The following is a 57,258-nucleotide window of genomic DNA, read 5'->3' on the forward strand; positions in this document are numbered from 1 at the left end:
GTACTTGTTCGCCACACGGAGGAACTCGGTGCGGTACTCCTCGTCGCCGTCGGGCAGCACGTTGAGGAAGATGCGCAGGTCGCCGGTGAGGACGGTGTGGTCGTACTCACGCTTGAGCGAGTCGGCGAGGGGCTCCTTCTGCTCGGCGAAGAAGCGGCTGACGGACTCCACGGCGGACGCGCGGTCGCGGGCGGCCTTGGGCTCGTTGCGGCGCTGGGTGATCGAGGGGCTGGCCTCGCCCTCGCGCAGGCGCCAGTAGTACGTGGCCTGGCTGATGATGTCGACGGACTCGGCGAGGTACTGGGCCGGCACGATGACCGGGGTGTCCTCGTACAGGACGCCCTCGGGGAAGCGGAACGCGTGGCGCTCCCAGAAGTCGCGGCGGAAGATCTTGTTGCAGGCGATCCGGTCCGTGAGGAGCTGGCGCTTCTTGCTGACGTGCGTCCGCTTGACCGCGCCCCGGGAGAGGAACCGGTGCATCGGGGACTGCCACACCTTGGTCGAGTTGATGTGCTCGACGTTGCCGGTGGCGAAGGAGGAGCCGGTCTCGTCCAGGCTGCTGATCATCATCCGGTAGGCGTCCGGCGGGATCATGTCGTCGCTGTCGACGAACGCCAGGAACTCGCTCTCCGGGGCAAGGCTGTCGAGGCCCGTGTTGCGGGCGGCACCCAGGCCGGCGTTCTCCTTGCGTATGAGCCGGAAGCGGGAGTCCTTGGCCGCGAACTCCGCGGCTATCGCGTGGGACTCGTCCGTGGAGCCGTCGTCGATCATGAGGACTTCCAGGTCCTGGAAGGTCTGCACGGCCAACGAGTTGAGGCAGGCGGGCAGGTACTGCGCCACGTTGTAGATCGGGACGATGACGCTGAGCCGGGGTGCCATGTAGTTCTGCGTTCCTTTCCGTTTCAGACCCGCTCGACGAACGCGAGCGCCTGAGGATGACGGGGCGTGCTCTTCGTTTCTCCTGCGGACCGACGAGGACGTCTCCGTCCTCCGGGAAAAACCCGCCCAGCCCTCGGCAAGACCTGGTTCCGCTCGGCCTAGACGACTCTGCGGCGACCCCCCGGCCGCCGCAGCGCTCCAGAATAGTCGATCCGTACCACAGCGGTTTTCCCGCCGTTGTGTCCGGCATCACCCCCGCGACGCCATACCACCGATCGGACAGAGGGTCCCGCAGGGGGTGAAAACGGCGCTGACGTGGGCGGGAGCGGTGCCGAGGCGGCCGCCCGCGCTCCGGAGGCCGCGGAAGCGCTCCTGTCATACTTCATCTGAGCGGTTCGACTGAGGAGACGACAAGGCATGCCGGCTGCAGCTACCCCCAGATTCAGCGTGATCATCCCTGTCTACGGGGTCGAGGGCTACATCCGTGAGTGCCTCGAGTCGGTGACGTCCCAGGGTTACGAGAACTTCGAGGTCATCGCCGTCGACGACTGCTCGCTCGACAGCAGCGGCGCCATCGTCGACGAGTTCGCGGCCCGCGACCCGCGGGTGCGCGCCGTCCACCGCGCCGAGAACGGCGGCATCGGCGCCGCCCGGAACACCGGCGTGGAGCACGCCCGCGGCGACTACCTGCTCTTCATCGACGGCGACGACTCGATCCGCCCCGGCTCCCTGCAGGCCATGGCCGACCGCCTGGACGCCGCCGAGGACCCCGAGATCCTGCTGTTCGACCACGTCCGCACCCATGTGGACGGCAGCGTCGAGGCCAGCAAGACCGGCCCGTACCTGGCCGCGATCCGCGACCGGGTGGTCCGCCCGGTCGACGAGCTCGAACTGCTGCGGATCTTCGCCGTGGTGTGGAACCGCGTCTACCGCCGCGACTTCTTCACGGGCGAGGGCTACACCTTCACCGACGGCCTCTACGAGGACGCGCTCATGGTCTACACGACCATGGCCGCCGCCGAGCGGGTCGCGGGCCTGGAGTACGTGGTCGTCGAGTACCGCCAGCGCCGCCAGGGCAGCTCGATGCGGAGCAGCTCCCCGCGCAAGCACTTCGTGATCTTCGACCAGTACCAGCGGGTCTTCGACTACCTGGAGGGCCGCCCCGGCCTCGACGCGTACCGCCGGCTCGTCTTCGAGCGGATGGTCGCGCACTTCCTCTTCACCTTCGCCCGTGGCTTCCGAATACCCCGCAGCCACCGGCGCGCCTACCTGAAGCAGGCCGGCAAGACCTACCGCCGGAACGAGCCCGCGGGCTTCACCCCGCCGCCCGGCATGCTCGGCCTGAAGTTCAAGGTGATGCGGACCGGTTCGTACGCCGCGTTCGAGGCCCTCAAGACGGTGAACGGCACCCGGGAGACGGCCTTCGGCGCCCTCGGCCGCACGAAGCGCTGGGGCGGCCGCAAGGCCCTCCGCGCCTACTACGGGGTGCAGCGCCGCCTCCCCCTGGACGAGAACCTCGCCGTCTACTCGGCCTACTGGGGCCGCACCCCCGGCTGCAACCCGCTCGCGGTGCACGAGGCCGCCAAGAAGCTCGCGCCCGCCCTGCGCGGCGTGTGGGTCGTGAACCAGGCGCACGCGGGCGGCGTGCCGGCCGGTCTGACCCGGATCGCCCCGGCGACCTTCGGCTACTGGAAGGCGCTGGCCCGGGCCAAGTACCTGGTCAACAACGTGAACTTCCCGGACTCGGTGGTCAAGCGGCCCGGGCAGGTGCACCTGCAGACCCACCACGGCACCCCGCTCAAGCGGATGGGCCTCGACCAGCAGCAGTACCCGGCCGTCGCCCGGAGCATGGACTTCGACAAGCTCCTGGAGCGCGTGGACCGCTGGGACTGGAGCGTCTCGTCGAACCTGCACTCCACCGAGCACTGGGAGCGGGTCTACCCGGCCGCCTTCCAGACCCTGAACACCGGCTACCCGCGCAACGACGTCTACTACCGGGCCACCGCCGCGGACGTCCGCCGGATCCGGGGGGAACTCGGCATCGGGCAGGGCAGGAAGGCGGTCCTGTACGCCCCCACCGTGCGCGACCACCAGAAGGACGCGTTCGTCCCGCGCCTCGACTTCGCCCGCTTCGCCCGCGAACTCGGCCCGGACTTCGTCCTGCTGGTCCGCGCGCACTACTTCTACGGCGGCGACCCGGAGCTGAACGCCCTCGCCGAGCGGGGCGCGCTGATCGACGTGTCGGGGCACCCGTCGGTGGAGGAGCTCTGCCTGGCGTCGGACGCGCTGATCACCGACTACTCGTCGATCATGTTCGACTACGCCAACCTCGACCGGCCGATCGTGACGTACGCCGACGACTGGGAGATGTACCGCACCTGCCGCGGTGTGACCTTCGACCTGCTCTCCGGCGAGCCGGGCGACACTCCCGGTGTGATCACCACCACCGAGGACGAGCTGATCGAGGCCTTCCGCGGCGGCGCCTGGGAGGGCGAGCCGGCCGCGGCCCTGCGGCAGGCCTTCCGGGAGCGGTTCTGCTCCTGGGACGACGGTTTCGCCGCCGAGCGGGTGGTCCGCCGGGTCTTCCTCGGCGAGGAGCGCCTGCGGCCGGCCGTGGTTCCCGTGGCCGAGCGCACCCCGGCCCCGTCACCGCGGGTGGCCGAGGCGTCGGTGCCGCGTCAGGCGCAGGCGGACGCGGACACGCGCGCGGTGGCGAGGGCCGACCACTAGCGGCGAGCGGCCCGGCGGCCGGTCCCCTCGGGGCCGGCCGCGGGTCGTGCGGACGAGAGAGGCGCCCGGAGCGGGTTCGCTCCGGGCGCCTCTTCGTCGGTCCCGCGCGCGGGACCGGGGGCTACTTCACGACCGTCAGCGGCAGCAGCTTCTTGCCGGTGGGGCCGATCTGGATCTGCGTGTCCATCTGCGGGCAGACGCCGCAGTCGAAGCACGGGGTCCAGCGGCAGTCCTCGACCTCGGTCTCGTCGAGGGCGTCCTGCCAGTCCTCCCAGAGCCAGTCCTTGTCGAGACCGGAGTCCAGGTGGTCCCAGGGCAGGACCTCCTCGTAGGTGCGCTCACGGGTCGTGTACCAGGCGACGTCCAGGCCGACCTCGGGGAGCGTCTTCTCGGCGCAGGCCATCCAGCGGTCGTACGAGAAGTGCTCGCGCCAGCCGTCGAAGCGGCCGCCGTCCTCGTAGACGGCGCGGATGACGGCGCCGATGCGGCGGTCGCCGCGGGACAGGAGTCCCTCGACGATGCCGGGCTTGCCGTCGTGGTAGCGGAAGCCGATCGAGCGGCCGTACTTCTTGTCGCCGCGGATCTTGTCGCGGAGCTTGCGGAGCCGCTCGTCCGTCTCCTCGGCCGACAGCTGCGGGGCCCACTGGAACGGGGTGTGCGGCTTGGGCACGAATCCGCCGATGGAGACGGTGCAGCGGATGTCGTTCTGGCCGGAGACCTTGCGGCCCTCGGCGATCACGTTCATCGCCATGTCGGCGATCTGGAGGACGTCCTCGTCGGTCTCCGTCGGCAGGCCGCACATGAAGTACAGCTTCACCTGGCGCCAGCCGTTGCCGTAGGCGGTGGAGACGGTCCGGATGAGGTCCTCCTCCGAGACCATCTTGTTGATGACCTTGCGCATGCGCTCGGAGCCGCCCTCGGGGGCGAAGGTGAGACCGGAGCGGCGGCCGTTCCGGGTCAGCTCGTTGGCCAGGTCGACGTTGAAGGCGTCGACACGGGTGGACGGGAGGGACAGGCCCACCTTGTCCTCCGTGTACCGGTCGGCGAGGCCCTTGGCGATGTCGCCGATCTCGGTGTGGTCGGCCGAGGACAGCGAGAGGAGGCCGACCTCCTCGAAGCCCGTCGCCTTGAGGCCCTTCTCGACCATCTCGCCGATGCCGGTGATGCTTCGCTCCCGCACGGGGCGCGTGATCATGCCGGCCTGGCAGAAGCGGCAGCCGCGGGTGCAGCCGCGGAAGATCTCGACGGACATGCGCTCGTGGACGGTCTCCGCGAGCGGCACGAGGGGCTGCTTGGGGTACGGCCACTCGTCGAGGTCCATGACGGTGTGCTTGGAGACGCGCCACGGCACGCCGGACCTGTTGGGCACGACGCGGCCGATGCGGCCGTCCGGCAGGTACTCCACGTCGTAGAACCGGGGGACGTACACCGAGCCGGTCCTGGCGAGGCGGAAGAGGACCTCCTCGCGGCCGCCCGGCCTGCCCTCGGCCTTCCAGGCGCGGATGATCTCGGTCATGTCGAGGACGGCCTGCTCGCCGTCGCCGATGATCGCCGCGTCGATGAACTCCGCGATCGGCTCGGGGTTGAAGGCCGCGTGGCCGCCCGCGAGGACGATCGGGTGGTCGACGGTCCGGTCCTTCGACTCCAGCGGGATGCCGGCCAGGTCGAGGGCGGTGAGCATGTTCGTGTAGCCGAGCTCCGTGGAGAAGCTCAGGCCGAACACGTCGAACGCGCCGACGGGGCGGTGGCTGTCGACCGTGAACTGCGGGACATCGTGCTCCCGCATCAGCTCTTCGAGGTCCGGCCAGACGCTGTAGGTGCGCTCGGCGAGGACGCCCTCCCGCTCGTTGAGCACCTCGTAGAGGATCATGACGCCCTGGTTGGGCAGACCGACCTCGTACGCGTCCGGGTACATCAGCGCCCAGCGGACATCGGCGGACTCCCACGGCTTGACCGTGGAGTTCAGCTCTCCACCGACGTACTGAATCGGCTTCTGCACGTGCGGGAGCAGAGCTTCGAGCTGCGGGAAGACAGACTCGGCAGCAGACATCTCGAACCTTCGTGAGCTGGCAGGGGGGCGACTCTCAAGCGTACCCCGGTGCTCAGCGGGTCAGGGACGCCAGGAGTTCCGGGGCCGAGGCCCGGGCCCAGGCCTCGGGGAGCCGGCGCTCGGCGTCCGCGGCGGCGGCTTCCTCGCGGCCGAAGAGAAGTCCCCAGGTGAAGGCGGATTCGCCGGCTCCGTGGGCGACGGCCGCGAGCTCGCGCAGGGCCTCGCGGGTGACGACCGCGTCCTGGTGCTCGCCGAGCAGGCTCTGGACGGCCTTCACCCGCTTGGCGAGCCGCTTGGCGGACTTCCCGAGGGTCGGGCGGGCGGCCTCGGCCGCGTAGCGGGCCCGTTTGGCGGCCTTGCGGGCCTCGTGGAGGGCGAGGTCCCGCTCGTGCCCGGGGTCGAGGCCGAGGGCGTGCCCGATCCGGTCGCCGAGCCGGTCGTGGTCCTTGCGGACGGCGCGGGCGAGGACCTCCCGGGCGTCCCCGGCGGCGTCCGCGCGCAGCGGCGGGTCGGCGAGGAGCGCGTCGAGGCTGCCGAGGAGGGCGAGGTGGCGTGCGGAGTCGAGGGCGGCGAGGGCCTGGCGCCGGGCGCTCCGGCCGAGCGCGGCGTCGCGGCGGCGCAGCCGGGCCTTGACGGGGCCGAGGACCAGGGTGCGGGGCAGCGCGCCGATGCGGGCGCGCAGCCGTTCGTCGAGGACCTCCTGGTCGCGGGCGACGCCGAGTTCTCCGGCGAGCCACTTCAGCTCCTCGCCGAGGGGGTCGGTGACCTCGCGGTCGAGGACCTTCCGGTAGGTCTTGAAGGCGCTGCGCAGCCGGCGGCAGGCGACGCGCAGCTGGTGGACGGCGTCGGGCAGGTCGCGCCTGACGGCGGGGTCGTACGTGACGATCGCCTCGACCTGTTCCCGTACGTAGGCGAGGACGGCGGCGCCGGCGGTGCCGGGTCCGCCGGCCGCGTCGGTGGCGGCGGCGTCCTCCTGGGGGCCGGCGCCGGTCTCGGCGAGCGCACGCGACAGCTTCGACGGGGAGTCGGAGGGGTGGATGCCGGCCTTCCTGAGGCGCTTCTCGACGGCGTCGAGGACGGCCGGGTCGGTGTCGTCGGCGAGTTCGACCTCGATCTCGGTCCAGGCGGCCTCTCCTCCGCCGGTGAGGCCCTCGGCGCGGACGGCGTCCACGGAGACCTCGGCGAGGACGGTGCCGTCGCGGTCCCGGAGGTGGCGGACGTCCCGGGAGGAGCGGAGGCGGACGACGGGGACGACCTCGCCGTCCCGGACCCGGGAGCGCAGGAGCCCCGCCAGGGACCGCGGGAGCGTGTCCGAGAGCGGGGCTCTGATCTCGTCGCGGATGCCGGGGGCGACGGGGAACTTGAGGTGCCAGCCGGCGTCCGCGCCGCCGGTGCGGCGGCGCAGGGTGAGCGCGTCGGCGGCGAGCCGCAGGTCGGGGGTGTCGTAGTAGACGGCGTCGAGTTCGGTGACGCCCTCGTCGCTGACCGAGGCCACCCCGGTCGCCCGGGTCAGGTCCGGGAGGCCGGTCCGGGGGGTGGCTTCGTACTTCCGCTCGATCTCTCGCTTCGTGTCCGCCATGCATCGAATCTAGACGGGATGCGCACTCCGCGGGAGTACGCCCGGCGGCCCGGCCGGAAACCGGCCGGGTGCCGGAGCGGCTACGCCGTCATGGGCCGCTGGACCTTGATCGACTGGAGCAGTCCGATCGCGACCCAGACCGCGAACATCGACGAGCCGCCGTACGAGACGAACGGCAGCGGCAGACCGGCGACCGGCATGATGCCGAGCGTCATGCCGATGTTCTCGAAGGACTGGAAGGCGAACCAGGCGATGATCCCGGCCGCGACGACGGTGCCGTAGAGCTCGGTGGTCTCGCGGGCGATCCGGCAGGCCCGCCAGAGCACGACGCCGAGGAGGACGAGGATGAGGCCGGCGCCGACGAAGCCCAGCTCCTCCCCCGCGACCGTGAAGACGAAGTCGGTCTGCTGCTCGGGCACGAACTGGCCGGTGGTCTGGGAGCCCTTGAAGAGCCCGGCGCCGAGGAGGCCGCCGGAGCCGATCGCGATCCTGGCCTGGTTGGTGTTGTAGCCGACGCCGGCCGGGTCGAGGTCGGGGTTGGCGAAGGCGGCGAAGCGGTTGATCTGGTACTCGTCGAGCATGCCGAGCGCGGTGACCAGGACGGCGCCTCCGATGCCGGCGCCGATCAGTCCGAGGACCCAGCGGTTGGAGGCGCCGGAGGCGAGCAGCACGCCGAGCACGATGACCGCCATGACCATGACCGAGCCCAGGTCCGGCATCAGCATGACGATGCCCATGGGGAGCGCGGCCAGCGTGAGGGCCTTGGCGACGGTGCGGTGGTCGGGGTGGAGCTGGTCGCCGGCGTCGACCTTCGCGGCCAGCAGCATCGCCATCACCAGGATGATCGTGATCTTCACGAACTCGCTGGGCTGGAGCGAGAAGCCGCCGCCGACGACGATCCAGGCGTGGGCGCCGTTGATGGTGGCGCCGAGCGGGGTGAGCACGGCGAGGATCAGCACGATCGAGAGGCCGTAGAGGACCGGGACCGCGCCGCGCAGGGTGCGGTGGCCGAGCCAGATCGTGCCGATCATCAGGGCGACGCCGATGCCGGTGTTGAGCACGTGCCGGAAGAGGAAGTAGTACGGGTCGCCGTTGTTGAGCTCGGTGCGGCCGCGGGTCGCGGACCAGACGAGCAGCGACCCGATGAAGGAGAGCGCGAGCGCGGAGAGCAGCATCGGCCAGTCGAGCCGGCGGACCACCGAGTCGCGGGCGGCCAGCTTGGCGAGCGTGCCGCGTTCGGGGGCGTAACGGGAGACGGAGAAGCCGTGGGGTGCGGTCATCGGTTCAGTCCCTCCGCCAGGCGGCGGGCGGGCCCGCGAGTTCCTGCTGGTCGGGCTGGTCGGGGTCGGCCTGGCCGGGATCGGCCGGGTCGGGCTGCCGGGTGCCCGCCGGGGCGTCGGGGTCGACCTTGCCGACCTCCGGGTCGTACGGCGTGACCTTCGGGGCGTCGATGGAGCCGTCGGCCTCGATCTTCGGGAGGCTCTTCTGCGGCTGCGGCAGCAGGGCCCGCTTGAGGTCCTGGTTGCCGGCGTCGTCGAGTCCGTAGAGCGCGTCGTAGATGTTGCGGACGGCGGGGCCCGAGGCGCCGGAGCCCGTACCGCCCTGGGCGATCGTCATCACGATCGAGTAGTCCTTGGTGTACGTGGCGAACCAGGAGGTCGTCTGCTTGCCGTAGACCTCGGCGGTACCCGTCTTGGCGTGCATCGGGATCTTGTCCTGCGGCCAGCCGCCGAACCTCCAGGCGGCGGTGCCGCGGGTGGCGACTCCCGCGAGGGCCTCCTCTATCAACGCCTGCGTCTTGCTGTCCATGGGCAGCCTGCCGTGGGACTTGGGCTTGATCTCGGTGACCTTCTTGCCGTCGGGGCTGATGATCGCCTTGCCGACGGTGGGGTTCCAGAGGGTGCCGCCGTTGGCGATGGCGGCGTAGATGGTGGCCATCTGGATGGGGGTGACGAGGGTGTCGCCCTGGCCGATGGAGTAGTTGACCGAGTCACCGGCGCGCATCAGGTTGCCTTCGAGGCAGTTCTCGTAGGAGAGCTGCTGCACGTAGGTTCCGCCGCGCTTGCCGATCTTGCACCAGTAGTCCTTGTTGGCCGCCCAGAAGTCCTGCTTCCACTTCCGGTCGGGGACCCGGCCGGTGACCTCGTTGGGGAGGTCGATGCCGGTCTCGGCGCCGAGGCCGAACTGGTGGGCCGTCTTGTAGAACCAGTCGTTGGCGTTCTTCTTCGGCTTCATCCCGCCGTCCTTCTGCCACTGCTGGTGGGAGAGGGCGTAGTAGACGGTGTCGCAGGAGACCTCGAGGGCCTGGCCGAGGGTGATGGAGCCGTGGCCCTGGGACTCGAAGTTCTTGAAGACCTGGTTGCCGATGGAGTACGAGGACGGGCACGGGTAGCGCCCGTTGAAGTCGTATCCGGCGTTGACGGCGGCGGTGGTCGGGATGACCTTGAAGATCGAGCCGGGGGCGGCCTGGCCCTGGATGGCCCGGTTGAGGAGCGGGAAGTTGGAGTCCTTGCCGGTGAGGGCCGCGTAGTCCTTGGCGGAGATGCCGCCGACCCAGGCGTTGGGGTCGTAGTCGGGCTGGGAGGCCATGGCGACGATCCGCCCGGTCTTGTTCTCCATGACCACGACGGCGCCGGAGTCGGCCTTGTAGTTCTCGCTGGTGTTCTTGTCGTAGACCTTGCGGGCCTCGACCATCGCGTTGTGCAGCTCCCACTCGGCGACCGCCTGCACGCGGGCGTCGATGGAGGTGACGACGTTGGAGCCGGGGACCGCGGGGTCGTTCTTGGCCTGGCCGATGACCCGGCCGAGGTTGTCGACCTCGTAGCGGGTGACGCCGGCCTTGCCGCGCAGTTCCTTGTCGTAGGTGCGCTCGATGCCGGACCGGCCGATCTGGTCGGAGCGGAGGAACGGCGAGTCGGTGTCCTTGGCCTTCTCGATCTCCGTGTCGGTGACGGGCGAGAGGTAGCCGAGCACCTGCGAGGTGCGGGACTTGCCGGGGGCCGGGTAGCGGCGCACGGCGGTGGGTTCGGCGGTGATGCCGGGGAAGTCCTCGGCGCGCTCGCGGATCTGCAGGGCCTGCTGGGTGGTGGCCTCGTCGGTGACCGGGATCGGCTGGTAGGGCGAACCGTTCCAGCAGGGCTTCGGGGTCTTGGAGTCGCAGAGCCGGATCTTGTTGATGACCTCGTCGGGCTTCATGTCGAGGACGTCGGCGAGCCGGGTGAGGACGGCCCTGCCGCGGTCCTTCATCTTCATCAGCTCGGTGCGGGACGCGGAGACCACGAGCCGGGTCTCGTTGTCGGCGAGCGGGACGCCGCGGGCGTCGAGGACGGAGCCGCGCACGGCGGGCTGCACGACCTGCTGGACGTGGTTGTTCTTCGCCTCGTCCGTGTACTCCTTGCCGTTGCGGATCTGGAGGTACCAGAGCCGGCCCCCCAGGGTCAGCAGCAGCGAGAAGACGAGGATCTGGATGACGACGAGCCGGATCTGGACCCGGGGGGTCCGCCCTGTCTCGGGGATGTTGCTCATACGGCCGGGGCCCCCTCGATCACAGTCGCTTGACTCCCTTGATGCGTCCGGCCCGTGCGGCGCGGTTCCGGGCGGTCTTCACGCGCAGGCCGCCGCGCTGGGTCCCGATCCTCAGGCCGGTGCCGGAGGAGAGCCAGCCGGAGGCGACGTCGGTGCCGTTGCCGCCGCCGGCGTCCGCGAGCGGATCGTTCTCCGCGCGGCGGGCCAGCGCCATGATGAGCGGCACCGTGAAGGGCGCGAGGAGCAGGTCGTAGACGGCCGCGGTGAACAGCAGGGACCCCAGGCCGACATGGCGGGCGGCGGTGTCGCCGACCAGGGCGCCGACCCCCGCGTAGAGCAGGGTGGAGCCGACGGCGGCCGCGACGACGACGGCCATGGGGCCGGTCGCCGAGGTCAGCCGGCCGTTCTCCGGGCGGGCGAGGCCGACGAGGTAGCCGATGACGCAGAGCACGAGGGCGTAGCGGCCCGCGGCGTGGTCGGCGGGCGGGGCCAGGTCGGCGAGGAGGCCGGCGGCGAAGCCGATGAGCGAGCCGCTGACGGGTCCGTAGACCAGGGCCAGGCCCACGACGGTGAGCAGGACGAGGTCGGGGACGGCGCCGGGGAGCTGGAGCCGGGCGAGGACGGAGACCTGCACGACCAGGGCCACCACGATCAGGGTGGCGGAGAGGAGGATCCGGTTGAACTTCACGGTGTGGTGTCCCCCTGGTCCTGGCCCTGCTGGTTCTGGCCCTGCTGGTTCCGCTGTCCGTCGGCGGCCTGCTGCCCGTCGGTCGGCTTCGGCGTCACGGTGACCGTGACGGTCGGCGCCGGCTTGGGCTTCTGCGGCAGGACCGTGTCCCGCGGGTCGGCCGGGGGCGCCTGGACGACGACGCCGACGATGTCGAGCTTGGTGAAGCCGACGTAGGGGCGGACGAAGATGTTGCGGGTCAGGCCGCCGCCCGCCGGGTCGACGCGGACGACCTCGCCGACCGGGACGCCGGGGACGAAGGGCTTGTCGGCGCGCGAGCCGAAGGTGACGAGCCGGTCGCCGGGCTTCACCTTGGCCTTGCCGTTGAGGAGCTGCACGACCAGCGGACGGTCGCCCTGCCCGGTGGCGAAGCCGAGTTCGTCGGACTTCTCCATGCGGGTGCCGACGGTGAAGTCGGGGTCGTTGGCGAGCAGGACCGTGGAGGTCGACGGGCCGACGGTGGTGACGCGGCCGACGAGTCCGGAGCCGTTGAGCACGGTCATGTCCCGCTTGATGCCGTCGCGCGCGCCGACGTCGACGGTGACGGTCCAGGAGAATCCCTGGGCCGCTCCTATGGCGATGACCTGGGCGCCCTTGATGCCGTACTGCCCGGCGCCGGCGGTCTTGAGCATGGCGTCGAGCTCGCGCAGCCGGTTGCGGTTGCGGTCGTCGCTGCCGAGCTCGGCCTTGAGCTCGGCGTTCTCCTTCTCCAGGGCGGCGATCCGGGTGTGCCGCTCGCCGGAGTCCCTGACCGCGCCTATGGCGTTGCCGATGGGGTCGACGGCGGCCGCCACACCGTTCTCGACCGGCCCGAAGACCGCCGCTGCGGCCTGTCGGGCACCGTCGACGGGTGACTCCTGGCCGCCGCGGATGTCCACCGTGATCAGTGCGAACGCGATGGCGATCAGCAGCACCAGGAGCAGCCGGCTCTCTCGTGTGTCCCTCACGTGCGGCGGCCGTGCCTTTCCTCGTGGTTCGGTTGTTCGGCTGTGCGGTGGTGCTCTCGTGGGGCTGTACGGGTGGTGCTAGCGGCGCGGCTGGGCGTCGAGGACCTGCTGGAGGGCCTCGAACTCCTCCACGCACTTGCCGGAGCCGAGGGCCACCGAGTCCAGCGGGTCCTCGGCGATGTGGATCGGCATGCCGGTCTCGCGGCGGAGGCGCTCGTCGAGGCCGCGGAGCAGCGCGCCACCACCCGTGAGAACGATGCCGCGGTCCATGACGTCACCGGACAGCTCCGGCGGGCACTTGTCGAGGGTGGTCTTCACCGCGTCGACGATGGCGTTGACCGGCTCCTCGATGGCCTTGCGGACCTCGGCGGCCGAGATGACCACGGTCTTCGGCAGGCCGGAGACGAGGTCGCGGCCGCGGATCTCGGTGTGCTCGTCCTTGTCGAGGTCGTAGGCGGAGCCGATGGTGATCTTGATCTGCTCGGCGGTCCGCTCACCGAGGAGGAGCGAGTACTCCTTCTTGATGTGCTGGATGATCGCGTTGTCCAGCTCGTCGCCGGCGACCCGGATCGACTGTGCCGTGACGATTCCGCCGAGGGAGATGACGGCCACCTCGGTGGTGCCGCCGCCGATGTCCACGACCATGTTGCCGGTGGCCTCGTGGACCGGGAGGCCCGAGCCGATGGCCGCCGCCATGGGCTCCTCGATGATGTGCACCTGGCGGGCGCCGGCCTGCGTCGAGGCCTCGATGACGGCGCGGCGCTCCACCCCGGTGATGCCGGAGGGCACGCAGACGACGACGCGGGGGCGGGCCAGGTAGCGGCGCTTGTGGATCTTGAGGATGAAGTAGCGGAGCATGCGCTCCGTGATCTCGAAGTCGGCGATCACGCCGTCCTTCAGTGGCCGGACGGCGACGATGTTGCCGGGGGTCCGGCCGATCATCTTCTTCGCCTCGGCTCCCACGGCGAGGATGCCACCGGTGTTGGTGTTGATGGCGACGACGGAGGGCTCGTTCAGAACGATGCCCCGACCCCTGACGTACACCAGCGTGTTGGCGGTCCCGAGGTCGACAGCCATGTCACGGCCGATGAACGACATTGAGTTCCCCTTGTTTCCCATGAGGATGCTTCGGGCCTTCCCCAGCGAGCGTTGACGGCTTCTCAGGTAGGCGAAACGTTGGCTGAAGTGGGTGGCTGAAGGTGGTGCGGCGTGGAGTTTTCCATCGTAGTGCCGCCCGCCCGGATACCGCGCGGTGGTCCACCTCTGTACAGGTGACGGTAGGACGCGGCGATCCGTTCCCGGGATCGGCGTTCATATGCCTGGGGGCGACCGAATTCCTTCGGTCGCCCCACAGGCTGCTGCTTTCGGCTGACGCCGGGTCAGCGCATCCGGGTGCGGATCAGACCAGACCCGGGAAGAAGATCTTGAGCTCGCGCGCGGCCGACTCCTCCGAGTCGGAGGCGTGGATCAGGTTCTCCCGGACGATGGTGCCGAAGTCGCCGCGGATCGAGCCGGGCGCGGCGGCGATCGGGTCGGTCGGACCGGCCAGCTGGCGGACGCCCTCGATGACCCGCTCGCCCTCGACGACGAGCGCGACGACGGGGCCGGAGGACATGAAGCCCATCAGCGGCTCGTAGAAGGGCTTGCCCTTGTGCTCGCCGTAGTGCTGCTCCAGGGTCTCCTGGTCCAGCGCGCGCAGCTCCAGGGCCGCCAGGGTCCAGCCGGCCTTGCGCTCGATACGGCCGATGATCTCGCCGATCAGGCCACGGCGGACGGCGTCGGGCTTGAGCAGGACGAGCGTGCGCTGGCTCACGGGGGAACTCCTTAGGAAAAGCGTGTGCGGGCCTCCGAGGCTACAGGCCCCGCACGCCCCTCGATTACGCAGCGTCAGGCCCTGCCGAGGCCCCTGCGGCCTGGGACTCGGCCCACCGTGCCTTGATGTCGTCGATCCGTCGCCCATAGTGAACGGAGGCCCACCACAGACCGGCGAAAACCGCCCCGAGGAAGAACATCGTGGGCACGAAGAATCCGCTCAGGATCAGACCGATCTGGAGGGCCCAGCCGAGCTGCACGCCGCCGGGGCGGGTGACCATGCCGCAGAGCAGCACCGAGAAGAGCATCGCGACGCCGCAGACCCACCAGACGGTGGACATCGCGAGGCCGTCGTCCTTCATGGCGACGAGACCGGCGAAGCCGATCACGAAGAACTCGCCGATCAGCGTCGAGGAACAGAGCGTACGCATCGGGTTCAGCCCCTTCGCAGCAGCAGCCGGGCGTCGCCGACCGTGAAGATCGAACCGGTCACCAGGACTCCGGCACCGCCGTACTCGGCCTCCTCCTCCGCGAGGGTGATGGCCGTTTCGAGGGCGTCGGGCAGCCGCGGCTCCACGACGACCCGGTCCTCGCCGAAGACCTCCACCGCGAGGGCGGCGAGCGCGTCCACGTCCGTGGCGCGGGGGTTGGAGTTCGCCGTGACGACGACCTCCGCGAAGATCGGCTCGAAGGCCTCCAGGAGGCCCTTGGCGTCCTTGTCGCCGCTGGTGGAGACCACGCCGACGAGCCGGGAGAAGCCGAAGGCCTCGCTGACGCCCTCCGCCGTCGCCCGCGCGCCGTGCGGGTTGTGCGCGGCGTCCAGGATCACCGTCGGGGAGGAGCGGACGATCTCCAGCCGTCCGGGCGAGGCCACCTGGGCGAACGCCTGCCGGACCGTGTCGAGGTCCAGGGTGCGGGCGTGCTCCGAGCCGATGCCGAAGAAGGCCTCGACGGCCGCCAGCGCCACGGCCGCGTTGTGCGCCTGGTAGGCGCCGTGCAGCGGCAGGAAGACGTTGTCGTACTCGCCGCCCAGGCCGCGCAGGGTGAGGAGCTGGCCGCCGACCGCGACCTCGCGGGCGACGATGCCGAACTCCATGCCCTCGCGGGCCACGGTGGCGTCCGCCTCGACGGCCTTCTTCAGCAGGACCTGCGCCGCGTCCACCGGCTGCTGGGCCAGGATCACGGTCGCGCCCTGCTTGATGATCCCGGACTTCTCGCCGGCGATCTCGGCGGTCGTCCCGCCGAGCCGGTCCGTGTGGTCCAGGTCGATCGGGGTGACGACGGCGACGGAGCCGTCGATGACGTTCGTCGCGTCCCAGGTGCCGCCCATGCCGACCTCGACGACGGCCACGTCCACCGGGGCGTCGGCGAAGGCCGCGTACGCCATTCCGGTGAGGACCTCGAAGAAGGAGAGCCGGTACTCCTCGCGGGCGTCGACCAGCTCCACGTACGGCTGGATGTCCCGGTACGTCTCGATGAACCGCTCGGCGGAGATCGGGGCGCCGTCCAGGCTGATGCGCTCGGTGATGGTCTGCACGTGCGGCGAGGTGTACCGGCCGGTGCGCAGCTCGAAGGCGCCGAGCAGGGCCTCGATCATCCGGGACGTCGACGTCTTGCCGTTGGTGCCGGTGACGTGGATCGACGGGTACGCGCGCTGCGGCTCGCCGAGGACGTCCATCAGGGCCGCGATCCGGGTGACCGACGGCTCCAGCTTGGTCTCGCCCCAGCGGGTGGACAGCTCCGTCTCGACCTCGCGCAGCGCCTTGTCGAGCTCGGGGTCCTCGGGACGGCTCGGCACCGGGTCGCCCTGGGGCCGGCCGCCCTGGGTGCGCAGGGTGCGGCTGCCGGCCTCGATCACCGCCAGGTCGGGGTCGCGCTGGGTCTCGGTGTCGACGATGTCGTCGAACTGCTCGTCGCTCTGGTCGCTCGGCTCACTCACGGGCCCAGTCTACGGACGGCCTCCGGCGTCACGACCGACAGGACCATGGACCCGCCCTTTCGGGACCTTCGGTCCGCCGTCCGCGACGGCGGCCGGGCAAACTTGGCGATCATGGACATAGGGATCGACCTCGGCACGGCCAACACGCTCCTCTACGCACGGGGCCAGGGCATCGTGCTCGACGAACCGTCCGTGGTGGCGGTCCAGGAGGGCTCGCGGCAGGCGCTCGCGGTGGGTGCGGAGGCGAAGGAGACCATCGGGCGCACGCCGGGTTCGATCACCGCGATCCGCCCCCTCAGGGACGGGGTGATCAGCGACTACGAGGCGGCCGAGGAGATGATCCGGCACTTCGTGCGCAAGGCCGTCCCGGGCCGGCGGCGGCCCCGGACCCGGATGGTGGTCTGCGTGCCGAGCGGGGTGACCCAGGTCGAGCGGCGGGCCATCGTGCACGCCTCCCTCTCGGCGGGCGCGCGGGCGGTCCATCTGATCGAGGAGCCGATGGCGGCGGCGATCGGCGCCGGGCTGCCGGTCTCCGACCCGCGGGGCTCGATGGTCGTCGACATCGGCGGCGGGACCACCGAGGTGGCCGTGATCTCGCTCGGCGGGATCGTCACCGCCCGGTCGCTGCGGGTGGGCGGTGACCGGCTCGACGCGGCCGTGACCGACTTCGTCCGCCGGGAGTACGGGCTGCTCGTCGGCGAGCGGACCGCCGAGGACGTCAAGATCGCGATCGGCACGGCCTGGCCGGTGCCGGGCGAGGAGGAGCGGGAGGGGCGGACCTTCACCGTGCGCGGACGGGAGCGGGTCGGCGGGCTGCCCCGGACGGTGGAGCTGACCGTGCCGGAGGTGCGGGAGGCGCTCGACGAGCCGGTCGAGGCGATCATCGCGGCGGTACGGGCCACGCTGGAGGAGTGCCCGCCGGAGCTGTCCGGCGACGTCATGGAGCGCGGGATCGTGCTGACCGGCGGCGGGGCGCTGCTGCCGGGGCTCGACCTGCGGATGGCCTCGGCCACGGGCATCCCGGTCTTCGTCGCGGAGCGGCCGCTGGACTGCGTGGTGCTGGGGTCCGGTCGGTGCGTCGAGGACTTCGACGGGCTGCAGCGGGTGCTGGGCAAGGCGGAGGCCGTGCGCTGAACGGGCGGGGATCGCGGACCGCGCGCCGGGGCCCGCGGAGGGATTCCCGGCGGGCCGTCAGCGCGGCAGACCGGCCGGCAGGAGGGCCGTCACCCGGTAGTCCCCGCCCTCCCGGCGGGCCTCCAGCGTGCCGCCCATGCTGGTGACCCGCTCCCCCATCGAGAAGAGACCGGTGCCGGTGGACACGGGCGCCGGGTCCGGCGGGCTCTTGGGCAGCGGGTTGCGGACCTCGATCCGCAGATCGGGCCCCTCGACCGTGATCGCGACCGTCACGGGCAGCCCGGGGGCGTGCTTCGCCGCGTTCGTCAGGCATTCCCGCACGACCCGGTGGACGGCCGCCTGACGCAGCGGCGAGAGGGCCTTCGCCTCCTCGGCCACGGCCAGCCCGACGGCGCTGCCCATCCGCTCGCTCTCCCGGGCGAGCGCGGCGAGCCCTTCGAGGCCGGGGGTGTCCGCGTCGCGGCCGGCGCGGCGCACGATCGTCTCGTTCAGCATCAGATGGGCGCGCCGGGCGGTGTCGGCGAGCTCCTCGAAGTCCTTCCGGTGGGCCTCGCCCCTGGCCCGTACGGCGAGGACCTCGGCGCGCACCGCGAGCACGGTCAGCTCACGGCCGACCAGGTCGTGGACGTCCCGGCCGACGGAGATCCGCTCCTCCTGGACGGCCTGCCGGGCGGCCGCCTCGCGCCGCTGGACCTCCAGGGCCCGGACGAGGTCCTGCCGGTACGCGGCGATGCCGACGCCCGCCGCGAGGACCCCGATCGGGACCACCAGGCTCAGGAAGTCGCTGAGCGTGTCGCCGTGCCGGGCCGGCCAGCCGGGCGTCTGGAAGAGTCCGTAGGCGACGCCGACGTACAGCAGGGTGGCGAGCACGGCGCCGCGCCGGCCCCGGTACCGGCCGATCGAGTACAGCGCGAACTGGATCATGGTGAGTTCGTGCAGCCAGCCCATCAGCCCGAGCGCCACCAGGTACGGGACCCAGGGCAGCCTGCGGCGGAGCACCAGGGTGGCGGCGCCGGCCGCGAGGACCAGGGTGGCGGTGACGCCGGTCAGGGAGTTGTCGGCGCGGGCGAGCCCCGGCACGTCCAGGCACATGAGGCCGAAGGCGCTGAGCGCGGCGACGACGTCGAGGGCGCGGGGCGACACCGCCCACCGGTCCACGCAGCGGCGGAGCGCGGGGACGGTGGGGAGGCGGAGCATGCGTTCCATCATCCAGGGTCTTTCGTCCCGGCGACGGGGACCTGAAGTCCCGTCTGATGTGATATCGGGCACCTCGTCCGCTTCTGCTCGGAGAGCGGGTCCCGGCCGGTCCGCCGTCCGCCGCGCCCCCGGCGGGAGGGGCACGGAAACGCAGGGGGCCCGGAACCGACCAGCGGTTCCGGGCCCCCTCCGTACGGGTTACGCCTGCGGCAGGTTCGCCAGCTGCGTCTGGATGCGGGCGATGTCCTCGTCCGCCTTGGCGAGGCGGGTGCGGATCTTGTCGACCACGTTGTCCGGGGCCTTGGCCAGGAAGGCCTCGTTGCCGAGCTTGCCGTTGGCCTGGGCCTTCTCCTTCTCCGCCGCCGCGAGGTCCTTCGCGAGGCGCTTGCGCTCGGCGGCCACGTCGATCGTGCCCGACAGGTCGAGCGCGACCGTGGCGCCGGCGACCGGCAGGGAGGCGGTGGCCGAGAAGCCCTCGCCCTCCGGCTGGAGGCGCAGCAGCTGGCGGATGGCGGCCTCGTGCGGGGCCAGCGCCGTGCCGGTCACGTCGAGGCGGGCCGGGACCTTCTGGCCGGGCTGGAGGCCCTGGTCGGAGCGGAACCGGCGGACCTCGGTGACGACCCGCTGGACGAGCTCGATCTCCTTCTCGGCGGCCTCGTCGCGGAAGCCGCCCGGTGCGTCGGCGCCGGGAACGGACACCGCCTTCGGCCACTCCGCGACGACGAGGGACTCGCCGCCGGTGAGGGTGGTCCAGAGGGTGTCGGTGACGAAGGGGACGATCGGGTGGAGCAGGCGCAGGGTCACGTCGAGGACCTCGCCGAGGACCCGGGCCGAGACCCTGGCCTGCTCGCCGCCGTCGAAGAAGGTCGTCTTGGACAGCTCGACGTACCAGTCGAAGACCTCGTCCCACGCGAAGTGGTAGAGGGCGTCGGCGAGCTTCGCGAACTGGTAGTCGTCGTAGAAGGCGTCGGCCTCGGCGACGACCTTGTCGAGCCGGGACAGGATCCAGCGGTCGGTCGCCGACATGTCCTCGACGGCCGGCAGCGGGCCCTCGACCGTGGCGCCGTTCATCATGGCGAAGCGGGTCGCGTTCCAGATCTTGTTGGCGAAGTTCCGGGAGGCCTGGACCCAGTCCTCGCCGATCGGGACGTCGACGCCCGGGTTGGCGCCCTTGGCCAGGGTGAAGCGCAGGGCGTCGGAGCCGTACTTGTCCATCCAGTCCAGCGGGTTGACCGTGTTCCCGAACGACTTCGACATCTTCTTGCCGAACTCGTCGCGGACCATGCCGTGGAACGCGATCGTGCGGAACGGCGGCTGGCCGTCCATCGCGTACAGACCGAACATCATCATGCGGGCGACCCAGAAGAACATCAGGTCGTAGCCCGTGACCAGGACGGAGTTCGGGTAGAACTTCTCCAGGTCCGGCGTCTGCTCGGGCCAGCCCATCGTGGAGAACGGCCAGAGGCCGGACGAGAACCAGGTGTCGAGGACGTCGGTGTCCTGCGTCCAGCCCTCGCCCGTCGGCGGCTCGTCGTCGGGGCCGACGCAGACCAGTTCGCCGTCGGGGCCGTGCCAGACGGGGATGCGGTGGCCCCACCACAGCTGGCGCGAGATGCACCAGTCGTTGAGGTTGTCGACCCAGTCGAAGTAGCGCTGCGACATGTCGGCCGGGTGGATGTTCACCCGGCCGTCGCGGACCGCGTCACCGGCGGCCTTGGCCAGCGTCTCGACCTTGACCCACCACTGAAGGGACAGCCGGGGCTCCAGCGTCGTCTTGCAGCGCGAGCAGTGCCCGACGGAGTGGGAGTAGGGACGCTTCTCGGCGACGATCCGGCCCTCGGCCCGCAGGGCGGCGACGATGGCGGAGCGGGCCTCGAAACGGTCCAGGCCCTGGAAGGGACCGTGGACGGTGATGACACCGCGCTCGTCGAGGACCTCGATGGACTCCAGGTCGTGGCGCTGGCCGATCGCGAAGTCGTTCGGGTCGTGGGCCGGGGTCACCTTGACCGCGCCCGTGCCGAACTCCGGGTCGACGTGGGTGTCGGCGACGACCGGGATGGTCCGGTCGGTCAGCGGCAGCTTGATCTGCTTGCCGATGAGGTGCGCGTAGCGCTCGTCGTCCGGGTGGACGGCGACGGCGGTGTCACCGAGCATCGTCTCGGCGCGGGTGGTGGCGACGACGATGGTGTCCTCGCCCTCGCCGTACTGCATGGAGACGAGCTCGCCGTCGTCGTCCTGGTAGTCGACCTCGATGTCGGAGATGGCCGTCAGACAGCGCGGGCACCAGTTGATGATGCGCTCGGCGCGGTAGATCAGGCCGTCGTCGAACATCTTCTTGAAGACGGTCTGGACGGCACGGGACAGACCCTCGTCCATGGTGAAGCGGTCCCGGCTCCACGCCAGGCCCTCGCCGAGGCGGCGCATCTGGCCGGCGATCTGACCGCCGGACTCGGCCTTCCACTCCCAGACGCGCTCGACGAAGGCCTCGCGGCCCAGGTCGTGACGGGACTTGCCCTCCTTGGCGAGTTCGCGCTCGACGACGTTCTGGGTGGCGATGCCGGCGTGGTCCATGCCCGGCTGCCACAGCGTCTCGAAGCCCTGCATGCGCTTGCGGCGGGTGAGGGCGTCGATCAGCGTGTGCTCGAAGGCGTGGCCCAGGTGGAGCGATCCGGTGACGTTCGGCGGCGGGATGACGATGGTGTACGCCGGCTTCTCGCTCTTCGCGTCCGCCTCGAAGTAGCCGCGCTCTACCCAGCGCTCGTACAGCGGCCCCTCTACCTCGGCCGGCGCGTACTGGGTCGGCAGTTCGGTGGTGGGCGCTGTCTGCTGCTGAGTGTTCTCGGTCACGGGCCCAGTTTAGGGGTGTCTTCGCCTTGTCCTGAAACGCTTTGGTTCGGTAACGGTGTGGCCCCCGCCGCACTGAGGCCCCCGCCGTTCCGCCAGGATGTTCGGAGGCATAAACATCCTGTGAGGGGAACCAGTCGATGAGCTACAACCAGCCGGGGCCGTACGGCCAGCAGCCGCAGCAGCCCGGGCCCTACGGCCAGCAGCCGGGACCGTACGGCCAGCAGCCGCAGCAGCCGGGTCCGTACGGCGCGCAGCCCGGCTACGGCTACCCCCAGCAGGCCCCGCAGGGCGTGCCGCCGCAGCAGCCCCCCTACGGCTACCCGCAGCAGCCCGGCCCCTACGGCCAGCAGCCCCCGTACGGCGCCCCCCAGGGCCCCGGCGGCTATGTCCCCCACCCCCCGGCCCCGAAGAAGTCCAAGGCCGGCTGGATCGTCGGCGCGGTCGCGGTCGTGGCGGCGCTGGGCGTGGGCGCGTACTTCGTGCTGGGCGGGGGCGGTTCGTCCGTCGCGGACGACGGCCCGCACAAGCTGATCACCCCGGAGACGGTGCTCACCGAGTACAAGAAGGCCCCGGACAGCGGCAAGGCCAGCGGCGACGACTCCCTCAAGGAGGCCCAGCAGAAGGGCGTCAAGAACGCCCAGCAGGTGCGCGCCTCCTACAAGGTGGAGGACAAGGCCAACCCGCTCGCGGGCAAGTTCATCTCCTTCAACGGCCTCTACGGCGAGATCGACGACCCGGAGGCCGTCGTCGACGGCGTCTTCGCCAGCGCCAAGGCCGAGGCCGACAAGGACGCGGGCAAGGCGGACGCGCCGCAGCTGATCGGCAGCCCGCAGGAGTACACGCCCGCCGAGCTCGACGGCGCCGTCCTCAAGTGCCAGCAGGCCCAGGGCAAGGCGGACACCTCCCAGGGCGTGCCCGCGTTCACCGTGACGATGTGCGTGTGGGCCGACCACAGCACGGTGGGCTTCGTGGTCCCGACCGACGCGGGCGCGCTGCTCTCGGGCAAGGCCGGCTCCGCCGAGGACGCTGCCGCCCTGACCGCCAAGCTCCGCAAGGAAGTCCGCGTCAAGGCCTGATCCGGACCCCGCACACGCGGAAGGGGCGCCCCGCCGGCCGGCGGGGCGCCCCTTTCGTGTCCGTGCGCGTCAGGCCGACTTCTCGTGCCTGCCGTCGTTCTTCACGATCCGCGGGACCAGCGTCGGGTTGACGTTGTTGCGGACGACGTCCGCCGTGATGACCACGCGGGCCACGTCCTTGCGGGACGGGACCTCGTACATCACCGACTGGAGGACCTCCTCCATGATGGCGCGCAGACCGCGCGCGCCGGTGCCGCGGAGGATCGCCTGGTCGGCGATGGCCTCCAGGGCCGGGCGGTCGAAGTCCAGCTCCACGCCGTCCAGTTCGAAGAGGCGCTGGTACTGCTTCACCAGCGCGTTCCGCGGCTCGACCAGGATCTGGAGGAGCGCCTCGCGGTCCAGGTTGTGGACGGAGGTGAGGACGGGGAGGCGGCCGATGAACTCGGGGATCATCCCGAACTTCACCAGGTCCTCCGGCATGACCTCCTGGAACTGGTCGCTCGCCTCGATCTCGCGCTTGGAGCGGATGGTCGCCCCGAAGCCGATGCCCTTGGCGCCCGCCCGCGACTCGATGATCTTCTCCAGGCCGGCGAAGGCGCCGCCCACGATGAAGAGCACGTTCGTCGTGTCGATCTGGATGAACTCCTGGTGCGGGTGCTTCCGTCCGCCCTGCGGCGGGACGGAGGCCGTCGTGCCCTCCAGGATCTTCAGGAGGGCCTGCTGCACGCCCTCGCCCGAGACGTCGCGCGTGATCGACGGGTTTTCGCTCTTACGGGCGACCTTGTCGATCTCGTCGATGTAGATGATCCCGGTCTCGGCCTTCTTCACGTCGTAGTCGGCCGCCTGGATCAGCTTCAGCAGGATGTTCTCGACGTCCTCGCCGACATAGCCGGCCTCCGTCAGCGCCGTCGCGTCGGCGATGGCGAACGGGACGTTGAGCATGCGCGCCAGCGTCTGGGCCAGGAGCGTCTTGCCCGAGCCCGTGGGGCCCAGCAGCAGGATGTTGGACTTCGCCAGTTCGATGGCGTCGTCCCGCCCCGCGCCGCCGCCGTTCTCGCCGGCCTGGACGCGCTTGTAGTGGTTGTACACCGCGACCGAGAGGGCCTTCTTCGCGGGCTCCTGCCCGACGACGTACCCCTCGAGGAACTCGTAGATCTCGCGGGGCTTGGGGAGTTCCTCCCAGCGCACCTCGCTCGTCTCCGCGAGTTCTTCCTCGATGATCTCGTTGCAGAGGTCGATGCACTCGTCGCAGATGTACACACCGGGACCCGCGATGAGCTTCTTCACCTGCTTCTGGCTCTTTCCGCAGAACGAGCACTTGAGCAGGTCGCCGCCATCACCGATGCGTGCCACGAGGTGCTTCCCCTTCGCCTGGGAGCGCCTGGTTCAGCGACTCCTGGTGCCTCATATTCGACGGTACCTTGCCGGGCCCCCCGTTCGGGCCCCCCTTGGCACGGTTCACATGGTCGCGATTCGGCCACGCGCACCGTGCCACGGGAAGGTCGGGCGTCAGTGCGCCGCGGCGGCCGTGCTCTTACGGGTCGAGACGATCTGGTCCACCAGGCCGTACGCCAGGGCGTCCTCGGCCGTGAGGATCTTGTCGCGCTCGATGTCGTCGCGGATCTTCTCGATCGGCGTCGAGGAGTGCTTGGCCAGCATCTCCTCGAGCTGGCTGCGCATGCGCAGGATCTCGTTGGCCGCGATCTCCAGGTCGGAGAGCTGCTCACGGCCGGTGCCGCCGGAGGGCTGGTGGATCAGCACGCGGGCGTTCGGCAGGGCCATCCGCTTGCCGGGGGTGCCGGCGGCGAGCAGCACGGCCGCGGCGGAGGCCGCCTGGCCCATGCAGACCGTCTGGATGTCCGGCTTCACGAACTGCATCGTGTCGTAGATCGCCGTCAGCGCGGTGAAGGAGCCACCGGGGCTGTTGATGTAGATGGAGATGTCGCGGTCCGGGTCCATCGACTCCAGGCACAGGAGCTGCGCCATGACGTCGTTGGCCGAGGCGTCGTCGATCTGCACGCCGAGGAAGATCACGCGCTCCTCGAAGAGCTTGGCGTACGGGTCGTACTCGCGGATGCCCTGCGAGGTGCGCTCGACGAAGCGCGGCACGACGTAGCGGTTGTCCATCGGCGCGCCGGTGTAGAGGCCGCTCGCGGAGAGGTTGTTCTGCATCTGGGTGTTCACCGTCCTGGTGGCGTTCGGTGGGCTGGGGCTCTTGGGCGGGCGGTCGGGCTCAGGCGCCCGTGCCGCCGCCGCCCGGAACACCTGCGGCGTGGGTGATGATGTCGTCGATGAGGCCGTACTCCTTGGCCTCGTCCGCGGTGAACCAGCGGTCGCGGTCGCCGTCGCGGATGATCGCCTCGACGGTCTGGCCGGAGTGGTGCGCGGTGATCTCGGCCATGCGCTTCTTCGTGCGAAGGAGGTACTCGGCCTGGATCTTGATGTCGGATGCGGTGCCGCCGATGCCGGCGGAGCCCTGGTGCATCAGGATGTCGGTGTTCGGCAGCGCGAAGCGCTTGCCGGGGGTGCCGGCGGTGAGCAGGAACTGGCCCATGGAGGCCGCCATGCCCATGCCGATCGTGACGACGTCGTTCGGGATGAACTGCATGGTGTCGTAGACCGCCATGCCGGCCGTCACCGAGCCGCCGGGGCTGTTGATGTACAGGTAGATGTCCTTCTCCGGCTCGGCAGCCAGGAGGAGCATCTGGGCGGTGATCTTGTTGGCGATCTCGTCGTCGACCTGCTGGCCGAGGAAGACGATGCGCTCGCCGAGCAGCCGGTTGTAGACATGGTCGCCGAGGCCGCCACCGATGGACGGCTCACCCGCGGCGTAAGGCTTCAGATTCGTCACGTATCCACCTGCTCGTCTCCGACGGCCAAGCCGTCTCAGCGTCTCGTACCGAGGGCACTGCCCTCTCTTCATGGACCCTAACGCGCAGGTAGGACAACGCCATCCCGGTTCCCTGACTGTTCGCTGGGAGCGCAAGGTAGTTGGGGGCGCATGGACGGGTCCTCGTACGTCCACGGGCCCGTACGCACTGGAGTGCGTACGGGCCCGTGGAACGGGGTCCGCGCGGGGCGGAGGGCCCCTTACTTGTCCTCGGAGACCTCGGCCTCGCCGGTGACGGCCTCGACGGCCTCGGCGGCGGCCTCGACCTCGTCCTCGTCGTCGGAGAGGTCGACGACCTCGCCGTTGCTGTCGACGACCTTGGCGGCCTCGACGACGACCGCGAGGGCCTTGCCGCGGGCGACCTCGCCGACGAGCATCGGAACCTGGCCGCCCTCGGCCACGGCCTGGGCGAACTGGTCGGGGCTCATGCCGGAGGAGGCGGCACGGCGGAACAGGTGCTCGGTGAGCTCCTCGCGGGAGACGTCGAGCTTCTCCTTGTTGACGAGCTCATCGAGGATGAACTGCGTCTTGATGCCCTTCTCGGCCTGCTCCTTGGTCTCGGCCAGGAACTCCTCCTCGGTCTTGCCCTGGATCTCCAGGTACTTCGCGAGGTCGAGGCCCATCTGGCCGAGCTGGTGGTGCTCCAGGTTGTGCTTGCGGGTGTTGATCTCGTCCTCGAGAAGCTTCTCGGGCATCGGGACCTCGACCAGCTTGAGGAGCTCGTCGAGGACGCGCTCCTGGGCCTGGGTGGCCTGGTCGAACTGCTTCATGTTCTCGAGGCGCTTGCGGCTGTCGGCCTTGAGCTCGTCGAGGGTGTCGAACTCCGACGCCATCTGCGCGAACTCGTCGTCGAGCTCGGGGAGCTCGCGGGCGGAGACGGCGGTGACCTTGACGGTGACCTCCGCGTCCTTGCCCTCGGCGGAGCCGCCCTTCAGCTGCGAGGTGAAGGTGGCCTCGCCACCGGCCTCCAGGCCCTTCACGGCCTCGTCGATGCCGTCGAGCAGCTCGCCCGAACCGATGGTGTACGAGACGTCGCTCGCGACACCGTCGGGCAGGACCTCGCCGTCGACCTTGGCCTCGAGGTCGATGGTGACGACGTCGCCGTCCTGGGCGGCGCGCTCGACCGCGGAGGTCGAGGCGAAGCGCTCGCGGAGCTGCTCCACGGACTTCTCGACGTCCTCGTCGGTGACCTCGACCGCGTCGACGGTGACCTCGATGCCGGAGTAGTCCGGGATCTCGAGCGTCGGGCGGATGTCGACCTCGGCGGTGAAGGCCAGCAGCTCGCCGTCCTTCAGCTCGGTGATGTCGACCTCGGGCTGGCCGAGCGGGTTGACCTCGGCCTCGTTGACGGCCTCGGTGTAGAACTTCGGGAGCGCGTCGTTGACGGCCTCTTCCAGCACGGCGCCGCGGCCGAACCGCTGGTCGATCACGCGAGCCGGGATCTTGCCCTTACGGAAGCCCTTGACCGTGACCTGCTGGTTGATCTTCTTGTACGCCGCGTCGAGGCTGTCCTTGAGCTCCTCGAAGGGCACCTCGACAGTGAGCCGAACCCGGGTCGGGTTCAGGGTCTCCACGGCGCTCTTCACGGTTCGGTCTCCTTGTGGCTGATTCCTGGAATCCACCGGCTCCGCGTGTGGCGGTCCCGGCGGGTCGGCCCGGTCAGAAAGACACACAGGCACGCAGCTTGCATAGTAACCGCAAGCGGGATGACGCCCACAACGTGATCAAGAGCGCGGGCAGTGCGCGTGATCGTCATGGTCGGGGTGGCGGGATTTGAACCCACGGCCTTCCGCTCCCAAAGCGGACGCGCTACCAAGCTGCGCCACACCCCGTCGGTGCGACACGTAGGGTACATGGACGGAGACTGTGCGGCGCCCCCTGATTTCGGGGTGTGCGCGAAGGGCTCCCGAACCGCTACCATGCTCTTCGTGCCGCGGTCCCCGTGACCTGCGGCGCGATGCTGTGCGGGTGTAGCTCAATGGTAGAGCACTAGTCTTCCAAACTAGCTACGCGGGTTCGATTCCCGTCACCCGCTCCACGTGCCCCGGGGCCGGTCAGGATTCTTCTCCTGACCGGCCCCGCGGCGTTCCACGGGGCCGGCCCGGGCGCGCGAGATGCCGGGGCGGGCGGGCGGCCGCAGACTGGGCGGAGAGCGACCCGCCCTCTCCGCACCGGAGGCCTTCCATGAAGGACCTGAAGTTCGAGCAGAAGCGCTCGCTGTCCCGCGCCGAGGCGGCGGACCAGCTGACGGCACTCGCCGACGCCCTGCGCCGCGGTGGGGAGGCCGAGCTGGAGATGGGGGCGGGCACCCTGAGCCTCCGCATCCCCGAGGAACTCCGCTGCGAGCTGGAGTTCGAGGTGTCGGACGGGGAGATCGAGCTGGAGATCGAGTTCACGTGGCCGACGGGCCGGGCCCGGCGGAAGGCGGCCGAGCGGCCGGCGAGAAGCGCGTCGGAGGCGGCGGAGAGCAAGGCCGAGGGCACGAGGAAGACCGCGGCCAGGAGCACGAAGAAGACGGCGGTGCGGTCGGCCGGGACCGCCGCTTCGGGCGCGACGAAGCGGGCCGCGGCCGGGACGGCGGCCTCCGGTGGCGGCCGGAGGACGAAGCGGACGGCGGCGAAGAGCGCGACGGGCTGAGGCGGGTCCCCGCCGGGGGTCCGGCGCGGCCCGAGGCGGGTCCCGCTCAGGATCCTGCCGGGGCCGGCCCGGCTCCGTCGTGGGGGCCGGGCTCCGCGTCAGAACTTGATCGAGGCGACCGTCTGCGTTATCGAGTCCAGGAAGCGCTGGATGTCGTCCGCCATGCCGGTCGAGGCGAGGAAGAAGCCGAAGAGGACCGCGACCACGGCCGGGCCGCCCTTGAGGTTCCCCCCGCGGATCAGCACCACCAGGATGATTGCCAACAGCAACACCACAGACAGTGAAATGGCCACAACTGATCACACCCTCGGTCGGTCCCGCCTTGCCCACCAGGGAGCCCGTGTCCCGGAACACCCCCCGCTGCCACCATCGTGCCACCAACCTCCCTGCCCCCGCTGCCTGGTGACGAATCGTCGTGGACAAGATCACGTCGCCGCGGGGCGGCCGGTCAGGCGCGGCGGGAGATGAGGAGCAGCGCCCGGTCGTCGTTGACGTCCTTGGCGACGGCCTCGATGAGGTCCCAGGCGACGCCGTCGAAGCCCTCGACGACGCAACGGTCGGCCTCGCCGGTGAGGCGGTCGATGCCCTCGGCGATGTCCCGGTCGGCGGCCTCGACCAGGCCGTCGGTGAAGAGCATGAGGACGTCGCCGGGGCGCAGGTTGCCCTTGTCGGGGTGGAACTCGGCGCCGTCGTAGACGCCGAGGAGCGGTCCTTCGGCGGCCTTCTCCTCCCAGCGTCCGCTGCCGGCGTGGAGCTGGAGGGCGGGGAGGTGGCCGGCGGAGAAGAGCTCGTAGTCGCCGGACTCCAGGTCCAGGACGAGGTGGACGGAGGTGGCGAAGCCCTCGTCCCAGTTCTGCCGGAGGAGGTAGCCGTTGGCCGCGGGCAGGAAGCCGTGCGGCGGGAGCGAGCCGAGGAGTCCGCCGAAGGCGCCGGAGAGCAGCAGGGAGCGGGAGGCCGCGTCCATGCCCTTGCCGGACACGTCGGTGAGGACGACCTCCAGGGTGCGGCCGCCGTGGGTGCGGGCGGCGACGACGAAGTCGCCGGAGAAGGACTGGCCGCCGGCCGGGCGGAGGGCCATCTCGCGGTGCCAGCCCTGCGGGAGCCTCGGCAGGGCGCTCTGGACGCGGATGCGTTCGCGGAGGTCGAAGAGCATGGTGCCGCCGCGTCTCCAGGGCACGCCGACCCGGGCGCGGAACTGGGCGATGAGCAGTCCGAACAGTCCGCAGGCGGCGACGACCAGGACGGTGCCGGGGGTCACGCGCGCGGGGCCCTGGGTGTAGGGGCCGAGGAGGACGGACTCGACGATGAGGGCGCCGGCGGCGGCCGCGTACAGGCCGAGCAGGCTGGCGGGGCGCAGCAGGAGTCCGCCGGCCACGATCGGCAGGACGAGGGCGGCGGGTGCGCACCAGACGGGGTTGAGGACGGTTCCGAAGGCGATGGCCGGGATCATCAGCAGGAGTCCGGCGAAGGCGAGCCAGTCGGAGCCGTCCCCGCGGAAGTAGTCGACGCCGGATCTGCGCAGCGCGATGCGGGCCCGGCGTACGCGTCGGCGCATCCGGGCCGCGTACGTCTTCACTCCGGCGCGCTGTCCCATTGGCCTGGACCCTATCCATCCCGCCCGGGGTCGTGCAGGGGTACCCCTGTGACAATGTGCGCGAAATCGGGTCGCCCCGGGCGGACGCCGCTGATATCGATGGCATATGACTACTGAACTGCGGGTTCTCGACCCGACCGAGTGGGACCGCTGGTACGGAGTCCTCGAACTCGCCTTCGGGGGTGTGGCCGAGGCTCCGGAGGAGCGGCGGCTGTGGCGCGACCTGACCGAGTTCGACCGGTCGCTCGGGGTGTGGGACGGGGATCTGTGTGTCGGTACGGCGGGGGCGTTCACGTTCCGGCTGACGGTGCCGGGCGGGGCGTCGGTCCCGGTGGCCGGCGTGACGATGGTGAGCGTGGCGGGCACGCACCGGCGGCGCGGGATCCTGACGTCGATGATGCGGCGGCAGCTGGACGACCTGCGGGCCGGCGGCGAGTCGATCGCGGTGCTCACGGCCTCGGAGCCGGAGATCTACGGGCGTTTCGGCTACGGCCTGGCCGTGTACACGGCGCGGGCGACGATCGACACCACGCGGGTGCGGCTCGCGGTGCCGGAGGGCACGGACGAGGTGCGGCTGCGGCAGGCGGATCCCGCCGAGTCGGCGGCGGCGTGCGAGGCCGTGTACGCGCGTCTCGTGCCCGGGCGGCCGGGGATGCTCGCCTCGATGCCCGGCTGGGAGCGGCTCGCGCTGATCGACCCGCCGGCCGACCGGGAGGGCGCGTCGCCGCGGCTCTGCGTGCTGGCCGAGCGGGACGGGGAGGTCGTGGGGTACGCCCACTACGCGATCAAGCCCGACTGGTCGTTCACGGGGTCGGCGGGGTCGGTGATCGTGCACCGCCTGTTCGGTCTCGATCCGGCGGCGGAGGCGGCGCTGTGGCGGTTCCTCTGCTCGGTGGACCTGACCTCGGAGGTGCGGATCCTCAGCAGGCCGGTGGACGACGGCTGGCAGCACCTGGTGAGCGACGTCCGGCGGTGTGCGCCGCGTCTGCGGGACGCGCTGCACCTGCGGCTCGTGGAGGTCGGCGCGGCGCTGGAGGCGCGGACGTACCAGGCGCCGGTGGACGTGGTGTTCGAGGTCGAGGACGCGTTCTGTCCGTGGAACGAGGGGCGTTGGCGGCTGGTCGGCGACCGGAAGGGCGCCACCTGTTCCCGGACCGCGGATCCGGCGGATCTGGCCTTGTCCGTACGGGAGTTGGGTGCGGCCTATCTGGGCGGGGTCTCGCTGGCGTCGCTGGCGGGGGCCGGGCGGGTGCGGGAGCTGCGCGAGGGGGCGCTGGCCGAGGCGTCGACGGCGTTCGGGTCGACGGTCGCGCCCTGGCTGCCGCACGGGTTCTGAGGCGGGGGCTCCGGGAGCCCGCGCGTCAGCGGGTCTGGCAGTCCGGGCACCAGAAGAGGTTCCGGGCCGCCAGGTCCGCGGTGCGGATCTCCGCGGCGCAGAGGTGGCACGGCTGGTGGGCGCGCCGGTAGACGTAGACCTCGCCGCCGTGGTCGTCGACGCGGGGCGGCCGGCCCATCGCCTCGGGGGTGTGCTCGGGGCGGACGGTGTCGATGCGGTTCAGGCGGACGCCCTCGCGCATGAGCGCGGCGAGGTCCGCCCAGATCGCGTCCCATTCCCGGCGGGTCAGGTCGCGGCCGGCGCGGTAGGGATCGATGCCGTGGCGGAAGAGGACCTCGGCGCGGTAGACGTTGCCGACGCCGGCGATGACCTTCTGGTCCATGAGCAGCGCGGCGATGGTGGTCCGGGACGCCGAGACGCGGCGCCAGGCCCGGTCGGGGTCGTCGCCGTCGCGGAGCGGGTCGGGGCCGAGGCGGTCGTGTATCGCCTGCTTCTCGGCGTCCGTGATGAGCGCGCAGGTGGTGGGGCCGCGGAGGTCGACGTACGACTCGGGGTTGGCGAGGCGCAGCCGGACGGTGTCGGTGGGCGGCGGGGCCGGGGCGTCGCCGAAGGCGACCTTGCCGAAGAGGCCCAGGTGGATGTGGATCCAGCCGGCGCCGCCGAAGCCGAGGAAGAGGTGCTTGCCGTGGGCCTCGGCGGTGTCGAGGACGGCGCCGTCGAGCAGGGCCGCGGAGTCGGTGAACCTGCCCTGCGGGCTGGTCACGCGCGCGGACCGGCCGCCGAACCGTTGCCGGTGGTCGGCGGCCAGTCGGTGGATCGTGTGCCCCTCGGGCATCAGGCGGTCGGCTCCTGCGGGTGGTGGGCCGGGATCGGGGGGAGCTCGCCGGTGGTCTCGTAGGCGGTGAGCATGTCGATCCGGCGGGTGTGACGCTCGTCACCGGAGTAGGGGGTGCCGAGGAAGATCTCGACGAACTTCGTCGCCTCCTCCTGCGTGTGCATCCGGCCGCCGACGGAGATCACGTTGGCGTTGTTGTGCTCGCGGCCGAGGGCGGCGGTCTGCTCGCTCCAGGCGAGGGCGGCGCGCACCCCCTTCACCTTGTTCGCGGCGATCTGCTCGCCGTTGCCCGAACCGCCGATGACGATGCCCAGGCTGTCCGGGTCCGCGGCCGTCTTCTCGGCGGCGCGCAGGCAGAACGGCGGGTAGTCGTCGAGGGCGTCGTAGATGTGGGGACCGCAGTCGACGGGCTCGTGGCCGTGAGCCGTGAGCCACTCGACGAGGTGGTTCTTGAGTTCAAAGCCGGCGTGGTCGGAACCGATGTAGACGCGCATGGGACCGAGTGTGGCATGTCGGGGACCGGGTAGCAGGCAGCGGGGGTCGGGACCTTCGTCCGGCCTGGTACGGACCTTCGACTCTCGCGAAGTGGTCCACGCAACGTTCCGGAATGAGGTCTTCCGATCACCCCCGTTCCCGGTGTTCAATGCTCGGGCTCGCGATCCGAGCGACCCCCACACGCAAGGAAGCGTTCATGAACACGCAACCGACCCTGACCAAGGACGGCGAGGAGACCGGTACCCCCGGGGCGCCGCACTCCGCCGACGGCCTCAAGGCCGGTCTGAAGAACCGCCACCTCTCGATGATCGCCATCGGCGGCGTCATCGGCGCCGGGCTCTTCGTCGGCTCCGGCTCCGGCATCGCCGCGGCCGGCCCGGCGATCCTGCTCTCCTACGCCCTCGTCGGCGCGATGGTCGTCTTCGTGATGCGGATGCTGGGCGAGATGGCCGCCGCACGGCCGTCCTCCGGCTCCTTCTCCGCCTACGCCGACCAGGCGCTCGGCCGCTGGGCCGGCTTCAGCATCGGCTGGCTGTACTGGTTCTTCTGGGTCGTCGTGCTCGCGGTCGAGGCGACCGCGGGCGCGGTGATCCTGGAGGGCTGGGTGCCCGCCGTGCCGCAGTGGGCCTGGGCCCTCATCGTGATGGTGGTGCTCACCGCCACCAACCTGGGCTCGGTCGCCTCCTACGGCGAGTTCGAGTTCTGGTTCGCCGGCATCAAGGTCGTGGCGATCGGCGCGTTCGTCGTCATCGGCCTGCTCGCCGTCTTCGGCGTGCTGCCCGGCTCGGACAACGCGGGCGCCGGGTTCGCTCACCTCACCGACAGCGGCGGCTTCTTCCCGATGGGTGCGGGGGCGATCCTCACCGGTGTGCTGATGGTCGTCTTCTCCTTCATGGGCAGCGAGATCGTCACGCTGGCCGCCGGCGAGTCCGAGGACCCGCAGAAGGCCGTCACCAAGGCCACCAACAGCGTCATCTGGCGCATCGGCGTCTTCTACCTGGGTTCGATCTTCGTCGTCCTGACCCTGCTGCCGTGGAACGACAAGTCGATCACGGAGAAGGGCTCGTACGTCGCGGCCCTGGACTCCATCGGCATCGCGCACGCCGGTCAGATCATGAACGTGATCGTCCTCACGGCCGTGCTCTCCTGCCTGAACTCGGGCCTCTACACCGCCTCCCGCATGGCCTTCTCGCTCGGCCGCCGCGGCGACGCGCCCAAGGCCTTCGCCAAGGTCAACAAGCGGGGCGTGCCGGTGGCCGCGATCCTCGGCTCCGTCGTCTTCGGCTTCGTCGCGGTCTTCTTCAACTACAAGTGGCCGGACACCGTCTTCGCGTTCCTGCTGAACTCCTCCGGCGCGGTGGCGCTCTTCGTCTGGCTGGTCATCTGCGTGACCCAGCTGCGGATGCGCGGCATCATCCTGCGCGAGTCGCCGGAGAAGCTCGTCGTGAGGATGTGGCTCTTCCCGTACCTGACCTGGGCGACGATCGGCATGATCGTCTTCGTCCTCGGCTACATGCTGTACGACGGCGGCAGCGCCCGCGAGCAGGTCGTGCTGTCGCTGCTGGTGGCGGCACTGGTGATCGTGGTCGCGCTGGTCAAGGAGCGGTTCGCGAAGCCCTCCCCCGAGGTCGAGCCGGACGAGCGCGTCTAGCGCCGGGGCACCCGCACGAGGAGGGCCCGCCGTTCCCCGGGGAACGGCGGGCCCTCCTGGCGTCCGGACGGGCGGCGCGGATCAGCCCTTGCGGTCGAGCAGCTTCCAGGCGGCCGGCAGGACGCCCATCGCGAGCGCCGCCTTGAGGGCGTCGCCGATGAGGAACGGGGTGAGGCCGGCGGCGACGGCCTGGCCGAGGCTCATGCCGGTGGCGAGCGCCAGGTACGGCACGCCGACCGCGTAGATCAGCGCGGAGCCCAGGACCATCGCACCGGCCGTGCGGAGCACCGAGCGGTCCGCGCCGCGGCGGGCGAGGGCGCCGACGACGGTCGAGGCGAGCAGCATGCCGAGGACGTAGCCGAAGGACGGCATGCCGTAGCCCGAGGTGGCCTGCGCGAACCACGGCACGCCCGCCATGCCCGCCACGGCGTACAGGGCCAGGGCGAGGAAGCCGCGGCGGGCGCCGAGCGCGGTGCCGACGAGCAGGGCGGCGAAGGTCTGGCCCGAGACCGGGACCGGGGAGCCGGGGACCGGGACGGAGAGCTGCGCGGCGAGGCCGGTGAGGGCGGCGCCGCCGACGACCAGGGCGATGTCGCGGGCGCGGCTCGCGGCCACGCTCCCGCTCGCGGGCAGCAGGTCGGCGAGGACGGTTCCCGCACGGAGGGAACGGACGGGGGCGGCGGCGGTGCTCATCGGTACTCCGCGGGGGTGAGGGTGGGTGGGACGCCTTGACGGTATGCCAGGAGTGAACGCTCGATCACCGTCAGCCGCCGACAAAGCGACGGCCGACTGCTTCGTGGAGATCGAACAAACCCCGCCGATCACCCTTCTCGCCACGTGACGCTTGTCACTGGGAAGTCCCGCATGGAGGTCCCTTTTGCGCCAGGGGTCCTTCCCTGGAGAGACTGTGGGGTCTCCATAAACCGTCAGAGAGCACGAGCCCCCACATGCACGACTCCCTCGCCTCCGAACCGGAGCCCCTCTCCCCCGGTCTGAAGCAGCGTCATCTGACGATGCTGGGGCTCGGCGGCGTGATCGGCGCCGGGCTCTTCGTCGGCTCCGGCGCGGGCATCGCCGTCGCCGGGCCCGGCATCGTGGTCTCGTATCTGATCGCCGGTGCCCTCGCGATGCTGGTCATGCGGATGCTGGGCGAGATGTCGGCGGCCATGCCGGCCTCGGGGGCCTTCTCGGTGCACGCCGAGCGGGCCCTCGGCCGCTGGGCCGGCTTCTCGGTGGGCTGGCTGTACTGGTTCCTGCTCGTCGTCGTGCTCGCCGTGGAGGCGACGGGCGCGGCGCAGATCGCGCACGGCTGGGTGCCCGGCGTGCCGCAGTGGGGCTGGGTGCTGGTCTTCATGGTCGTGTTCACCCTCGCCAACCTGGCGGCGGTGAAGAACTTCGGCGAGTTCGAGTTCTGGTTCGCGGCGCTCAAGGTCGGCGCGATCGTCCTCTTCCTGGTCCTCGGCACGCTGGCGATCTTCGGGTGGCTGCCGGACACCGATCCCGTCGGACTCGCGAACCTGACCGGGCAGGGCGGCTTCCTGCCCAACGGCTGGTCGGGCGTGGTCTCCGGCGTCCTCGCCGTCGTCTTCGCCTTCGGCGGTCTGGAGGTCGTCACGATCGCGGCGGCCGAGTCCGACGACCCGGCGCGGCACGTGGCGCGTGCGGTGCGCAGCGCGGTCTGGCGGATCCTCCTCTTCTACGTGGGCTCGATGCTGGTCATCGTGACGCTGCTGCCCTGGACGGCGATGCGGCCGGGCGAGTCGCCGTACGTCGCCGTCCTGGACGCGATCGGGGTGCCGGCGGCGGGCCAGGTCATGAACGTGGTGGTGTTCGTGGCCCTGCTGTCGGCGCTGAACGCGAACCTGTACGGCTCCTCGCGGATGGTGTTCTCGCTGGCCGAGCGCGGCGAGGCGCCCAGGGGGCTGCTGCGGGTCTCCGGCGGCGGGAACGCCTCGGGGGTGCCGCGCCGGGCGGTGCTCGCCTCGGTGGCCTTCGGCTTCGTCTCCGTGCTGCTCAATCTGAAGTGGCCGGACTCCGTCTTCCTCTACATGCTCAACGCGGTCGGGGCGGTGCTGCTGTTCGTCTGGGCGCTGATCGCGGTCTCGCAGCTGCGGCTGCGGCGCCGGATCGAGCGCGAGGCCCCGGAGACGCTGACCCTGCGGATGTGGGGCTTCCCGTGGCTGACCTGGACGGCGCTGGCCGCGATGGGCGCGGTCCTGGTCCTGATGCTGACGGACGACGCGGCCCGGCCCCAGGTGCTGTGGTCGGGGGCGGCGACCGGGGCGGTGCTGCTGGTGGCCTGGGTCAGGGAACTGCGTACGAAGCGGGGTTAGATCTTCACCTTGTGTGAAGCTCGTGCCCGTATAGCGGACATGCGTTCCCTGTGAGCGGTCGCGGCCCACAGACTGTGGGCTTCCTCCCCCGTCTCAGCTAGTGAACAGGGCTCGCCCATGTCTCGGACCACCGCGCCCGCGCCGGACGACCGCAAGGACGGCGCGACCTCCACGGCCGAGGGCCTCGGCCACGGCCTCAAGCAGCGCCACCTCTCGATGATCGCCCTCGGTGGCGTCATCGGCGCCGGGCTCTTCGTCGGCTCCGGCGCCGGCATCGCCGCCGCCGGGCCCTCGATCGTGATCGCCTACGCGATCTCCGGCGTCCTCGTGATGCTGGTGATGCGGATGCTCGGTGAGATGTCCGCGGCGAACCCGGCCTCCGGCTCGTTCTCCGTCCACGCGGAGCGGGCCCTGGGCCCCTGGGCGGGCTTCACCGCCGGCTGGGCGTTCTGGTTCCTGCTCTGCGTCGCCGTCGGCCTGGAGGGCATCGGCGCGGCGAAGATCATGACCGGCTGGTTCCCGGGCAGCCCCGAGTGGGCCTGGGTCGCGCTCTTCATGCTGGTCTTCTGCGGCACCAACCTGGCGGCCGTGAAGAACTTCGGCGAGTTCGAGTTCTGGTTCGCCGCGCTGAAGGTCGGCGCGATCGTGGTGTTCCTCGGCATCGGCGTCCTCGCGATCGTCGGCGTCCTGCCCGGCACGGGCGCCCCCGGCGCCACTCACCTCACCGGCGAGGGCGGCTTCTTCCCGCACGGCTCCGAGGGCCTGATCGTGGGCCTGCTCGCCTCCGTCTTCGCGTACGGCGGTCTGGAGACGGTCACCATCGCGGCGGCCGAGTCCGAGCACCCGGTGCAGGGCGTCGCCAAGGCCGTCAAGACGGCGATGTGGCGGATCGCGCTCTTCTACATCGGCTCCATGGCGGTCATCGTGACCCTCGTCCCGTGGGACGACGCTGCGGTCGTCGAGAAGGGCCCGTACGTCGCGACCCTGGACCACCTGGGCATCCCGGCGGCCGGCCAGATCATGAACGTCGTCGTGCTCGTCGCCCTGCTGTCGGCGATGAACGCCAACATCTACGGTGCCTCGCGCATGGCCGGCTCGCTCGTCTCCCGCGGCCAGGGCCCCAAGGCGCTCGGCCGCACCTTCAACGGCGTCCCCCGCCCGGCGGTACTCGTCTCCTCCGTCTTCGGCTTCGCCTGCGTGCTGCTGAGCTACTGGCGTCCGGACGACATCTTCGTCTGGCTGCTCAACACGATCGGCGCGATCATCCTGGTCGTCTGGTTCTTCATCGCCGCCTCCCAGCTCGTGCTGCGCCGCCGCACCGAGCGCGAGGCGCCGGAGAAGCTGGTCGTGCGGATGTGGGCCTTCCCGGTGCTGACCTGGGTGGCGCTGGCCGGCATGGCGGCGATCTTCGTCCTGATGGCCCGCGAGGAGGGCACCCGGGTACAGCTGTACTGGACGGGCGGCCTGACGCTGCTGCTGGCCGTCGTCGGCTTCGCGCGCCAGAGGCTGCGCGGGCCGGTGGCCGAGGACGCCTGACCCGCCCTCACTCCGCTTCACCCCCTTCCCCGAGCGCCCCGCCGAGCTTCTGCCCGGCGGGGCGCTCGGCCGTCTCCGTACGGGTGGGACCCGTACGGCCCAGGGCGTGGAAGCCGTACGAACGAACCAGGGGCGTAGGACCGGCTTAGGACCAAGGGCTGATCAACTTCCGACGCACCTGCTGTTAGCCTGCACTTGCAAAAGGGTTGCAAGAAGAGGTCAGGCGAAGGGCTCGGCAATGGCGATCTACACACTTCCGGAGCTGCCGTACGACTACGCGGCGCTGGAGCCGGTGATCAATCCGCAGATCATCGAGCTGCACCACGACAAGCACCACGCCGCGTACGTCAAGGGCGCGAACGACACGCTGGAGCAGCTGGAGGAGGCGCGCGACAAGGACCAGTGGGGGTCGATCAACGGCCTGGAGAAGAACCTGGCCTTCCACCTCTCCGGCCACATCCTCCACTCCATCTACTGGAACAACATGAACAGCCCGAAGGACGGGGGCGGCGGCGAGCCGCTGGCCGCCGACGGCGTCGGTGACCTCGCGGACGCGATCACCGAGTCCTTCGGCTCCTTCGCCAAGTTCAAGGCCCAGCTGACCAAGGCGTCCGCGACCACCCAGGGCTCCGGCTGGGGCGTCCTCGCGTACGAGCCGATCAGCGGCCGCCTGATCGTCGAGCAGGTCTACGACCACCAGGGCAATGTGGGCCAGGGCTCGGTCCCGGTCCTCGTCTTCGACGCCTGGGAGCACGCCTTCTACCTGCAGTACAAGAACCAGAAGGTGGACTTCATCGAGGCCATGTGGCAGGTCGTCAACTGGCAGGACGTGAGCAAGCGCTACCACGCCGCCAAGGCCTCGGTGCCGCTCATCTCCTTCTGAGGACCGGAGCCCGGCGGGCTCCCCCGACGTCCCACTCGTGATCGTCTTCTCAACCTTCACGTGCGGGCGGAATGACGAAGAACCCCCGTGATGACGTGAATCACGGGGGTTCTTCCATGGGCCCGGAGCGGCCGCGGGCGGACTACCGGAAGCTGGGCGCCTCCGTGCGCGTGCGCTTGATCTCGTAGAAGCCCGGCGTCGACGCCACGAGCAGGGTGCCGTCCCAGAGCCGGGCGGCCGCCTCGCCGCGCGGGGTCGGGGTGACGACCGGTCCGAAGAAGGCGACCTCGTCGCCGTCCGCGCCGGGCACCGCGATGACCGGGGTGCCGACGTCCTGGCCGACCTTCTCTATGCCCTCCGTGTGGGAGGCGCGCAGCTCGGCGTCGTAGGTGTCCTTGTCGGCGAACTCGACCAGGTCCTCGGGCAGGCCGGCGTCGGTCAGGGCTCCGACGATCGCCTCGCGGGTGGGGCCCTCGCCGTTGTTGTGGAAGCGGGTGCCGAGCGCGGTGTAGAGCTTGCCGACGACCTCGTCGCCGTGCAGCTGCTGGGCGGCGATCACCACCCGGACGGGGCCCCAGGCCTGCGTCTCCAGCATCTCCCGGTACTCGGCGGGGACCTCGTCGAGGCGGTTCTCGTTGAGCACGGCCAGGCTCATGACCTTCCACCGCACGTCGACCGGGCGGACCCGCTCCACCTCCAGCATCCATCGGGAGGTCATCCAGGCCCAGGGGCACAGCGGGTCGAAGTAGAAGTCTGCGGTGGTCCTGCTCTCGGACATGTCACTCCTCGGTACGGCCGTGGGGGCCGGCACGGGCCGGCTGATTCAGGAAAGACGGCGGAAAGACGACGGTGGTGCGCCGAAAGGAGGGAACCCCCGGAGCCCCGACGGCATTCCCGTGTCCCGGGTGACAGCCGCACATGGGAGGATCGGTGCTGTTTCGAACGTGCCACGAAGGAGTGACCGTGCCCGGTGAGAATCTGTCCCGCGACGAGGCCCACGAGCGGGCGGCGCTGCTGTCCGTCGACGGGTACGAGGTCGTCCTCGACCTGCGCTCGGCGGTCGGCGACCCCGCCGAGGCCGTGCGCACCTTCCGCTCCGAGACGACGATCCGCTTCCGCCGCACCGGCGCGGGCACGAGCACGTTCGTGGACCTGATCGCCCCGTCCGTGACCTCGGTCACCCTCAACGGGCGCCCCCTCGACCCGGCGGCCGTCTTCGACGGCTCCCGGATCGCGCTCGACGGCCTCGCCGACGAGAACACGCTGGTCGTGGACGCGCAGTGCGCCTACAGCCGGACCGGCGAGGGCATGCACCGCTTCGTCGACCCCGAGGACGGCGAGGTCTACCTCTACACGCAGTACGAGCCGGCCGACGCCCGCCGGGTGTACGCCACCTTCGAGCAGCCCGACCTCAAGGCCCCGCACCTGTTCTCGGTGACCGCGCCCGAGGGGTGGACGGTCTGGTCGAACGGCGCGGGCGAGCGGGACGCCGACGGCGTGTGGCGGTTCGCCGAGACGGCGCCGATCTCCACGTACATCACCTGTGTCGTGGCGGGCCCGTACCACTACGTCACGGACGCCTACAAGCGGACGCTGGGCGACGGGACCGAGCTGGAGATCCCGCTGGGTGCGATGTGCCGCAAGGGGCTCGCGAAGCACTTCGACGCGGACGACGTCTTCCTGGTCACCAAGCAGGGCCTCGACTTCTTCCACGACAACTTCGACTACCCGTACCCCTTCGGGAAGTACGACCAGGCCTTCGTCCCCGAGTACAACCTCGGCGCGATGGAGAACCCGGGCATGGTGACCTTCCGCGAGGAGTACATCTACCGGGGCAAGGTGACGCAGGCGGCGTACGAGCGCCGGGCGAACGTCATCCTGCACGAGATGGCCCACATGTGGTTCGGCGACCTTGTCACCATGGTGTGGTGGGACGACCTGTGGCTGAAGGAGTCCTTCGCGGACTTCATGGGCTCCTTCTCGCTCGCCGAGGCGACCCGCTTCACCAACAGCTGGGTGACCTTCGCCAACAACCGCAAGGCCTGGGCCTACCGGGCCGACCAGCTGCCCTCCACGCACCCGATCACGGCCGACATCCGCGACCTGGAGGACGCCAAGCTCAACTTCGACGGCATCACGTACGCCAAGGGCGCCTCGGTCCTCAAGCAGCTCGTCGCGTACGCCGGCCGGGACGCGTTCCTGGAGGGCGCCCGCCGCTACTTCAAGCGCCACGCGTACGGGAACACCCGGCTCGCCGACCTCCTCACGATCCTGGAGGAGACCTCGGGCCGGGACATGAAGGCCTGGGCGAAGTCCTGGCTCCAGACCTCCGGCGTGAACACCCTGACCCCGGCGGTCACCTACGACGCGGAGGGCCGGATCACCGAGCTCGCCGTCCTCCAGGAGGGCGACGAGCTGCGCCCCCACCGGGCCGCGGTCGGCCTCTACCGGCTCGCGGACGGGCAGCTCACCCGGTACGCGCGCGCCGAGGCCGACATCACCGGCGCCCGGACCGTCGTCGCCGACCTGGCGGGCGCGGAGCGGCCCGACCTGGTCCTGGTCAACGACGACGACCTCACCTACTGCAAGGTCCGCTTCGACGAGGGCTCCCTGGCCGCCCTCCGCGCCCACCTCGGCGGGATCACCGACCCCCTGGCCCGCGCCCTGTGCTGGTCGGCGCTGTGGAACCTCACCCGCGACGGCCTGATGCCCGCCCGGGACTTCGTCTCCGTGGTCCTCGACTTCGCGGGCCGCGAGACGGACATCGGCGTCCTCCAGATGCTGCACGCCTGGGCCGGCTCGGCGGTCACCCACTACGCGGCCCCCGCGTGGCGCGAGGAGGGCGGGCGGCTGCTCGCCGAGGGCGCGCTGCGCGAGCTGCGGGTGGCCGAGCCGGGCAGCGAGCACCAGCTGACCTGGGCGCGGTTCTTCGCCGCGACGGCCTCCTCCGACGCCGACCTCCAGCTGCTGGAGGGACTGCTGGACGGCACGGCGAAGATCGACGGGCTCGACGTCGACCAGGAGATGCGCTGGTCGCTGCTCTCGCCGCTGGCCGTGCGCGGCCGCGCGGACGAGGCCCGGATCGGCGAGGAGCTGACCCGGGACGACACGGCGACGGGCAAGCGCCACCAGGTCCGCCTGCTGGCCGCGCGGCCCTCCGCGGCCGTCAAGGCGCAGGCCTGGGTGCAGGTCGTCGAGTCGGACACCCTGTCGAACGCGCTGGTCGAGGCGACGATCGCGGGCTTCGTGCAGCCCTCGCAGCGGGAGCTGATCGCCCCCTACGCGGAGAAGTACTTCACGGTCATCGAGCGGCTCTGGGCCGAGCGGTCGATCCAGATCGGCATGGACGTCGTCCGCGGCCTGTTCCCGGGGCTCCAGGACGACCCGGCGACGCTGGCCGCCACGGACGCCTGGCTGGCGGAGCACGCGACGGCCGCCCCGGCCCTGCGCCGCCTGGTCCTCGAATCGCGGGACGACCTGGCGCGCGCCCTGCGGGCGCAGGAGTGCGACCGCCTGGCCGGCTGACGCCCGGACGGAACGGCGGCGGGGGTCGCGGACGTCGGTCCGCGGCCCCCGTCGTGCCGTCCGGACGGGCTCGGGACGCGCCCCTCATCGGCACTCGAACGCGCGTACTTTAGGACGGTGTTGTCCCGTATTGTCGACGGGCGTGTAACAGGGGTTAGGGAGGCCTTCGGGAGCGGAAGACCCCCGGCATGAACCACAACACCCCCATCACCCCCCGCCCCCTCCCCCTCTCCCCCCACACCGGCCGGGCGCAACGCCTCGCCTCCGCCGACCAGTTGAGGGCCCAGGGCATCCCCGCCGGCGAGGTGGCCGCGCAGTGCGCGCCCGGCGCCTGGCAGCAGCTCCTCCCCGGCGTCTTCCTGCTCCAGCCGGGGGCGCCCACCAGCGAGGACCGTCTCCACGCCGCCCTCCTGTACGCCCGCAGGAACGGGGCGGTCCCCGCGCAGGGCCCCGACCCGATGATCACCGGACTCGCCGCGCTGACCCTGCACCGCTTCTCCGCCGCCCCCGCCCTCACCGCCCTGGAGCGGATCGACGTCCTGGTCCCCCGGACCCGGCGGCTGCGCTCCACCGGGTGGGTGCGGGTCGTGCGCGCCGCGGACTCCCCCGAGCCGGTGGAGCTGACCGGTGTCCCCGTGGCCCCGGTCGCCCGGGCCGTCGCCGACGCGGTGTCCGGGCTGTCGGACGCGGAGACCGTACGCCGGCTGCTGACCGAGGCGGTGCGCGGCGGGCACTGCGAACCGGGCGCGGTGGTGCGGGAGCTGAGCCGCGCCCGGCTCCTCACCCGGCCGCACGTGGTGGACGCGGTGGACGCGCTGCTGGCCGAGGGGCGCTCGTGCTCCGAGGAGCGCCTGTACGAGATGGTGCGCGACTTCGCGCTGCCGGACCCGGTGTGGAACGTGGACCTGCGGCTGCCCGGCGGCCCGCACCTGGGCGGGGTGGACGCCTACTGGCCCGACCAGGCCGTCGCCGTCGAACTGGACACCCGGGCACCGCGGCAGGACGAGGACGCGCTCTGGTCCGAGTACACCCGCAAGCGCGAGCACCTGGAGCGGCTCGGCATCACGGTCGTCCACCTCACCCCGCGCAAGCTGCGCGAGGCGATGGAGCAGCAGGCCACCGTGGTGCGCACGGCCCTGATGGCCGCGTCCGACCGGCAGCCCGCCGCGTACGTCGTCGTCCTGCCGCGGTGAGGGCTCAGCCCTTCGGCCGGACGCCGCAGAACTCGGCCTCCAGGACGGCCGTGCTGTCCCCCGCCCAGTCGGCGTTGAAGTTCATGGCGAGGGAGTGCCCGCCGTCGCGGGTGGTGTGGGCCTCGGAGAGGGAGCCGTGAATGCCTCCGCCGTGGCCCCAGACCTCCTTGCCGCAGCTGAGCTTCTGCTTCATGAGTCCGAGGCCGTAGCCGACGCCGGGGAGTTCGGGGGATACCGGGAGGGTGGTGGTCATCTCCCGCAGCTCGGCCTTCGGGAGCAGCCGCCCCTTGAGCAGGGCGCGGTAGAAGGTCTGCAGGTCGTTGGAGTCGGAGATCATCTCGCCGGCGGCGTAGGCGAGGGTGGGGCTCAGTTCGCTGACGTCGTGGACCGGCCCGCTCCCGTCGTCGGTGAGCTTGGACCAGGCGGGCGAGCTCGGGCGGGGCATGGTGACGTCGATGCCGGGGACGCTCGTGGCGCGGAGCTTGAGCGGCTTGACGATGCGGTTCTCGACGGCCTTGCCGTAGGGGCGTCCGGTGACCTTCTCGATGACCATGCCGGCGAGGACGTAGTTGGTGTTGGAGTAGTTCCACCCGGCGCCGGGGGCGAAGTCGGGTGCGTGGGTCATGGCGATGCCGACCAGCCGGCGCGGGGTCCAGCGGTCGTAGCGGTGCTGGAGGAAGGCGGGGCCGAAGACCTTCTCCTGGAAGCCGGGGTCGGAGGTGACGCTGTAGATGCCGCTGGTGTGGTTGAGCAGCTGGCGGACGGTGATCCGCCGGCCGTCGTGGCCGTTGCCGCGGACGACTCCGGGCAGCCACTTCTCGACCGGGTCGTCGAGGTCGATCCGCCCTTCGGCCTGGAGCTGGAGCAGGACGGTGGCGACGAAGGTCTTGGTGATGGAGCCGACGCGGAAACGGTCCTTCCCGCCCCGCTCGCCGGCGGTGCCGGTCCAGTCGCCCCGGCCGTCACGCGCCTGGGCGACGGCCCCGGGGACCCCGGCGTCGACGGCGGCCCGGAGCGCCGCCCGGGTGGCGGCGTGGTCGCCCGACGCGGCGGGGGCCGTCGGGGCGGGGGCCGCCAGGGCCGGGGTGGCGAGGGCCGTGGCGGTGAGCCCGGCGACCAGGACGGCGGCGAGGACGGTGCGGGTCGTGCGTACGGCTGGCATGCGGGCTCCCCTGGGATTCTGCTGCGGCGCGTGTGCCGCGGTCGGCGGGGAGGACCGCGGGGCCCGCGGGACGGTTGACCGGGCCCGCACCGGTTGAGCGGTTTCCGGCCGTTCCGCGGCGGCGCGGGCGGCGCTCAGGTGATCGACGGATCGGTGAGCCGGGAGCGGCCCACGGGGGGACGCTCGCGCCACAGGTCGAGGCCGACGTCGACGAGGGCGACGCGGGGCAGTGCGGGGACGGCGTCGAGGGGGTGCCAGGCGGCGAGGTCGGTGGACCCGCCGGTCTCGTGGCGCAGTTCGCCGCCGGTGATGCGGGCCTCGTAGATGATCCCCAGTCCCTGGAAGTCGCCGGGGGCCCCGAGGCGGCGCAGCCATCCGCGGCGGATCGTGTCGACGCCGAGGAGGGCGGTGGGTTCGGCGCGGTAGCCCGTCTCCTCCTCGACCTCGCGGACCACGGTGTCCACGGGCTCCTCTCCGTGGTCCATGCCGCCGCCCGGCAGCGTCCACCGCCCGGTGCCGTCGCCCGCCACCCAGCGGGCCAGCAGCACCTGCCCGTCGCGGACGCACACGGCGTAGGCCGAGACCCTCAACTCCTTCTTCATGGAACGAGGTTAGAACCCGTACGTGGGGTACGTCCGGCGGCGGCGCGGGCGACTCCGAGACCGACGGCGACGAGGAGGAGGCGGGCGCGCGCGAGAAGGCCGGGAAACGACCGGAAGGGGGGCGTGGTGAGGGGAAGGGCACCGTCAACCGTTCACGTACCCTTGAGAGGTTAGTTCATCGAGGAGGGTGACCGCCATGACCGCCATCGACCCCCGGCCGCTCGTCGGCGAGCCCGTCTCCCTCGACCTGCTCAACACCCGCTGGACCGAGGAGGGCGTCCGGCGGGACCTGCTCTCCGGCGTCGAGGGACTCGCCGTCTGGCTCGCCGCCAACGGCCTCGGCGCGCGGTTCGCCGCCGACGCCACCACCCTGCGCCACACCCTCACCGCCCGGGACGCGCTCGGCGCGCTCGTCGACCGGCCGGGCGACTCCGCCGCCACCGCCCGCGTCGACGCCGTCCTCGGCCACGGCCGCATCCGGGCCACGCTCACCGCCGGGGGACCCGGCGAACGGTTCGAGTTCGCGGACCCGGCCTGGGGCCCGGCCTGGACCGCCGCCCGCGACCACCTCGACCTGCTGCGCACGGCCCCCGACCGGATCCGGGCCTGCGCCCACGAGGCGTGCACCCTGCACTTCTTCGACACCTCGCGGAACGGCACCCGCCGCTGGTGCTCGATGGCCGTCTGCGGCAACCGCGCCAAGGCCTCCCGCCACTACGCCCGCACCAAGGAGGGCTGACGCCCCCTCGTCCCGTCCCTTGGACAATGGATTGGACAAGGCGACCCGGGACATACGCATCATGGACCGGCAGCAACCTGCACATACGTACGGAGGAGTCCCCGTGAAGGTCGGAATCGTCGGAGCCACCGGTCAGGTCGGCACAGTCATGCGCAGCATCCTGGCCGAGCGCGGCTTCCCCCTCGACGAGCTGCGGCTCTTCGCCTCCGCCCGCTCCGCCGGCACCGTCGTGGACGGCGTCACGGTCGAGGACGCCTCCACCGCCGACTACACCGGCCTGGACATCGTGCTGTTCTCCGCCGGCGGCGCCACCTCCCGCGCCCTCGCCGAGAAGGTCGCCTCCCAGGGCGCCGTGGTGATCGACAACTCCTCCGCCTGGCGCGGCGACCCCGAGGTCCCGCTGGTGGTCTCCGAGGTCAACGCGCACGCGATCAAGGACCGCCCCAAGGGCATCATCGCCAACCCGAACTGCACCACGATGGCCGCCATGCCGGTCCTCAAGCCCCTCCACCAGGAGGCCGGCCTCGCCGCGCTGATCGCCACCACCTACCAGGCCGTCTCCGGCTCGGGCGTGGCCGGTGTCGCCGAGCTGCGCGGCCAGGCCTGCGCCGTGGCCGAGACCGCCGACCGGCTGGCCTTCGACGGCGAGGCCGTCGAGTTCCCCGAGCCCGCCGTCTACAAGCGCCCGATCGCGTTCAACGTGGTCCCGCTGGCCGGCTCGATCGTCGACGACGGCTCCTTCGAGACCGACGAGGAGCAGAAGCTCCGCAACGAGTCCCGCAAGATCCTGGAGATCCCCGGCCTCAAGGTCTCGGGCACCTGCGTACGCGTCCCGGTCTTCTCCGGCCACTCCCTCCAGGTGAACGCCCGCTTCGACCGCCCCATCAGCGTCGAGCGCGCCTACGAGCTGCTCAGGGACGCCGAGGGCGTCGAGCTCTCCGAGATCCCGACCCCGCTCCAGGCCGCCGGCAAGGACGCCTCGTACGTGGGCCGCATCCGCGTGGACGAGACCGTCGAGAACGGCCTCGCGCTCTTCCTCTCCAACGACAACCTGCGCAAGGGCGCGGCGCTCAACGCCGTGCAGATCGCGGAGCTGGTCGCGGCCGAGCTCAAGGGCGCCTGACGCCCGGAGGCGGTACGAGGGCGGCCGCCCGGAGACGGGTGGCCGCCCTCGCGCGTTCCCCCGGACGGCCGCCCGTGTTCGCCCTGGGAAATGTCCCGTGCGCTGCCGACTCGCCCCGTGGAAGGATGGGCCAAACATCACAAAACCGAGGAGTTGACCGGGTGCCTGGCACGAACCTGACCCGTGAAGAGGCTCAGCAGCGGGCAGCGCTGCTCACCGTGGACGCGTACGAGGTCGAACTCGACCTCACCGGTGCGCAGGAGGGCGGCACCTACCGGTCCGTCACCACCGTCCGCTTCGATTCCGCCGAGGCCGGTGCCTCGACCTTCATCGACCTGGTCGCCCCCGCCGTCCACGAGGTCGTGCTGAACGGCCACGCGCTCGACGTCGCCGCCGTCTTCCGCGACTCGCGTGTCGCGCTGGCCCACCTGGCCCAGGGCCGCAACGAGCTGAAGGTCGTCGCCGACTGCGCCTACACCAACACCGGCGAGGGCCTGCACCGCTTCGTCGACCCGGTCGACGACCAGGCCTACCTGTACACGCAGTTCGAGGTCCCGGACGCGCGCCGCGTCTTCGCCTCGTTCGAGCAGCCCGACCTCAAGGCCACCTTCCAGTTCACCGTGAAGGCCCCGGCCGGCTGGAAGGTCATCTCGAACTCGCCGACCCCGGAGCCCAAGGACGACGTCTGGGTCTTCGAGCCGACGCCGCGGATCTCCACGTACATCACCGCGCTGATCGTCGGCCCCTACCACTCGGTGCACTCCTCGTACGAGAAGGACGGGCAGAGCGTCCCGCTCGGCATCTACTGCCGTCCGTCGCTCGCCGAGTTCCTCGACGCGGACCACATCTTCGACGTCACCCGCCAGGGCTTCGACTGGTTCCAGGAGAAGTTCGCGTACGACTACCCGTTCGCGAAGTACGACCAGCTCTTCGTGCCGGAGTTCAACGCGGGCGCCATGGAGAACGCGGGCGCGGTCACCATCCGCGACCAGTACGTCTTCCGCTCGAAGGTGACGGACGCGGCGTACGAGCGCCGGGCCGAGACGATCCTCCACGAGCTCGCGCACATGTGGTTCGGCGACCTCGTCACCATGGAGTGGTGGAACGACCTCTGGCTGAACGAGTCGTTCGCCACCTACACCTCCGTCGCCTGCCAGGCCTCGGTGGCGGGCACCCGCTGGCCCCACGCCTGGACCACCTTCGCCAACGCGGAGAAGACCTGGGCCTACCGCCAGGACCAGCTGCCGTCCACGCACCCGATCATGGCCGAGATCAACGACCTGGAGGACGTGCTCGTCAACTTCGACGGGATCACGTACGCCAAGGGCGCCTCGGTCCTCAAGCAGCTCGTCGCCTACGTCGGCCAGGACGAGTTCTTCAAGGGCGTCCAGGCCTACTTCCAGGCGCACGCCTTCGGCAACACCCGCCTCTCCGACCTCCTCGGCGCCCTGGAGGAGACCTCCGGCCGCGACCTGAAGACCTGGTCGAAGGCATGGCTGGAGACGGCCGGCATCAACATCCTCCGTCCGGAGATCGAGACCGACGAGAACGGCTCGATCACCGCCTTCGCCGTCCGCCAGGAGGCGCCCGCGCTCCCCGCCGGCGCCAAGGGCGAGGCCGTGCTGCGCCCGCACCGCATCGCGATCGGCTTCTACGACCTCGACGAGGCCGGCAAGCTGGTCCGCGGCGAGCGCCTCGAACTCGACATCGAGGCCGCCGGGCTGACCCCCGTGCCGCAGCTCGTCGGCAAGGCCCGCCCGGCGGTCGTCCTCCTCAACGACGACGACCTGTCGTACGCCAAGGTCCGCCTGGACGACGTGTCCCTGCACAACGTCACCGCGCACCTCGGCGACTTCGCCGAGTCGCTGCCGCGCGCCCTGTGCTGGGCCTCGGCCTGGGACATGACCCGCGACGGCGAGCTGGCCACCCGGGACTACCTGGAGCTCGTGCTCTCCGGCGTCGGCAAGGAGTCCGACATCGGCGTGGTCCAGTCGCTCCAGGGCCAGGTCAGGGCCGCCCTGGAGATGTACGCGGCGCCGGAGTGGCGCGAGACCGGTCTGGCCCGCTGGACCGAGGCCACCCTCGCCCACCTCCAGGCGGCCGAGCCGGCGAGCGACCACCAGCTGGCCTGGGCGCGCGCCTTCGCGGCGACCGCCCGCACCCCGCAGCAGCTGGACCTGCTCGCCGCTCTCCTGGAGGGCCGCGAGACGATCGAGGGCCTGGCGGTCGACACCGAGCTGCGCTGGGCCTTCGTCCAGCGGCTCGCGGCCACCGGCGTCTACGACGAGACGGAGATCGCCGGCGAGCTGGAGCGCGACCGCACGGCGGCGGGCGAGCGCCACGCGGCCACCGCGCGCGCGGCCCGCCCGACGGAGGCGGCCAAGGCGGAGGCCTGGACCACGGTCGTCGAGGAGGACAAGCTGGCGAACGCCGTGCAGGAGGCCGTCATCGGCGGCTTCGTCCAGTACGACCAGCGCGAGCTGCTGGCCCCGTACACGGCGAAGTACTTCGCGTCGATCAAGGGCGTCTCGGAGACCCGCAGCCACGAGATCGTCCAGCAGATCGTGGTCGGCCTGTACCCGAGCCTCCAGGTCTCGCAGGAGACCCTGGACGCGACGGACGCCTGGATCGCCGAGCACGACCCGGCCCCGGCGCTGCGGCGCCTGGTGACCGAGAGCCGCGCGGGCGTGGAGCGTGCGCTCCGGGCCCGGGCGGCGGACGCCGCCTCGGCGAAGTGACGCACCCGTAGGCAAGGGGCCCCGGACCGCAGCGGTCCGGGGCCCTTCGTCCTGTCGGCGGCCCGGTCCGGGGGCGTGTCGGCGCCCGCCGGACCGGGCCGCCGCGACACGTCCCGGTCCCGGAGGACCGGCCGTGGTGTCCGCCCGGCGGGCGGGCGTCGGCGCGCTGCCGCGCCGCCGGGCGGAAGTACGGGACCGCTCAGCCGCCGAACGCCGCGAACCGGGCGCGCAGATCGGCCGCGCCCTGCTCCGTCAGCGCGCCGTGCAGGCGCATCCGGGCGACGCCCCCGTCGGGGAAGGCGTCCAGGCGGACGTGGGTGACGACGGCCTGCGCCGGGAGCTTGAAGCGGTGCAGGGTGTCGGGCTGGAGCTTGGTGCGGGGGATGATCTCGAACCACTCCCCCGTCGCACCGTTGCGCCCCTGGAGGGCGATCCAGCCCGCCGAGTTGCCCTTGAGGTAGGCGGTGTCGATCTCGACGGCGCGGACGGCGCCCTGCGCGGCGAGCCGGAACCGCACCCAGTCGTTGGTGCCGCGCACCCGGCGGCGCCGGTTCTCCCAGCCGTCGTCCATCTTGCGGGAGGTGCCGGGCAGGATGATCTGGGTCGGCGAGGAGTAGAACTTGTCGGAGGCGTCCTCGTACGAGCCGCCGTTGAGCACGGAGATCAGGTCGAGGGTGCCGAGCAGCTCCAGCCACTCGGGATCCGGCACGACCTCGCCGTGGACGCGGAGGCGGGCGATGCCGCCGTCGGGGTGCTGGCAGACCCGGAGGTGGGTCCAGCGGCGCTCGGCGGTGACCGTGAAGCCGTTGGCGGCGTGGCCCCGGACGGGGGTCGGCGGGACGAGCTCCTCCCACTTCGCGTCGAGCAGCTCCGCCGGGCTCGGCGAGCCCTCCACCGCGGTGGCCTGGATGCTCACGCGCTGCGGGTAGTTGCCGCGGAAGTGGGCGGTGTCGACGATGATCCCGCGGATCACGCCGGGGGCGCCGAGGCGGACGATCGCCCAGTCGTGGTCTCCGGGGGCGGGGAAGACGTTCCCGGCGTCGGCGCCGCGGCGACGGCGGGTCTCCCAGCCGTCCATGATCTTGCCCTTGTGCCCGAAGTGCTCCGGGTCGAAGACGGCCCGTTCGCGGACGAGGAGGTTCTCCCGCTCGGCGAAGAACTCGTCGTTCGCGGCGACGACCCCGGCACCGAGGCGCCGGTCGGCGAGGTCGACCAGCTCGGTGAAGGGGAAGTCACCGGTCCGGTAGTCGGCGTACGGGTCACCTCCCGAGTAGGGGGCGGCGTCGTTGGCGTGCGGGTCCTGGTCCTGGCTCGTCTCGAAGGTCATGGACCGACTGTGCGCCCCCGGCACCTGACGGGTCCATCGAATGTTTTCGACGGATGGGTTCAGTTCTGCTGAACAGTCTCCCGCTGGGCCGCCGCCTGGCGGAGCGCGGCGAGCACCCGTGCCACCGCCGGGCCCTCCTCCGCCCCGCGCCGGACCGCCGCGACGACGTGACGGCGCGGCTGGTCGGCCGCGAGGACGCGCATGACGACCCCGGCGCCGCCCCGCCGTTCCGCGGACGCCATCCGGGGCACCAGGGCGATGCCCATGCCCGCCTCGACCATGGCGAGGATCGCGGTCCAGCCCGAGGCGCTGTGGGCCTGTTCGGGGACGAAGCCGGCGGCCTCGCAGGCGGCGGTGGTGATCTCCGACCACGGGCCCGAGCCGCCGAAGATCCAGGGTTCGGCGGCGAGGTCGGCGAGCCGCAGTCCGGGCGCGTCGGCGTGCGGGTGCCCGGCGGGCAGGGCCACGTCGAGGGGGTCCGCGAGGAGCGGGATCCGGCTGAACTTGGGGTCGCGCGCGGAGGGCGCGTGGGCGGCGAGCGAGAGCGCCAGATCGACCTCGCCGGCCGAGAGCAGCTCGTACGCCTCCGCCGCCTCGGCCTCCCGGATCCGGACGTCGAGCCCGGGGTGCGCGCTCCGCAGCTGCCGGACGGCGGGGACGAGGAGCGCGGGCACGGCCGTCGAGAACGCCGCGACCCGCACCTCGCCGGCCTCGCCCCGCAGATAGCCGTCGAGTTCGGCGTCGGCGCGCTCCAGCTGGGCGAAGACCGCCTCCGCGTGCCGCAGCACGAGGTGCGCGGCGTCGGTGAGCCGGACGCGGCGCCCCTGGGCCTCCAGGACCGGTACGCCGAGCTGCCGGGCGAGGTTGGTGAGCTGTTGCGACACGGCCGAGGGGGTCATGAGCAGCGCCTCCGCGGTCGCGGTGACGGTGCCGCGGTCGCGGAGGGTGCGGAGGATCTGGAGCTTCTTGATGTCCCACTCGGTCATGGGGCGCAACCTATCCGGCCGCGCGCGTCCGGGTCGCCGACGCCAGGGCCACTCCGCCGAGGACGAGGGCCGTGCAGACCGCGCCGAGGACGCCGAGCCGCTCGCCGAGCAGGGCGGCGGAGAGGAGGGCGACGCAGACGGGCTGGAGGTGGTAGACGACGCCCGCGCGGGCCGCGCCGATGAGGGAGACCGCCTTGTTCCAGGCGAAGAAGGCGACGGCGGAGGACGCGACACCGACGTAGAGCAGCGGCCCGACGGTGCCGGTGCGGGCGGTGAACCCGCCCTGGACGGCGAGGGACGCGGCGTAGCAGGGCGCCAGCATCAGCACGCCGAGCAGGAAGGTGGCGAAGAGGAAGGCGAGTCCGTCGATCTCCGCGGGCCTGCGCCGGAGCAGGGCGCTGTACGAGGCGAAGGACAGGGCCGCGGCGAACATCCAGAGGTCGCCCGCCGCGAAGTCGACGGCGAGGGAGCCCTTGCCGACGAGCAGCAGGACGCCGACGACGGCGGTCGCCATGCCCAGGACGCGGCGGGCGCCCAGGCGTTCGCCGCCGAGCCGAGACCACAGCGCCATGATCACCGGAGAGGCGGCCATGATCATGCCCATGTTGGTGGCGGAGGTGGTCAGTCCCGCCTGGTGCACCAGGGTGTTGTAGAGCGCGACGCCGAGCAGCGAGGCGAGTGCGACGAATCCGAAGTGCCGCCGGATGACCTTCCGCTGCCGCCAGAAGGGGCGGGCGGCGAACGGGGCGACGGCGACGAGGGCGATGACCCACCGCCAGAAGACGGCCTGGACGGGCGGGACCGAGTCGGCCATGCCCCGGGTGGCGACGAAGCTGCCGGACCAGACGACGGTGGCGAGCAGGGCGAGGAGCACACCGACGCCGGCGCCTCGGGAGGGCGCCGGCGTGCGGGGGGCGGGGGTCGGCGGGCGGGTGGCCGCGGGGGTCGGGGTGGTGGGTGTCGGGGTCGGGGTGGTGGGTGTCGGGGTCGGGGTAGTGGGTGTCGGGGTCGGGGTGGTGGGTGTCCGGGTCGGGGTGGTGGTCGGGTGACGTGCGGTGATCGGGCTCATGGAGCTACCGTCGCACCGCCACACCTTCCAGGTCCATCGAAACTTCCTGACCGTTTTTTTCAGTAGAACTGAACGATCTACCCTCGGCCCGGGCGGTCGGCGCGGGCTTCTCGGCGGTGCGGGGGGCCAGCTGACCCGCCAGGGTCGCGCCGAAGGCGATCGCCATGCCGAGGAGCTGGACCGCGCCGAGCGCCTGGCCGAGCGCCGCCCAGCCGATGATCGCCGCGGTGATCGGCGAGAGCGGGCCGAGGAGGGTGGCGGAGGAGGCGCCGAGCCGCTCGATGCCACGGAACCAGAGGAAGTACGAGATCGCGGTGTTGCCGAAGGCGAGGTAGGCGTAGCCGGCCAGGTTCACGCCCGTCAGGGCCGGCGGGGCGCCCTCGACCAGGAAGGCGATCGGCAGGATGACCAGGCCGCCCGCGGTGAGCTGCCAGCCGGTCAGCGCGAGCGCGCCGACCCCCTCGGGGCGGCCCCAGCGCTTGGTGAGGACGACGCCCGCCGACATGGAGAGCGAGGAGAGCAGCCCGGCGAGCACGCCGACGGTGTCGAACGCCGCTCCGGCCTTGAGGACCACGAGGCTGACGCCGAAGGCGGCGGCGATCGCGGCGAGCAGGGTCCTGACCGTGGGCCTCTCGCCGAGGAGGAGGGCGGCGAGGCCGACGACGAGGAGCGGGCCGACGGAGCCGACGACGGCGGCGACGCCGCCGGGAAGCCGGTAGGCGGCGAGGAAGAGCAGCGGGAAGAAGGCGCCGATGTTGAGGGCCCCGAGGGCGGCGGACTTCCACCACCAGGCGCCTCGCGGCAGCGTGCGGGTGAGCGCCAGGAGGAGGAGTCCCGCGGGCAGGGCGCGCATCAGGCCGGTGAAGAGCGGCCGGTCGGGCGGCAGGAACTCCGTGGTGACGAAGTAGGTGGAGCCCCAGGAGATCGGGGCGAGGGCGGTGAGTGCGACGACGGCCGCCTTGCGGGACATGACGGTTCCCCCTTGCTGCGGATGCCGGTCCGGGCGGGCCGGACTGGCTTGGCGGTAATTAACTTAGCACTAAGCTACTTACTTGCAAGTGGCTTTCTTGCCATCGAGTCACGGGGCCGGGGAGACTGCCCGCATGGACACGAAGACCCCCGGCCCCGCCCATGACGCCGTCGACGCCATCGCCGACCAGTGGGCGGTGGTCCGCCCCGACCTGGACACCGTCCCGATGGCCGTCTTCGGGCGGATCTACCGGCTCGCGAACGCGATGCGCGGGCGCGTCGACAAGGCGTACGCGCCCTACGGCCTGGCCCTCGGGGAGTTCGACGTGCTCGCGACGCTGCGCCGTTCGGGCGAGCCGTACACGCTCTCGCCGCGCGAGCTGACGGCGACGCTGATGATCACCACCGGCGGGATGACCGGCCGGCTGGACAAGCTGGAGAAGGCGGGGCTCCTCACCCGCAGCCCCGACCCGCACGACCGGCGCGGGCTTCGGGTCACGCTGACCGAGCACGGCCGGGAGCTGGTGGACCGGTCCGTGTCGGCGGGGCTGGAGCAGCAGCGGGAGGCCCTGGAGGGCGCGCTCAGCGAGGAGGAGGCGGCGCAGCTGGCCGGCCTGCTGCGCAGACTGCTGGCGACGACGGCCTGAGCGGCGCGGCACGCGGCCTCACGCGTGCGTGAGGCCACGCGGAACGCGCCGGAGCAGGGCGCCGAACGCACGCGAGGGCGCCGCACGGTACGGCGTACCGTGCGGCGCCCTCGGCGGAGCGGAAGAGGAGGCGGTCAGGCCTTCTTGGACTTGTCGAGCAGCATCACCAGGCCGACGATGACCAGGAACAGCACCAGCGGTGCGGCCACGAACAGGCCGAGGGTCTCGATGACCTCCAGCTTGGGGGCCGGGTCGTCGCCGTCGTCGCGGGTGAGCGCGAGCGCGGGGGACGACATGAGCAGCATCATCAGCGTCGTACCGGCCGCGATCGAGCCGGCGCGCAGTGCGTTCTTCTTGTCCACGGTGCAAACGTAGCGAACACCCGATCGGCCCGCGCGCCCGGGGGTGCCGTACGGGGGTCGAGGGGCTCGGCGCGGGCGGTCCGGGGGGCCCGCGCCGCACCTGTCAGAGCGCTCCGTCCGCCTCCTGGACGGCCGTCCGTGCGTGGAGTTCGCGGAGCAGGGCGTACGCCCGCGGGGAGGCGGCGAGGCGCTCCAGGGTCATCGGCTGTCCGTCCGCGTCCGCGAGCGGCAGCCGCCAGTTGGGGTACTCGTCCCAGGTGCCCGGCAGGTTCTGCGGCCGCCGGTCCCCCACCGCGTCCGGCAGCCAGACCCCGACCATCCGGGCCGGGGTGTCGAGCAGGAACCGGTGGACGGCGACGATCGCGGCCTCCTCCGACCCCGGGCCCTCCGGGAGCAGCCCGAGCCGCTGGAACAGGCCCAGCCACTCGGCGGTCTCGGCCGCGTCCGCGGCCCGCTCGCGCGCCAGGTCGCCGGGGAGCAGCCCCAGGCGGTGGCGCAGGGCGACGTGGTCGCCGGAGAGGCGGGCGGCGGTCGGGGGCAGGTCGTGGGTGGTGGCGGTGGCCACGCAGTCGGCCCGCCACTCGGCCGGGGCCAGCGGGCGGCCGGAGTCCGCCCAGTCCCGCTCGAACCAGAGCACGGAGGTGCCGAACACCCCGCGGGCGGCGAGCCGCTCCCGTACGCCGGGCTCGACCGTGCCGAGGTCCTCGCCGATGACGAGGGCGCCGGCCCGGTGGGCCTCCAGGACGAGGACGGCGAGCATCGCCTCGGCGTCGTGGCGGACGTAGGTGCCCTCGGTGGGCTCGCGGCCCTCCGGCACCCACCAGAGCCGGAACAGGCCCATCACGTGGTCGATGCGCAGCGCGCCCGCGTGGCGCAGGAGTTCGCGCAGGAGTCCGCGGTACGGGGCGTAGCCGGCGGCGGCCAGGGCGTCGGGCCGCCAGGGCGGCAGGCCCCAGTCCTGGCCGCGGGAGTTGAAGGCGTCGGGCGGGGCTCCGACCGACATGCCGGCCGCGAAGGCGTCCTGCTGGGCCCAGGCGTCGGAGCCCTCCGGGTGGACGCCGACCGCCAGGTCGTGGACGATCCCGATCTCCATCCCGGCCTCGCGGGCGGCCGTGGCGGCGTCGGCGAGCTGCCGGTCCGTCAGCCAGGCCAGCCGGCAGTGGAAGTCGACGCGGGCGGCGAGGACGGGGTCGTCGCGGACGGCGGCCTCGGCCGTGCGCGGGGTGCGCAGCTCCTCGGGCCAGGACCGCCAGTGGTGGCCGTGGCGCTCGGCGAGGGCCTGGTAGGTGGCGTGGTCCTCCAGGGCGCGGCCCCGCGCGGCGAGGAAGTCGTGGAAGTCGGCGCGTCTGCCGGGGCCCGGTTCGACGCCGCCCACGACGAGTTCGAGGGCCCGCCGCTTGACCTCCCACACGGCGTCCCGGTCGATGGCCGCGCCCTTGCCGAGGACCCCCTCGCGCAGGTCGGCGGCCTCGGTGAGGATCAGGTCGAGCTCCTCACGGCGCTCGGGGCCGAGCAGCGCGTACTCGGGGATCGCCTCGATCCGCAGATGGACCGGGTCGGGGAAGCGGCGCGAGGACGGCCGGTACGGGGACGGGTCGCTGGGAGCCCCGGGCACGCCCGCGTGGAGCGGGTTGACCTGGATGAAGCCCGCGCCGTGGGTGCGCCCGGCCCAGGTGGCGAGTTCGCGCAGGTCTCCGAGGTCGCCCATGCCCCAGGAGCGGCTGGAGAGCAGCGAGTAGAGCTGGACGAGCAGCCCGTAGGCGCGCCGTTCGGGGGCGGGCACGCGCGCGGGGGCGACGATCAGGGTCGCGGTGGCGGTGCGGCCGTCGGGGGCCTCCGCCTCGACCGTGTGGACGCCGAGCGGCAGCTCCTCCCAGTCGTCGCCGGTGACGACGGCGCCGTCCTCGGTGGTGACCCGGAGCCGGGTGCCGTCCGGCAGCTCCGCCGGCGGGTGGGCGGGTTCCGTGCCGCGCCACCGGACCAGGGTGGGGGCCAGCAGGCGCTCCCGGTCGGTCCGTTCGGCCGCGTCGAGGGCGGCGGCGACCGCGTCCGGGGTCGTCGCGTCCACGCCGAGCGCGCCGAGGACGGCCACCACGGTGGCGTCCGGCACGGGCACGGTGACGCCCGCGGAGGGGCTGTAGGCGGTGGCGACGCCGTGACGGGCGGCGAGGCGGGCCAGGGTCA

The 57,258-nt window shown here is 71.7% G+C and carries 46 protein-coding genes and 2 tRNA genes (2 of these 48 running past the window's edge); 16 read left to right on the forward strand and 32 right to left on the reverse strand.

The features are described 5' to 3' along the window. Window positions 1–879, reverse strand: the beginning of a protein-coding gene (locus ACF09E_RS06640) for a CDP-glycerol glycerophosphotransferase family protein (protein ID WP_392204170.1). The gene continues 2,733 nt to the left of window position 1, outside the view; 879 of the gene's 3,612 nt are visible here — the first part of the coding sequence; its start codon is at window positions 877–879; its stop codon lies off the left edge, out of view. Between the two features lie 417 nt (window positions 880–1,296). Here ACF09E_RS06640 and ACF09E_RS06645 point away from each other — a divergent pair, with 417 nt between their 5' ends. Then, window positions 1,297–3,609, forward strand: a complete 2,313-nt coding sequence (locus ACF09E_RS06645) for a CDP-glycerol glycerophosphotransferase family protein (protein WP_392204171.1) — start codon at window positions 1,297–1,299, stop codon at window positions 3,607–3,609. A 121-nt stretch (window positions 3,610–3,730) separates the two neighbouring features. On the opposite strand, the gene ACF09E_RS06650 is transcribed toward ACF09E_RS06645, so the two are convergent. From ACF09E_RS06650 to ACF09E_RS06695, 10 genes are all read right to left on the reverse strand, one after another. Then, complete coding sequence (locus ACF09E_RS06650; RefSeq protein WP_392204172.1) at window positions 3,731–5,659, reverse strand: TIGR03960 family B12-binding radical SAM protein; 1,929 nt, start codon at window positions 5,657–5,659, stop codon at window positions 3,731–3,733. A gap of 52 nt (window positions 5,660–5,711) precedes the next feature. Continuing rightward, window positions 5,712–7,238: a CHAD domain-containing protein gene (locus tag ACF09E_RS06655; RefSeq protein WP_392204173.1), complete on the reverse strand. Its 1,527-nt coding sequence runs from the start codon at window positions 7,236–7,238 to the stop codon at window positions 5,712–5,714. A gap of 80 nt (window positions 7,239–7,318) precedes the next feature. Next, window positions 7,319–8,518, reverse strand: coding sequence for a rod shape-determining protein RodA (gene rodA / locus ACF09E_RS06660; protein WP_388798813.1), 1,200 nt, complete (start codon window positions 8,516–8,518; stop codon window positions 7,319–7,321). Window positions 8,519–8,522: 4 nt separating this feature from the next. Then, a complete protein-coding gene (gene mrdA / locus ACF09E_RS06665; protein WP_392204174.1) occupies window positions 8,523–10,763 on the reverse strand; it encodes a penicillin-binding protein 2 in 2,241 nt (746 codons plus the stop codon). A 19-nt stretch (window positions 10,764–10,782) separates the two neighbouring features. Further along, window positions 10,783–11,451 (reverse strand): rod shape-determining protein MreD, encoded by a 669-nt coding sequence (gene mreD, locus ACF09E_RS06670; RefSeq protein ID WP_388798807.1) that lies wholly within the window; start codon window positions 11,449–11,451, stop codon window positions 10,783–10,785. Next, a complete protein-coding gene (gene mreC / locus ACF09E_RS06675) occupies window positions 11,448–12,437 on the reverse strand; it encodes a rod shape-determining protein MreC (protein WP_361857465.1) in 990 nt (329 codons plus the stop codon). The genes mreD and mreC overlap by 4 nt, the downstream gene beginning before the upstream one ends. Before the next feature lie 78 nt (window positions 12,438–12,515). Next, the gene (locus ACF09E_RS06680; RefSeq protein WP_017239313.1) at window positions 12,516–13,535 is read right to left on the reverse strand and encodes a rod shape-determining protein; all 1,020 of its coding nucleotides are present in this window, start codon (window positions 13,533–13,535) and stop codon (window positions 12,516–12,518) included. Between the two features lie 301 nt (window positions 13,536–13,836). Continuing rightward, window positions 13,837–14,250 carry a nucleoside-diphosphate kinase gene (gene ndk / locus ACF09E_RS06685; protein ID WP_361857468.1) on the reverse strand — a complete coding sequence of 138 codons (414 nt, stop codon included), beginning with the start codon at window positions 14,248–14,250 and terminating at the stop codon, window positions 13,837–13,839. A 64-nt stretch (window positions 14,251–14,314) separates the two neighbouring features. After that, window positions 14,315–14,680, reverse strand: a complete 366-nt coding sequence (locus tag ACF09E_RS06690; RefSeq protein WP_361857471.1) for a DUF4233 domain-containing protein — start codon at window positions 14,678–14,680, stop codon at window positions 14,315–14,317. 5 nt (window positions 14,681–14,685) lie between these two features. Beyond that, window positions 14,686–16,188, reverse strand: coding sequence for a bifunctional folylpolyglutamate synthase/dihydrofolate synthase (locus ACF09E_RS06695; protein WP_388798802.1), 1,503 nt, complete (start codon window positions 16,186–16,188; stop codon window positions 14,686–14,688). Between the two features lie 111 nt (window positions 16,189–16,299). On the opposite strand from ACF09E_RS06695, the gene ACF09E_RS06700 reads away from it, so the two are divergent. Further along, entirely contained in the window at window positions 16,300–17,322 is a 1,023-nt protein-coding gene (locus ACF09E_RS06700) for a rod shape-determining protein (RefSeq protein ID WP_392204175.1), read from the forward strand. 57 nt (window positions 17,323–17,379) lie between these two features. Here ACF09E_RS06700 and ACF09E_RS06705 read toward each other — a convergent pair whose 3' ends face one another. Further along, window positions 17,380–18,519 (reverse strand): sensor histidine kinase, encoded by a 1,140-nt coding sequence (locus ACF09E_RS06705; RefSeq protein WP_392204176.1) that lies wholly within the window; start codon window positions 18,517–18,519, stop codon window positions 17,380–17,382. Between the two features lie 198 nt (window positions 18,520–18,717). Beyond that, entirely contained in the window at window positions 18,718–21,366 is a 2,649-nt protein-coding gene (locus ACF09E_RS06710) for a valine--tRNA ligase (RefSeq protein ID WP_392204177.1), read from the reverse strand. A gap of 137 nt (window positions 21,367–21,503) precedes the next feature. Between ACF09E_RS06710 and ACF09E_RS06715 the strand changes: the two genes are divergently transcribed. Further along, window positions 21,504–22,442: a hypothetical protein gene (locus ACF09E_RS06715; RefSeq protein ID WP_392204178.1), complete on the forward strand. Its 939-nt coding sequence runs from the start codon at window positions 21,504–21,506 to the stop codon at window positions 22,440–22,442. A 69-nt stretch (window positions 22,443–22,511) separates the two neighbouring features. Here the strand turns inward: ACF09E_RS06715 and clpX are convergent, their stop codons facing one another. The 5 genes from clpX to ACF09E_RS06740 all read right to left on the reverse strand — a co-directional run bounded on the left by clpX (window position 22,512) and on the right by ACF09E_RS06740 (window position 27,164). Further along, a complete protein-coding gene (gene clpX, locus ACF09E_RS06720; RefSeq protein ID WP_024755522.1) occupies window positions 22,512–23,795 on the reverse strand; it encodes an ATP-dependent Clp protease ATP-binding subunit ClpX in 1,284 nt (427 codons plus the stop codon). A gap of 156 nt (window positions 23,796–23,951) precedes the next feature. Next, window positions 23,952–24,614 carry an ATP-dependent Clp protease proteolytic subunit gene (locus ACF09E_RS06725; RefSeq protein ID WP_361851363.1) on the reverse strand — a complete coding sequence of 221 codons (663 nt, stop codon included), beginning with the start codon at window positions 24,612–24,614 and terminating at the stop codon, window positions 23,952–23,954. Window positions 24,615–24,675: 61 nt separating this feature from the next. Continuing rightward, complete coding sequence (locus ACF09E_RS06730) at window positions 24,676–25,293, reverse strand: ATP-dependent Clp protease proteolytic subunit (protein WP_046905582.1); 618 nt, start codon at window positions 25,291–25,293, stop codon at window positions 24,676–24,678. 239 nt (window positions 25,294–25,532) lie between these two features. After that, a complete protein-coding gene (gene tig, locus ACF09E_RS06735; protein ID WP_388798784.1) occupies window positions 25,533–26,918 on the reverse strand; it encodes a trigger factor in 1,386 nt (461 codons plus the stop codon). Between the two features lie 169 nt (window positions 26,919–27,087). Further along, a tRNA-Pro gene (locus ACF09E_RS06740) sits at window positions 27,088–27,164 on the reverse strand. A 132-nt stretch (window positions 27,165–27,296) separates the two neighbouring features. On the opposite strand from ACF09E_RS06740, the gene ACF09E_RS06745 reads away from it, so the two are divergent. Further along, window positions 27,297–27,370: transfer RNA gene (locus tag ACF09E_RS06745), tRNA-Gly, on the forward strand. A 146-nt stretch (window positions 27,371–27,516) separates the two neighbouring features. Further along, window positions 27,517–27,969: an amphi-Trp domain-containing protein gene (locus tag ACF09E_RS06750; RefSeq protein WP_392204179.1), complete on the forward strand. Its 453-nt coding sequence runs from the start codon at window positions 27,517–27,519 to the stop codon at window positions 27,967–27,969. 98 nt (window positions 27,970–28,067) lie between these two features. Here the strand turns inward: ACF09E_RS06750 and ACF09E_RS06755 are convergent, their stop codons facing one another. Both ACF09E_RS06755 and ACF09E_RS06760 read right to left on the reverse strand, forming a co-directional pair. Beyond that, on the reverse strand, window positions 28,068–28,262 hold the full coding sequence (locus ACF09E_RS06755; RefSeq protein WP_015033610.1) for a hypothetical protein: 195 nt from the start codon (window positions 28,260–28,262) through the stop codon (window positions 28,068–28,070). Between the two features lie 155 nt (window positions 28,263–28,417). Continuing rightward, window positions 28,418–29,563, reverse strand: coding sequence for a PP2C family protein-serine/threonine phosphatase (locus ACF09E_RS06760; RefSeq protein ID WP_392204180.1), 1,146 nt, complete (start codon window positions 29,561–29,563; stop codon window positions 28,418–28,420). A 106-nt stretch (window positions 29,564–29,669) separates the two neighbouring features. Between ACF09E_RS06760 and ACF09E_RS06765 the strand changes: the two genes are divergently transcribed. Further along, entirely contained in the window at window positions 29,670–30,899 is a 1,230-nt protein-coding gene (locus ACF09E_RS06765) for a GNAT family N-acetyltransferase (RefSeq protein ID WP_392204181.1), read from the forward strand. Between the two features lie 25 nt (window positions 30,900–30,924). Here ACF09E_RS06765 and ACF09E_RS06770 read toward each other — a convergent pair whose 3' ends face one another. Together ACF09E_RS06770 and ACF09E_RS06775 are read right to left on the reverse strand one after the other, a co-directional pair. Next, window positions 30,925–31,734, reverse strand: a complete 810-nt coding sequence (locus ACF09E_RS06770) for an Fpg/Nei family DNA glycosylase (protein WP_392204182.1) — start codon at window positions 31,732–31,734, stop codon at window positions 30,925–30,927. After that, window positions 31,734–32,228 carry a ribose-5-phosphate isomerase gene (locus ACF09E_RS06775; RefSeq protein ID WP_352017580.1) on the reverse strand — a complete coding sequence of 165 codons (495 nt, stop codon included), beginning with the start codon at window positions 32,226–32,228 and terminating at the stop codon, window positions 31,734–31,736. Before ACF09E_RS06775 ends, ACF09E_RS06770 begins: the two co-directional genes overlap by 1 nt. 197 nt (window positions 32,229–32,425) lie before the next feature. Between ACF09E_RS06775 and ACF09E_RS06780 the strand changes: the two genes are divergently transcribed. Continuing rightward, complete coding sequence (locus ACF09E_RS06780; protein WP_392204183.1) at window positions 32,426–33,880, forward strand: amino acid permease; 1,455 nt, start codon at window positions 32,426–32,428, stop codon at window positions 33,878–33,880. An 81-nt stretch (window positions 33,881–33,961) separates the two neighbouring features. On the opposite strand, the gene ACF09E_RS06785 is transcribed toward ACF09E_RS06780, so the two are convergent. Further along, the gene (locus ACF09E_RS06785; RefSeq protein ID WP_392204184.1) at window positions 33,962–34,573 is read right to left on the reverse strand and encodes a biotin transporter BioY; all 612 of its coding nucleotides are present in this window, start codon (window positions 34,571–34,573) and stop codon (window positions 33,962–33,964) included. A 254-nt stretch (window positions 34,574–34,827) separates the two neighbouring features. Between ACF09E_RS06785 and ACF09E_RS06790 the strand changes: the two genes are divergently transcribed. From ACF09E_RS06790 to ACF09E_RS06800, 3 genes are all read left to right on the forward strand, one after another. Then, window positions 34,828–36,213 carry an amino acid permease gene (locus ACF09E_RS06790; RefSeq protein WP_392204185.1) on the forward strand — a complete coding sequence of 462 codons (1,386 nt, stop codon included), beginning with the start codon at window positions 34,828–34,830 and terminating at the stop codon, window positions 36,211–36,213. A gap of 117 nt (window positions 36,214–36,330) precedes the next feature. Beyond that, window positions 36,331–37,749, forward strand: a complete 1,419-nt coding sequence (locus ACF09E_RS06795; protein WP_392204186.1) for an amino acid permease — start codon at window positions 36,331–36,333, stop codon at window positions 37,747–37,749. 238 nt (window positions 37,750–37,987) lie between these two features. Then, the gene (locus ACF09E_RS06800; protein WP_073913969.1) at window positions 37,988–38,632 is read left to right on the forward strand and encodes a superoxide dismutase; all 645 of its coding nucleotides are present in this window, start codon (window positions 37,988–37,990) and stop codon (window positions 38,630–38,632) included. A 142-nt stretch (window positions 38,633–38,774) separates the two neighbouring features. On the opposite strand, the gene ACF09E_RS06805 is transcribed toward ACF09E_RS06800, so the two are convergent. Further along, entirely contained in the window at window positions 38,775–39,410 is a 636-nt protein-coding gene (locus tag ACF09E_RS06805) for a DsbA family protein (protein WP_361851331.1), read from the reverse strand. A gap of 185 nt (window positions 39,411–39,595) precedes the next feature. Between ACF09E_RS06805 and pepN (ACF09E_RS06810) the strand changes: the two genes are divergently transcribed. Together pepN (ACF09E_RS06810) and ACF09E_RS06815 are read left to right on the forward strand one after the other, a co-directional pair. Further along, the gene (gene pepN, locus ACF09E_RS06810; protein ID WP_392204187.1) at window positions 39,596–42,157 is read left to right on the forward strand and encodes an aminopeptidase N; all 2,562 of its coding nucleotides are present in this window, start codon (window positions 39,596–39,598) and stop codon (window positions 42,155–42,157) included. Window positions 42,158–42,345: 188 nt separating this feature from the next. Next, complete coding sequence (locus ACF09E_RS06815) at window positions 42,346–43,350, forward strand: hypothetical protein (protein ID WP_392204188.1); 1,005 nt, start codon at window positions 42,346–42,348, stop codon at window positions 43,348–43,350. A 4-nt stretch (window positions 43,351–43,354) separates the two neighbouring features. Here ACF09E_RS06815 and ACF09E_RS06820 read toward each other — a convergent pair whose 3' ends face one another. Beyond that, window positions 43,355–44,512 (reverse strand): serine hydrolase domain-containing protein, encoded by a 1,158-nt coding sequence (locus ACF09E_RS06820; protein WP_392204189.1) that lies wholly within the window; start codon window positions 44,510–44,512, stop codon window positions 43,355–43,357. Window positions 44,513–44,646: 134 nt separating this feature from the next. Further along, window positions 44,647–45,114 (reverse strand): NUDIX hydrolase, encoded by a 468-nt coding sequence (locus tag ACF09E_RS06825; RefSeq protein WP_392204190.1) that lies wholly within the window; start codon window positions 45,112–45,114, stop codon window positions 44,647–44,649. Between the two features lie 196 nt (window positions 45,115–45,310). Between ACF09E_RS06825 and ACF09E_RS06830 the strand changes: the two genes are divergently transcribed. From ACF09E_RS06830 to pepN (ACF09E_RS06840), 3 genes are all read left to right on the forward strand, one after another. Further along, entirely contained in the window at window positions 45,311–45,853 is a 543-nt protein-coding gene (locus ACF09E_RS06830; RefSeq protein ID WP_392204191.1) for a CGNR zinc finger domain-containing protein, read from the forward strand. A gap of 103 nt (window positions 45,854–45,956) precedes the next feature. Continuing rightward, on the forward strand, window positions 45,957–46,976 hold the full coding sequence (locus ACF09E_RS06835) for an aspartate-semialdehyde dehydrogenase (RefSeq protein WP_392204192.1): 1,020 nt from the start codon (window positions 45,957–45,959) through the stop codon (window positions 46,974–46,976). A 161-nt stretch (window positions 46,977–47,137) separates the two neighbouring features. Then, on the forward strand, window positions 47,138–49,714 hold the full coding sequence (gene pepN / locus ACF09E_RS06840) for an aminopeptidase N (RefSeq protein WP_392204193.1): 2,577 nt from the start codon (window positions 47,138–47,140) through the stop codon (window positions 49,712–49,714). A gap of 199 nt (window positions 49,715–49,913) precedes the next feature. On the opposite strand, the gene alc is transcribed toward pepN (ACF09E_RS06840), so the two are convergent. Genes alc through ACF09E_RS06860 form a run of 4 tightly spaced genes read right to left on the reverse strand, consistent with a single transcriptional unit; the run spans window position 49,914 to window position 54,066 of the window. Continuing rightward, on the reverse strand, window positions 49,914–51,041 hold the full coding sequence (gene alc / locus ACF09E_RS06845) for an allantoicase (protein WP_392204194.1): 1,128 nt from the start codon (window positions 51,039–51,041) through the stop codon (window positions 49,914–49,916). A gap of 59 nt (window positions 51,042–51,100) precedes the next feature. Further along, entirely contained in the window at window positions 51,101–52,027 is a 927-nt protein-coding gene (locus ACF09E_RS06850; RefSeq protein ID WP_361858519.1) for a LysR family transcriptional regulator, read from the reverse strand. A 10-nt stretch (window positions 52,028–52,037) separates the two neighbouring features. Further along, window positions 52,038–53,096 (reverse strand): DMT family transporter, encoded by a 1,059-nt coding sequence (locus ACF09E_RS06855; RefSeq protein WP_392204195.1) that lies wholly within the window; start codon window positions 53,094–53,096, stop codon window positions 52,038–52,040. A gap of 4 nt (window positions 53,097–53,100) precedes the next feature. Beyond that, window positions 53,101–54,066, reverse strand: a complete 966-nt coding sequence (locus tag ACF09E_RS06860; RefSeq protein WP_392204196.1) for an EamA family transporter — start codon at window positions 54,064–54,066, stop codon at window positions 53,101–53,103. Window positions 54,067–54,199: 133 nt separating this feature from the next. Here ACF09E_RS06860 and ACF09E_RS06865 point away from each other — a divergent pair, with 133 nt between their 5' ends. After that, window positions 54,200–54,712: a MarR family transcriptional regulator gene (locus ACF09E_RS06865; RefSeq protein ID WP_361858528.1), complete on the forward strand. Its 513-nt coding sequence runs from the start codon at window positions 54,200–54,202 to the stop codon at window positions 54,710–54,712. A 134-nt stretch (window positions 54,713–54,846) separates the two neighbouring features. Here ACF09E_RS06865 and ACF09E_RS06870 read toward each other — a convergent pair whose 3' ends face one another. Then, entirely contained in the window at window positions 54,847–55,074 is a 228-nt protein-coding gene (locus ACF09E_RS06870) for a hypothetical protein (RefSeq protein WP_361858532.1), read from the reverse strand. 103 nt (window positions 55,075–55,177) lie between these two features. Next, window positions 55,178–57,258, reverse strand: the 3' portion of a protein-coding gene (malQ, locus tag ACF09E_RS06875; RefSeq protein WP_392204197.1) for a 4-alpha-glucanotransferase. Its footprint extends 1 nt past the window's final position; the window shows 2,081 of its 2,082 coding nt (coding positions 2–2,082); only part of the start codon is in view: it crosses the right edge, with 2 bases visible at window positions 57,257–57,258; it ends in the stop codon at window positions 55,178–55,180.

The sequence above is a fragment of the Streptomyces sp. NPDC014891 genome (genome assembly GCF_043081085.1).
GTDB lineage: Bacteria > Actinomycetota > Actinomycetes > Streptomycetales > Streptomycetaceae > Streptomyces.

Excerpts from the sequence above, each read along its gene's own strand:
- ACF09E_RS06645 (WP_392204171.1), top strand. The coding sequence starts at position 1,297 with ATGCCGGCTGCAGCTACCCCCAGATTCAGCGTGATCATCCCTGTCTAC.
- ACF09E_RS06650 (WP_392204172.1), bottom strand. The coding sequence starts at position 5,659 with ATGTCTGCTGCCGAGTCTGTCTTCCCGCAGCTCGAAGCTCTGCTCCCG.
- ACF09E_RS06655 (WP_392204173.1), bottom strand. The coding sequence starts at position 7,238 with ATGGCGGACACGAAGCGAGAGATCGAGCGGAAGTACGAAGCCACCCCC.
- rodA (WP_388798813.1), bottom strand. The coding sequence starts at position 8,518 with ATGACCGCACCCCACGGCTTCTCCGTCTCCCGTTACGCCCCCGAACGC.
- mrdA (WP_392204174.1), bottom strand. The coding sequence starts at position 10,763 with ATGAGCAACATCCCCGAGACAGGGCGGACCCCCCGGGTCCAGATCCGG.
- ACF09E_RS06680 (WP_017239313.1), bottom strand. The coding sequence starts at position 13,535 with ATGTCGTTCATCGGCCGTGACATGGCTGTCGACCTCGGGACCGCCAAC.
- ACF09E_RS06690 (WP_361857471.1), bottom strand. The coding sequence starts at position 14,680 with ATGCGTACGCTCTGTTCCTCGACGCTGATCGGCGAGTTCTTCGTGATC.
- ACF09E_RS06700 (WP_392204175.1), top strand. The coding sequence starts at position 16,300 with ATGGACATAGGGATCGACCTCGGCACGGCCAACACGCTCCTCTACGCA.
- ACF09E_RS06705 (WP_392204176.1), bottom strand. The coding sequence starts at position 18,519 with ATGCTCCGCCTCCCCACCGTCCCCGCGCTCCGCCGCTGCGTGGACCGG.
- ACF09E_RS06715 (WP_392204178.1), top strand. The coding sequence starts at position 21,504 with ATGAGCTACAACCAGCCGGGGCCGTACGGCCAGCAGCCGCAGCAGCCC.
- ACF09E_RS06725 (WP_361851363.1), bottom strand. The coding sequence starts at position 24,614 with ATGCAGAACAACCTCTCCGCGAGCGGCCTCTACACCGGCGCGCCGATG.
- ACF09E_RS06750 (WP_392204179.1), top strand. The coding sequence starts at position 27,517 with ATGAAGGACCTGAAGTTCGAGCAGAAGCGCTCGCTGTCCCGCGCCGAG.
- ACF09E_RS06760 (WP_392204180.1), bottom strand. The coding sequence starts at position 29,563 with ATGGGACAGCGCGCCGGAGTGAAGACGTACGCGGCCCGGATGCGCCGA.
- ACF09E_RS06765 (WP_392204181.1), top strand. The coding sequence starts at position 29,670 with ATGACTACTGAACTGCGGGTTCTCGACCCGACCGAGTGGGACCGCTGG.
- ACF09E_RS06770 (WP_392204182.1), bottom strand. The coding sequence starts at position 31,734 with ATGCCCGAGGGGCACACGATCCACCGACTGGCCGCCGACCACCGGCAA.
- ACF09E_RS06775 (WP_352017580.1), bottom strand. The coding sequence starts at position 32,228 with ATGCGCGTCTACATCGGTTCCGACCACGCCGGCTTTGAACTCAAGAAC.
- ACF09E_RS06780 (WP_392204183.1), top strand. The coding sequence starts at position 32,426 with ATGAACACGCAACCGACCCTGACCAAGGACGGCGAGGAGACCGGTACC.
- ACF09E_RS06785 (WP_392204184.1), bottom strand. The coding sequence starts at position 34,573 with ATGAGCACCGCCGCCGCCCCCGTCCGTTCCCTCCGTGCGGGAACCGTC.
- ACF09E_RS06790 (WP_392204185.1), top strand. The coding sequence starts at position 34,828 with ATGCACGACTCCCTCGCCTCCGAACCGGAGCCCCTCTCCCCCGGTCTG.
- ACF09E_RS06795 (WP_392204186.1), top strand. The coding sequence starts at position 36,331 with ATGTCTCGGACCACCGCGCCCGCGCCGGACGACCGCAAGGACGGCGCG.
- ACF09E_RS06800 (WP_073913969.1), top strand. The coding sequence starts at position 37,988 with ATGGCGATCTACACACTTCCGGAGCTGCCGTACGACTACGCGGCGCTG.
- ACF09E_RS06805 (WP_361851331.1), bottom strand. The coding sequence starts at position 39,410 with ATGTCCGAGAGCAGGACCACCGCAGACTTCTACTTCGACCCGCTGTGC.
- ACF09E_RS06815 (WP_392204188.1), top strand. The coding sequence starts at position 42,346 with ATGAACCACAACACCCCCATCACCCCCCGCCCCCTCCCCCTCTCCCCC.
- ACF09E_RS06820 (WP_392204189.1), bottom strand. The coding sequence starts at position 44,512 with ATGCCAGCCGTACGCACGACCCGCACCGTCCTCGCCGCCGTCCTGGTC.
- ACF09E_RS06825 (WP_392204190.1), bottom strand. The coding sequence starts at position 45,114 with ATGAAGAAGGAGTTGAGGGTCTCGGCCTACGCCGTGTGCGTCCGCGAC.
- ACF09E_RS06830 (WP_392204191.1), top strand. The coding sequence starts at position 45,311 with ATGACCGCCATCGACCCCCGGCCGCTCGTCGGCGAGCCCGTCTCCCTC.
- alc (WP_392204194.1), bottom strand. The coding sequence starts at position 51,041 with ATGACCTTCGAGACGAGCCAGGACCAGGACCCGCACGCCAACGACGCC.
- ACF09E_RS06850 (WP_361858519.1), bottom strand. The coding sequence starts at position 52,027 with ATGACCGAGTGGGACATCAAGAAGCTCCAGATCCTCCGCACCCTCCGC.
- ACF09E_RS06855 (WP_392204195.1), bottom strand. The coding sequence starts at position 53,096 with ATGAGCCCGATCACCGCACGTCACCCGACCACCACCCCGACCCGGACA.
- ACF09E_RS06860 (WP_392204196.1), bottom strand. The coding sequence starts at position 54,066 with ATGTCCCGCAAGGCGGCCGTCGTCGCACTCACCGCCCTCGCCCCGATC.
- ACF09E_RS06865 (WP_361858528.1), top strand. The coding sequence starts at position 54,200 with ATGGACACGAAGACCCCCGGCCCCGCCCATGACGCCGTCGACGCCATC.